The sequence below is a fragment of the Phycicoccus sp. Root563 genome, assembly GCF_001427915.1.
GTDB lineage: Bacteria > Actinomycetota > Actinomycetes > Actinomycetales > Dermatophilaceae > Pedococcus.
On sequence record NZ_LMGM01000002.1, the window covers coordinates 285,497 to 343,167 of the forward strand.

Below are 57,671 nucleotides of genomic sequence, written 5' to 3' on the forward strand. Positions count from 1 at the left end.
CTCCCCTCGCCCACGCCCGTGAGCACCTCCGGGCCGTTCCGCCTCTGGTCGCGCCGGCCTCGCTGCCGCTGGGCGGTGCGGTCGAGCCCCTGCCGGCCGAGCTGCCCGTCCACCGGTCCGCCGACCTGCCCGCCGTGGTCTCGGCCGGGCTGGTGGTGCCCACGCTGAACGGCCCGGTCGACTACGCGAACTTCGACCACGCCGCCTCGACGCCGTCGCTCGTCAGCGTCAAGGCCGCCGTCGACAGCGCCCTGCGCACCTACTCCTCCGTGCACCGCGGCAACGGGTACGCCTCCAAGGTGACCAGCGCCTGGTACGAGCAGGCCCGTGAGGAGGTCGCGACCTTCGTCGGGGCCCGGCCCGGCGACGAGGTGGTCTTCACCCGCAACAGCACCGACTCGTTCAACCTGCTGGCCCGCGCCCTGCCGCGCGACACCCAGGTCTTCGTCTTCGAGACCGAGCACCACGCCGCCCTGCTCCCGTGGAAGGCGCGCCAGACCACCCGCCTGCCCGTCCCCGGAAGCGCCGCCGACGCCGCGGTCCTGCTGCGCACGGCGCTGAAGAACCGCCACGGCCGCCACCGCCTCGTCGTCCTCACCGGCGCCTCCAACGTCACCGGCGAGGTCTGGCCGGTCCGCGAGCTCGCCGCGATCGCCCGCAAGGCCGGTGCCCGCGTCGTCCTCGACGCGGCGCAGTACGCCCCGCACCGCCGCGTGGACCTCGCCGAGCTCGGCGTCGACTACGTCGTCCTGTCCGGTCACAAGCTCTACGCGCCGTTCGGCGCCGGTGTCCTCGCGGGCCGCTCCGACTGGCTCGACGCGGCGACGCCCTACCTCGCCGGGGGCGGAGCGACCAGGGCCGTCACCGAGGACGGCGTCGCCTGGCACACCGGCTCGGCCCGCCACGAGGCCGGGAGCCCCAACGTCATCGGCGCGGTCGCCCTCGCCGCGGCCTGCCACGCCCTCCGCACCGGCGCCGCTGCGGTCGAGGCGCACGAGGACGCCCTCGGCACCGCCCTCCTCGAGGGCCTGCGCGCCATCGACGGCGTCGAGACCTACTCGCTCTTCGGCGACGACCACGAGCGCGTCGCGGTCGCCACCTTCACGATCGACGGGCTCGACAGCTCGCTGGTGTCGGCGGCGCTGTCCGCCGAGCACGGGATCGGGGTCCGCGACGGGAAGTTCTGCGCGCACCTGTGCGTCGACACCCTCCTCGACGACCCGTATGGCGCAGGGTCCGGCACCGCGATCCGGGCCAGCGTCGGTCTGGGCACCACGGCCGAGCACGTCGAGCGCCTGCTCGCCGCGGTGGCCGACCTGGCTGCGAACGGACCACGGGCGGCCTACGAGGTCACGCCGCAGGGCTGGCTCCCGGTGGAGGACACCCGCGACCTGTCCCCCGCCCGCCCCTGGTAGCAGCTCGCCCCTGGTAGCAGCTCGCCCCTGGTGGGAAACGCGTCCCTGCGGGGACGCGCCCCTGGCGGGGACGCGGCTCAGGCCTGGATGACCACCGGGATGATCATCGGGCGGCGACGGATCTTGCCGCCGACCCAGCTGCCGATCGCACGACGCATGACCTGCTCGAGCTGGTGGGGGTCGGTGATGCCCTTGCCGGTCGCCTCGGCGAGCGCCTGCTCGATCTTGGGGCGCACCTGGTTGAAGATCTCGTCGTCCTCGGCGAAGCCCCGGGCCTGGATCTCCGGGCCCGCGGCGACCTTGCCCGTGGCGGAGTCCATGACGACGATCACCGAGATGAACCCCTCGTCGCGCAGGATGCGGCGGTCCTTGAGCAGGGCCTCGTCGAACTCGCCCACCGACGAACCGTCGACGTAGACGTACCCGCAGTCCACGGCGCCGACCACCTTCGCGACGCCGTCGACGAGGTCGACGACCACCCCGTCCTCGGCCAGGACCACGCGCTCACGTGGCACCCCGGTCTGCACCGCGAGCTCGGCGTTCGCCACGAGGTGGCGCCACTCGCCGTGCACCGGCATGACGTTGCGCGGCTTGACGATGTTGTAGCAGTAGAGGAGCTCGCCGGCGCTGGCGTGGCCCGAGACGTGGACCTTCGCGTTGCCCTTGTGGACGACGGTGGCGCCGAGGCGCATCAGGCCGTTGATGACGCGGTAGACGGCGTTCTCGTTGCCGGGGATGAGCGAGGACGCCATGAGGACGGTGTCGCCGGGCCCCACGTCGATGCGGTGGTCGCGGTTGGCCATGCGGGAGAGGGCCGCCATCGGCTCTCCCTGCGAACCCGTGCAGATGAGGACGACCTGGTGGTCGGGGAAGTTGTCGAGCTTCTTGACGTCGACGAGCACCCCGTCGGGGACGTGCAGGTAGCCGAGCTCGGCCGCGATCCCCATGTTGCGCACCATGGAGCGACCGACCATGGCGACCTTTCGCCCGGCCTTCTCCGCGGCGTCGAGCACCTGCTGGACGCGGTGCACGTGCGAGGAGAAGCAGGCGACGATGATCCGGCGCTCGGCGTCGCGGAAGACCTTGTCGATGGCCGGCGCGATGTCCTTCTCCGGGGTGGTGAACCCCGGCACCTCGGCGTTGGTCGAGTCGGTCATGAAGAGGTCGACGCCCTCTTCACCGAGACGGGCGAACGCGCGCAGGTCGGTGAGCCTGCCGTCGAGCGGCAGCTGGTCCATCTTGAAGTCGCCCGTGTGCAGGATCGTCCCGGCGGGGGTCCGGACGAACACCGCGAGCGCATCGGGGATGGAGTGGTTGACGGCGACGAACTCGCAGTCGAACACCCCGAGCTTCTCGCGCATCCCCTCCTTCACCCCGAGCGTGTACGGGGTGATCCGGTGCTCCTTGAGCTTGGCCTCGACCAGCGCAAGGGTCAGCATCGAGCCGACGACCGGGATGTCCTTCTTGAGCTTGAGCAGGTAGGGCACAGCGCCGATGTGGTCCTCGTGGCCGTGGGTGAGGACGATGGCCTGGACCTGGTCGAGGCGGTCCTCGATGTACTCGAAGTCGGGCAGGATCAGGTCGACGCCCGGGTGGTGGTCCTCGGGGAACAGGACGCCGCAGTCGATGATCAGCAGCTGGCCGGCGTGCTCGATGACGGCCATGTTGCGACCCACCTCGCCGAGGCCACCGAGGGCGACGACGCGGACGCCGTTCGGGTCGAGCTGGGGCGGTGCGGTCAGCTCGGGGTGCGGGTGGCTCACAGCAGACCCGACTCCTTCAGGCCCGCCCTCAGCAGCTCGAGGTGCTCCGGAGGGGACTCGACCAGCGGCAGGCGCACCGTCGCGTGCTCGATCACGCCGAGCTCGACGAGCGCCGCCTTGGCCATGATCGCGCCCTGCGACGTGTTCATGATCGCGTCGACCGCCGGGATGAGGCGCTGGTGGATGACTCGGGCCGCCGCGAGGTCGCCGCGGTCGACGGCCTCGATCATCGCGGCATACTCGCGTCCGGCGACGTGGCCGACGACGCTCACCGTGCCGATGGCGCCCATGGCCAGCCACGGCAGCGTGGTCGCGTCCTCGCCCGAGTAGTACAGGAGGTCGGTCGAGGCCATGACCTTGGTCGTCGACCATGCCTCGCCCTTGGCGTCCTTGACGGCCACGATGCTCGGCACGGTGGCCAGCTCGGCAAGGGTCTCCGGGGTGAACGGGATGGCCGTGCGTCCGGGGATGTCGTAGAGCATGACGGGCAGGTCGGTCACCTCGGCGACCGCGCGGCAGTGCGCGACGACCCCGGCCTGGGTGGGCTTGTTGTAGTACGGCGTGACGAGCAGGAGCCCGGTCGCGCCGGCATGCTGCGCGCGCCCGGCCATCTCGACGCTGTGCGCGGTGGCGTTCGAACCGACACCCGCGACGACCGCGGCCCGGCCACCGACGGCCTCGGCGACGAGGCTGACCATCTCGAGGCTCTCGTCGTCGGTGAGGGTGGCGGACTCACCGGTGGTGCCGTTGACGACGATGCCGTCGTGCCCGGTGTCCACGAGGTGCTGGGCGACCCGCTTGGCACCTTCGGCGTCGACGCTCCCGTCGGGCCGCATCGGCGTGATCATGGCTGTCAGGAGGCGACCGAACGGAGACGCTGTGCTCATACCCGCAGGCTATCGCTCCGCGGCGGCGGCCCAGCGCCCTGCTCGTGCCGCGACACCGACATTGGCGGGATCCCTGTGCTGCGCGACCGGATCATCGCCGGGACCGCCTGTCGGTATGGCGCCGGGTCCCGTCGCCGCGCGGTGTTAGGTTGCCGTCGTGCAGCAGTACCTGGACCTCCTCGACCACGTGATGACGACCGGGACGGACAAGTCCGACCGGACGGGGACGGGCACGCGCTCGGTCTTCGGCTACCAGATGCGGTTCGACCTCTCCGAGGGCTTCCCGGTCCTGACGACCAAGAAGCTGCACCTCAAGTCGATCATCGGTGAGCTGCTGTGGTTCCTGCGCGGCGACTCGAACGTCCGCTGGCTGCAGGAGCGCGGCATCTCGATCTGGGACGAGTGGGCCGACGAGAACGGCGACCTCGGGCCCGTCTACGGCTACCAGTGGCGCTCCTGGCCGACGCCCGACGGCGGCCACGTCGACCAGATCGCAAAGGTCATCGACGCCATTCGGACCAACCCCGACTCGCGCCGCCACATCGTCTCGGCGTGGAACGTCGCGGACGTCGACTCGATGGCCCTGCCGCCCTGTCACACGATGTTCCAGTTCTACGTCGCCGACGGCCGGCTCTCCTGCCAGCTCTACCAGCGCTCCGCAGACATCTTCCTCGGCGTGCCCTTCAACATCGCGTCGTACGCCCTGCTCACGATGATGGTCGCCCAGATCTGCGACCTCGAGCCCGGCGACTTCGTGCACACCCTCGGCGACGCGCACCTGTACTCCAACCACGTGGAGCAGGCGAAGCTGCAGCTCACCCGTGAGCCGCTCCCCCTGCCCCGCATGGTCATCGCGAAGGGCAAGCAGATCGACGAGTTCGACCTCGGTGACTTCGAGCTGGTCGGGTACGAGGCGCACCCCTCGATCAAGGCGCCCATCGCCGTCTGAGCGGTCACCCCACGGCATACCCTGTCGGCATGACGAACGTGACCCTCATCGCGGCGGTCGGGCGCAACGGCGTCATCGGTGCCGACAACGACATGCCCTGGCACCTGCCCGAGGACTTCGCCTTCTTCAAACGCTCCACGATGGGGCACCCGATGGTCATGGGGCGCAAGACGTTCGACTCGATCGGGCGGGTGCTGCCAGGTCGCCGCACCATCGTCGTCACCCGCCAGGCGGACTGGTCCCACTCCGACGTCGAGACCGCCCACTCGCTCAGCGAGGCGCTCTCGCTGGCAGGGCCGGTGAACGAGGTGTTCGTCTGCGGTGGCGGGCAGGTCTACGCCGAGGCGATGCCGTGGGCGCACCGGCTGCTCATCACCGAGGTGGACCAGTCCCCCGAGGGCGACGTCCGGTTCCCCGAGATCGACCCGACGCACTGGCAGGAGACCGCGCGCGAGGACCGTGACGGCTTCAGCTGGGTCACCTACGAGCGCGGCTGAGGGCGCACGTCGACGGGGTGCGAGGATGGCCGGCATGAGCCACCCGCACGACCACTCCCACCAGCACGACCAGACCCCGGGGCCGCTGGCCGACGCGAGCGTGCGCACCGCTCGGGAGACCGACGCCCCTGCCGTGGGTTTCGTCCAGGCCGTGGTGTGGCGCGAGGCGTATGCCGACGTGGTCCCGGCCGAGGTGCTCGAGGCCTTCGAGCCCAACGCCTTCGCCAGCGCGTGGCGCCAGTCGCTCGCCTCGCCACCGCAGGGCGTCTACCGCCTGCTCGCGGCCTGCGCCGGTGACCAGGTCGTCGGGTTCGCCTCCATCGGTCCGAGCCAGGACCCCGACGCCGGAGGTGCGACGGGCGAGGTCTCGGCTCTCGCCGTCCACCCACAGGCTCGTCGCGCCGGGCACGGCTCACGCCTGCTCAACGCCGCGGTGGACACCCTCCGGGGTGCTGGTGCCGACACCCTGCACACCTGGGTGCTGGCCACCGACGAGGCGACCCGGGCGTTCCTGTCCGCCTCGGGCCTGCACCCCGACGGCGCCTTCCGCGACCGGGTGGTCTCGCCCGAGGGTGACACCGCCCGTGAGGTGCGCCTCGTCGCCGACATCCGGCCCGACGGGGAGCCCGACGGCCCGTGACGGCGGCCCTCGCGCCCGGGCGACGCCGGGCCGTGCTGCGCCAGTCGCTGTCCGTGGCGGTGGCCACCGGGGCGTACGGCATCAGCTTCGGCGCCCTGTCGGTGGCGGCGGGGCTGACCATCCTCCAGACGCAGGCCCTGTCGCTGCTGCTGTTCTCCGGTGGGTCGCAGTTCGCGTTCGTCGGAGTCCTGGCAGCGGGTCCGGCCGGTGCGCCGGCGGCGATCGCCACCTCGACCCTGCTGGGAGTGCGCAACGGGTTGTACGGCCTGCAGGTCTCCCGCCTGCTCGGGGTCCGCGGAGCCCGCCGCGTCGCCGCCGCCCAGCTCACGATCGACGAGTCGACCGCGGTCGGCGTCGCCCAACCCGAGGCCCCGGCGGGCCGGATCGGCTTCTGGGCCACCGGCATCGGTGTCTTCGTCCTCTGGAACCTCGCCACCCTCGTCGGCGCGCTGGCGGGCGACGCGATGGGTGATCCGCGCACCTACGGTCTCGACGCTGCCGCGGCTGCCGCGTTCTGCGCGCTGCTGTGGCCCCGGCTCAGGTCGGCCGACGCGTTCGCGATCGCCGCGGCCAGCGCGGTGGTCGCGGTCCTGCTGGCCCCGCACGCCCCCGCCGGGGTGCCGGTGCTCGTCGCTGCGACGACCGCCCTCGCCGCCGGCCTGTGGCGCCGGGCGCACCGGGACCCGCCGCCACCGCACCACTGGGCCGGCGAGGGGGAACCGACGTGACCACCTGGACCGCCGTCCTGCTGGCGTCCGCGCTGGCCTTCGCCCTGAAGTACCTCGGTCACCTCGTCCCGGCGAGCTGGCTCGACGGGGAACGCACGACCCGCATCACCTCGGCCCTGCCGATCGCGCTCCTCGCGGCCCTCGTGGGGGTGCAGACCCTGACGACCAGGTCGGGCGGGGTCGTGGTCGACTCCCGTGCCGCGGCGGTGGGGGTGGCCATCGTGGCCCTGCTGCTGCGCGCGCCGTTCATCGTGGTCGTCGTGCTCGCCGCTGCCGTCGCGGCGGGGCTGCGCGCGCTGGGGCTCCCCTAGCGACCGGGTCCGACCCGCGTCACGGCCACTCGAGGGCGTCCTCGACGAACCGGTCCCCCGTCTGGATCCCGACCACGCAGAACACGACACCGCCGGGGTCGGCCATGACCACGTACCCGTCGCGCTGCTCGACCACCGTGGCACCGATGGCGGTCAGCCGGGCCACCTCGGCGGGGATGTCGTCCGACTCGATGTCGAGGTGGACCCTCGGGCCCCCCTCGCCGAGGCGCTGGACCTCGAGGTTGAGGCCGCCGACCTCCCCGACCGAGGCGTACGGCCCCTCCTGGGTCGGTCGGACGCCCTGCACGCCCGACCAGAACGCCACGCTCTGGTCGAAGTGCTCCGCGCCGTGGTCGATGAGGACGATGCCGATGCGTGAACGGTGCATGCCCCCACCGTAGGACCGACCGGAAGGGGGCGGGAGGGTCGGACCGCTCAGTGCTGGGCGGCCCGCCAGGCCCGCACCGCGGCGCGGTAGTGCGCCTGCTCCCCCTTGCGGTCCCGGGCGACCCGGCACGCCTCCGCCTGCTCGAGCTCGGTCGCCCACGTCCCCCGCGCCCCGGACTCGTTGGCCTGGGCCATCATCCGCGAACCGTCGCGCGCCAGGAGGACCAGCGGCGCGATCGCCACGAGCGCGACGACCGGGATGAGCACGACGCCGAGGCCGAGCAGGATCGAGGCCGGCCGGCCGTCGGCGATGAGGGCGACCCCGCGCCAGCCGATCGTCGCCGAGTAGAACACCAGCACGAGGATCGTGATGAGTGCGGTGACCTTCTCGCGCACTCAGTCGTCCAGACCGAGGACGTGCTCGAGACCCACCGTGAGCCCGGGGTGGTCGCCGACGGCGCGCACCCCGGCCAGGACACCGGGCATGAACGACGTGCGGTCGAAGGAGTCGTGGCGCAGCGTGAGCATCTCCCCCACGCCACCGAGCAGCACCTCCTGGTGCGCCACGAGGCCGCGCAGGCGCACCGAGTGCACGGGTATGCCGTCGACCCGCGCGCCGCGGGCGCCGTCCGGGTCCTGCGTGGTCGCGTCAGGGACGTCGCCGATCCCGGCCTCGGCCCGAGCCGCGGCGATGAGGGAGGCCGTCCGGGCCGCGGTCCCCGAGGGGGCGTCCACCTTGGCGGGGTGGTGCAGCTCGATGACCTCGACGGACTCGTAGAACCGGGCCGCCTCCTGCGCGAAGCGCATCATGAGGATGGCGCCGATCGCGAAGTTGGGGGCGATGAGCACACCCACCTCGGGGTGCTCGGCCAGCGTCTCACGCAGGGCCGCCAGACGGGGCTCGTCCCAACCGGTCGTGCCGACGACGACGTGGACACCCTGCTCGACGCAGTGGCGCACGTTCGCGGGCGAGGCGTCGGGGACGGAGAACTCGACGACGACCCCGGCACCGGCGAGGTCGCCGAGCTCGTCCCCCTGGTCGAACCGCCCGACCAGCTCGAGGCCGTCCGCCGACTCGACGGCGCGGCACACCTCGGCGCCCATCCGTCCGGCTGCACCGATCACGGCCACGCGGGTCGACTCGCTCATGCCCGCCAGCGTAGCGATGGCGGGCCCACCCCCGAGGGGGCGGACCCGCCATACGCGGTCCTGCGTGGGTGGTGCGGCTGGTCCCGGCCCTACTTGACGAAGGCCTTGAGGCCCAGCACCACGGGGTCGTGGTCCGAGGACCGGTAGGGGCCGGGGTCGTGGAAGTCGGTCGAGTGGTAGTTGTAGCGGCTGTACTCCAGCGCCACCGACTCACCCGAGTTGATGTTCCAGTGGTCCGCGCCGGTGGACATCTTCAGACCCGCCGCGTTCACGAGGATGTGGTCGAGCGAACCCGAGGTCCCCGAGAACGAGTAGGAGTACTGGCCCGGGTCGAACGTCGAGCCCACGTCGGTGTACCCCGCCCGGTAGAGGACGTCGAGCGGGTCCTCCATCGTGTAGGAGTTGTAGTCACCGGCCATGACGATGGCCTTGGCGCCGTACTCGGCGGCCACCCCGGGGACCCAGTCGCGCAGCGCCTGGGCCTGCAGGACACGGCTGGTCACCGAGGCACCCTGCCCGTCTCCGGAGTCGGCGTCACCGGGGAACGGACCGGCCGAGCCCTTGGACTTGAAGTGGTTGACGACGAAGAGGAACTTGTCGCCCTTGCCCTTCTTCTTCTTGAAGGTCTGGGCGATCGGCTCACGGGCGTTGACGAAGGCCTGGCCCTCACCGCTCTGGTCGCCCAGGGCACGCGAGCGGTCGACGCGCATGACCGTCGCCGGCTTGTAGATCATCGCCGTGGTGATGAAGTCCTGCTGCGACACGGGCGGCAGGTCCGTCGACGAAGGCACGAAGGCCCACGTCCCGGCGCCGGCCTTGGCGTTGAGCGCGGCCACGAGGCGGCTGAGGGTCTCGTCGCGGCTGTGTCCGAACTGCGCGGAGTTCTCGACCTCCATGAGGCCGACGACGTCGGCGTCGAGCGCGTTGATCGCCGACACCTCCTTCTCCGTCTGGCGGGCCAGGTCGGCGGCGTTCCACGCCCCACGGTTGTCGCAGCCGTCGCGCACCGTGTCGCCGCTGCTGTCGCGGTCGTAGTAGGCGGTGCAGCTCGGGTCAGCGTCACCGAGGTCGGTGAAGTAGTTGAGCACGTTGAACGAGGCGACCTTGAGGTCCGGCGTCCCGCGCTGGCTCAGGTCCCGCTCGTCGGGAGCCGGCGTGCGGGTGTTGGTGAAGGTCACCGGGGACGTCGCGTTGTCCGGGCCCACGACCTGGGAGGTGGGCTGGAACCGCCAGAGGTTGAAGCGGTAGTCCACGACGACCGGCGCCGTGAAGGTCGCCGGGGCGCCGACCCGGACCGGCTTCGTCGTCGAGACGTAGGCGGGGGTCTTGTCGGCGTTGAGCAGGCACGGCACGGGACGGGCGCCGCAGGTCGCGGTCGAGTAGCTGCTGGCCGTGAAGTTCGTCGACGAGCCGTCGTCGAGGGTGACCAGGCGCTTCGCGTTGTCCGCCACGACGGCGTCGGCCTCGGGCGTCCCGGGCTTGGCGACCTCGGTGTTCTGCAGCAGCGGGGTGGTGCCGACCGCGAGACCGACCTCGCCGTACTGGTTGGTCCCGAAGGTGTTGGTCACCGTGTAGGCGCCGGTGGGCTGGAACAGCATCCCCTCGATGGACTCACGCTTCGCGTCCGTGGTCGGCCAGCCGGTGACGAGCGGCTGGACGGGGGTGAACGCGACCCCGGCGTCGACGACGTCGGCAGCCGTGGTCGTGATCTCGGTGAGGCCACCGAACTCGCTGACCTTGCCGGTCACCTGGACGAAGTTGCCCACGACCGCCTCGGGCGAGAGCGTCCCGGGCTGGAAGACGTAGACGCCGTCGGAGGCGCCGTCGGCGCGCGGCTCGGGGCCGGTGCCCTGCGTCTGGAGGAAGAAGCCGTTGAAGCCGCCGGTCGGGTAGGCGGCGGTCACGACGCCCTTGACCACGACGGTCTCACCCGCGAGCGGGGAGGTCGCGCCGGGACCCTGCACCTCGGCGATGGTCTTCTCGACCGGGGCCGGCGGCGGGGGCGGGGTCTCCAGGCCGGTCGGGGTCGGGGCCCCTGCCTTGAAGTCGGCGCTGTTGTTCGCCGTGTTGGCGTGGGTCGCGTTGCGGCTGACCGAGGTCGTGTTGCTCGGTGCGACCGTCGGGCCGGTGCCCGCGTAGTCGTTCGCGGTCGTGCCGTACCCGACGAAGTCGACGACCTGCGCCGAGGCCGAGCAGGTGGCAGCGCACCCGGTCAAGGCCGTGGTGCTGTTGACGAGCGCGACCTTGCCCGCCGTGCCGGACATGGCGATCGTCCCGGTGGCGTCAGCCGGCACGTCGGAGCCGCCGCCGGTCCCTGCAGCCTCCTTGACCACGTACGTCGTACCCACGGGCAGCGTGCCCGTCAAGGGAGTCGTCGCCCAGCCGGCGCCGGTCGCCGACGCGTACTGCACCGACCACCCGGCCAGGCTCACCGGGGCGCTGCCCGTGTTCGCCAGCTCGATGAAGTCGTACTTGTACGGTGCGCCGGAGTTGCCCCCACCGCCGTAGACCTCGTTGATGACCACACCAGCCGTGGGCGACGGTGCGGCCTGCGCACTCGTCGCCACGGAGACCACACCGGCGGTCAGCGCTATCGCGCCGGCCGCCCCCATCAGTTGCTTGCGACGTTCGCGCACAGCAGTCCTCCACACCCGAGTTGTTCTCGAAGAAAGTCGCGCCGCCCAGGGATGCGGGCCCGGCGCCAAGGGTGCAGTCAAACATGGACAGATGCCCCATACGAGGTATGGAAGGCGTCCAGAAGGTAAAGGTCAGGTCAGGTTCTCCAGGGGCACGCCCGGGTCGGCAAGTTTCGCCCGGTCGACGCTCGCGCGCGAGCGGATCAAGCCCTTGACGGCGTCGCCGACGTCCCACACGTTGACGTTCATCCCTGCCGTGACGGCCCCGTCGCGCAGCCAGAACGCGACGAACTCACGGCCGGTCAGGTCGCCGCGGACGACCACCTCGTCGTCGGGAGCGCCGAGCCCGTGGTACTCCATGCCCAGGTCGTACTGGTCGGTGAAGAAGTACGGCAGCTCGGCCTCGGGGGCGGACTGCTCGAGCATCCCCGCCGCCACGATGGTCGGCTGGTTGAGGGCGTTGGCCCAGTGCTCCACGCGCACCCGCCGCCCCAGGAACGGGTGCTCCACGTTGGCGACGTCACCGACGACGAAGACCTCGGGGTCGCTCGTGCGCCCCACTGCGTCGGCGACGATCCCGTTGTCGACCTCGAGGCCGGCGTCCGCGGCCAGACCCGTGTTGGGGGCGGCCCCGATGCCCACGACGACGAGGTCGGCAGGGACGGTGGAGCCGTCCGCCAGACGCACCCCGGTGACCGAACCGCCCTCACCCACGAGCTCCTCCACCTGCACGCCGGTGCGCAGGTCCACCCCGTGCTCGCGGTGCAGGTCGGCGAACACCTGGGCGACGGTGGGCCCGAGCACGCGCACGAGCGGCAGGTCGAGCGACTCCAGCACGGTGACGGTGGCACCGGCCTCCCGTGCGGCCGCCGCGACCTCGAGCCCGATCCACCCGCCACCGACGAGGACGACCCTGCGCCCGGGCTGCAACGCCCCCCTCAGGCGGTCGCTGTCCTCGATGGTGCGCAACGAGAGCACCCCGTCGAGGTCGGCCCCCGGGAGGTCGAGGTGTCGCGGTGAGCTGCCGGTGGCGAGCAGCAGCCGGTTCCAGCCGATCCGCTCCCCCGCCGCGGTCACCACCTCGTGGGCGTCACGATCGACCGCCGTCACCACGGTGCCGGTGCGCACCTCGACGTCGTGGGCGGCATACCAGTCCTGGTCGTGGACGAAGGCGTCGTCGAGCCCCTCGCCGGTCTTGAGGTAGTCCTTGGACAGCGGTGGGCGTTCGTACGGCAGGTGGTCCTCGCCCGCGAGGAGGACGAGGCGACCCTCGAAACCCTTGTCGCGCAACGCCTCCACCGACTTCGCTCCCGCGAGCCCGCCACCGACCACCACGAACGTCCGCTCATCAGCCATGTCCCCACCTTTGGTCGCTTCGCCCCCCAGCGCAACCCTCGGTCCGTGGACGACGAACGGGCCGACCCACCGTGAGGTGGGCCGACCCGTTCGGGACGTGCTGGGGTCGAACGTCAGCCGGCGTCCTCGGAGGACTCGCCACGCTCGGAACGCTCGCCACCGCGACGACGGCGGTTGCGGCTGCGCCCACCATCGCGACGGTCGCCGCGCTCCTCACCGGAGTCGTTCGAGTCGTTCGACTCGTTCGAGTCGCTCGAGTCGTTGGACTCGGGCGCCTCGTCGGAACCGGCGACGTCGGCGTCCGCGGCGGGGGCGGAGTCGCCCTCACCCTCGGGCAGGACGGCGGCCAGCGACAGCTTGCCGCGCGGGTCGACCTCCTTGAGCTCGACCTGGACCTTCTGGCCGACGGCGAGGACGTCGTCGACGTTGTCGATCCGCTTGCCACCGACGAGCTTGCGCACCTCGGAGATGTGCAGCAGGCCGTCCTTGCCGGGCAGCAGGGAGATGAACGCACCGAACGTCGTGGTCTTGACCACGGTGCCCAGGAAGCGCTCGCCGACCTCCGGCATCTGCGGGTTCGCGATGGCGTTGACCATCGCGCGGGCCGCCTCGGCCGACGGACCGTCGGTCGCGCCGATGTAGACGGTGCCGTCGTCCTCGATGGAGATCTGGGCGCCGGTCTCGTCCTGGATCTGGTTGATCATCTTGCCCTTCGGCCCGATGACCTCGCCGATCTTGTCGACGGGGACCTGCACCGAGATGACGCGAGGAGCGAAGGGGCTCATCTCGTCCGGCACGTCGATGGCCTCGTTCATGACGTCGAGGATGTGCAGGCGCGCGTCGCGAGCCTGGGTCAGCGCGCCGGCCAGGACCGACGCGGGGATGCCGTCGAGCTTGGTGTCGAGCTGGATGGCCGTGACGAACTCACGCGTGCCGGCGACCTTGAAGTCCATGTCACCGAACGCGTCCTCGGCGCCGAGGATGTCGGTCAGCGCGGCGTACTGCGTCTGGCCGTCGACCTCGTCGGACACCAGGCCCATGGCGATGCCGGCGACCGGCGCGCGCAGCGGCACACCGGCGTTGAGCATCGACAGGGTCGAGGCGCAGACCGAGCCCATGGACGTCGAGCCGTTGGAGCCGAGGGCCTCGGACACCTGGCGGATCGCGTAGGGGAACTCCTCACGCGTCGGCAGGACGGGCATGAGCGCCCGCTCCGCCAGCGCGCCGTGGCCGATCTCGCGGCGCTTCGGCGAACCCACCCGACCGGTCTCACCGGTGGAGTAGGGAGGGAAGTTGTAGTTGTGCATGTAGCGCTTGCGCGTCACCGGCGACAACGTGTCGAGCTGCTGCTCCATGCGGAGCATGTTCAGCGTGGTGACGCCCATGATCTGGGTCTCGCCGCGCTCGAACAGGGCCGAGCCGTGCACGCGCGGCAGGACCTCGACCTCGGCGCCGAGGGCGCGGATGTCGGCGAGGCCACGGCCGTCGATGCGGACCTTGTCGCGCAGGATGCGCTGACGGATCAGCTTCTTCTGCACCGACTTGTAGGCCGCGGAGATCTCCTTCTCGCGGCCGGCGAACTGCTGGCCCTCACCGGCGAGGGAGGCCTTGACGGCGTCCTTGATCTCGTCGATGCGCTCCTCGCGCTCCTGCTTGCCGGCGATGGTCAGCGCCTGCGTCAGGTCGTCCGAGGTCGCAGCCTCGACGGCGGCATAGGCGTCGTCCTCGTAGTCGAGGAAGATCGGGAACTCCTGGACGGGCTTGGCGGACTTGCTCGCCAGCTCGGCCTGGGCCTCGCACAGGACCTTGATGAACTTCTTGGCAGCCTCGAGGCCCTCGGCGACGACCTCTTCGGTCGGGGCCTGCTTGCCCTCGTTCTTGACCAGGTCCCACGTCTGCTCGGTGGACTCGGCCTCGACCATCATGATCGCGACGTCGTCACCGGCGACACGACCGGCGACGACCATGTCGAAGGTCGAGCGCTCGATGTCGGAGAAGTTCGGGAAGGCGACCCACTGGCCGTCGATCAGGGAGACGCGGACGCCACCGATCGGACCGGAGAAGGGCAGACCCGAGATCTGCGTGGAGGCGCTGGCCGCGTTGATGGCGAGCACGTCGTACTGGTGGTCGGGGTTGAGCGCGAGCACCGTGATGACGACCTGGACCTCGTTGCGCAGACCCTTGGTGAAGGTCGGGCGCAGCGGGCGGTCGATCAGGCGGCAGGTGAGGATCGCGTCGGTCGAGGGACGGCCCTCACGACGGAAGAACGAGCCGGGGATCTTGCCCGCGGCATACATCCGCTCCTCGACGTCGACCGTCAGGGGGAAGAAGTCGAATCCCTCGCGCGGGTGCTTCCCGGCGGTGGTGGTGGAGAGGAGCATCGTGTCCTCGTCCAGGTAGGCGGCGACAGCGCCACCGGCCTGCTTGGCCAGGCGTCCGGTCTCGAACCGGACCGTGCGGGTGCCGAACGAGCCGTTGTCGATGGTGGCTTCGGCGAACTGGATCTCTGGACCCTCCATTGGGCCCTCCTTCTGGGTGTCTACATCCACGTGCATCGTCGTTGTGCACGGGCTTCTTCTGGTCGTGCTGGTCGTGCTGGTACTGCGGTGGTGCGGGTGTCCGGCAGGAGTGCCGGGCCCCATGCGACAGGGACGGCCCTCGTGGAGGACCGTCCCTGTCGGATGTTCAGCGGCGCAGGCCGAGGCGCTTGATCAGCGCGCGGTAACGCTCCACGTCGACGCTCTCGAGGTAGCGCAGCAGGCGGCGACGCTGGCCGACCAGCAGCAGCAGGCCGCGGCGGCTGTGGTGGTCGTGCTTGTGCTGGCGCGAGTGCTCGGTCAGGTCGAGGATGCGCTGCGTGAGCAGGGCGATCTGGACCTCGGGGGAACCGGTGTCGCCCTCGTGCGTGGCGTGCTCGGACATGATCTTCTGCTTGACTTCGGTGCTCAACGGCATGGGTCGACACTGCTCCTTCGTGGAATCGTTGCGCGGTGCCTCAGGGCTGGTTCACCTGGGCGCTCTGGATCCGCGGCCGGTCTACGGCGGTTGCAAGGTTACCAGCGGGCCGAGGTGCACCCTAATCGCCGTCGGATCGCTCCTCCCGAGCACGATCCACGCGCGCGCCGTCCGCCTCGCGAAGGGCGCTGAGCCTCCTGGCGCCGGCGGTCCACAGGCCGCGCCGCCGCACCGCGAGCTCCAGGTCCGTCGGGTGGTCGCCGGCACCGCACCCCGTGGTCACCTCGTCCGATCCCCTCAGGTGGTACCACGCCCGAGGTGGCCGGCGGTCGTACCGTGGCGCCCGGAGCGCCTCCCTCGGCAGCTGGTCCGGCGGCTGCACCTCGAGGTGGGCGGGGAACCGTCGGCCGGCGTTGTCCCGCACCGCGTCAGCCGGGAAGGGCGTCACCTCCTGACCCTTCTCGTCGACCACCACCAGCCGCAGCCCTGCCACGCGAAGGGCCGCGACCAGGACGGGTTCCGGCAGCTTGCGCCGGCCTCCTTCGTATGCGGAGAGCGTCGCCTGCGCCACGCCGATGCTGCCGGCCATCTCGCGCTGGCTCAGCTGCGCCCGGCGTCGTGCCCTCAGCAGGTACCCCACACCATCGAACTCGTCCATGCGTCCTCCCCCGGCCGGCCGTTCCCCCTGGACGACCGACGCCTGAGGAACAGGGTCGCGGACGGGTGTGACAACGGCGGCGTTCGATGGAGCCCCGCTCCGATCCCGCCAGTGGGGACCCGGGGTGGTGGAGTGACTACGTCACTGACGGCGGATCGTGATCAGTGACGTGGTCGCGTTGCCACACCCCCTGCTCCTGGCAGCATCGCGGGTGGTCTGGTCGGGAGGCGGCGAGTCGGCTGAGGGCAGGTGAGGGCAGGTGAGGGCAGGTGAGGGCGGGTCAGGCGGTCGAGGGCGGTGCGGCCGGGGGCCACTCGTCGGCGAGGAGGGCGTAGACGGCCAGGTCCGTCCAGCGCTCCTTGAACCACGAGCCCTTGACGAAGACGGCTTCGAGGCGCATGCCGAGCCGTTCGCAGACGCGCGACGACGCCGTGTTCTCGGGCTCGAGCTGCGCCCAGACACGGTGGACCCCGACCTCGCGGAAGGCCGCCTCGGTGATCGCCCTCGCAGCCTCGGTCGCGTACCCCTGCCCGGCGACGTCGGGCGCGAACACCCAGCCGATCTCCGCCTGCCTGCCGTCCGCGCCGTCGGGGCCCTCGAGGAGGATGAGCACGTCACCGACGACCCGGCCGTCGAGCTCCACCGCGAGGGTGAGGTTCGGCGACGTCGGGTCGATCCGCCCGGCCGTGGCCCGTTCGGAGACCAGGTCGGCGACCTGGTCCCGCGTCTTCGGCTCGCCCGGGATGTAACGGATCACCGAGGGCACCGACCGGTAGGCGAAGACGTCGTCCTCGTCACCGGGTCGGAAGCTGCGCAGCGTCAGCCGCTCGGTGGTGATCGGCAGGCTCACGCGCGCCATACGAGTGCCTCCGTCAGAGGTTGATCATGTGGCCGGCGATGCCCTCGACGGCCTCCTTGACGGCCTCGGACAGCGTCGGGTGAGCGAACACGTTGCGAGCGACCTCGTCGGCGGTGAGGTCCCACTTCTGCGCGAGGGTCAGCGCGGGCAGCAGCTCGGTGACGTCGGGCCCGATGAGGTGGGCGCCGATGATCTCGTTGTGCGTCGCGTCGGCGATGACCTTGACGAAACCGACGGCGTCGCCGAGGCCCATGGCCTTGCCGTTGGCGGAGAACGGGAACTTGGCGACCTTCACGTCGTAGCCCTTCTCCTTGGCCTGCGCCTCCGTGTAGCCGAAGGAGGCGATCTGCGGCTGGCAGTAGGTCGCGCGCGGGATGAAGTCGTACTCGACCGGCATCGTCTCGGCGCCGGCCATCGTCTCGGCGGCCACGACACCCTGCGCCTCCGCGGTGTGCGCGAGCATGAGCTTGCCCGTGACGTCACCGATCGCGTAGACGTTCTCGACGTTGGTGCGGCAGTGGTCGTCGATGACGATGGCGCCGCGCTCCGTGGCGACCCCGAGGTTCTCCAGGCCGTAGCCCTCGACGCGCGGGGCGAAGCCGATCGCCTGCATCACCTTGTCGGTCTCGATGACCGTCGACTCGCCACCGGCGGCCGGTGAGACCGTGACCTTGACCTTCTCGCCGCTGTCGTCGATCGACTCGACCTTGGTCGAGAGCAGGATCGTGATGCCGAGCTTCTTGTAGTGCTTGAGCAGCTCCTTGGACACCTCGGCGTCCTCGGTCGGCACCATCCGGTCGAGGAACTCCACGATCGTCACGTCGACACCGAAGTTCTTCAGGACGTAGGCGAACTCGACACCGATGGCACCGGAGCCGGCGATGACGATCGAGCCGGGCAGCTGGTCGGTGAGGATCTGCTCCTCGTACGTCACGACGCGGTCGGACAGCGAGGTGCCGGGGATGAGCCGGGTCGTCGCACCGGTGGCGATGATCAGCTTGTCGAAGGTGATCGACTGCTTCTCACCGGAGTTGAGGGCCACGTCCATCGACGTCGGGCTGGTCAGCGTGCCCCACCCGTCGATCTCGGTGATCTTGTTCTTCTTCATGAGGAAGTGGACGCCCTTGACGATGCCCGCGGAGACCGAGCGCGAGCGTGCGTGCGTGGGTCCGTAGGACATCGTGGCGTCGCCCTCGATGCCGAACTTGTCCTTCTCGTGCTGGAGGATGTGCGACAGCTCCGCGTTGCGCAGGAGAGCCTTCGACGGGATGCACCCGACGTTGAGGCAGACACCACCCCAGTACTTCGACTCGACCACCGCGGCCTTCAGACCGAGCTGGGACGCGCGGATCGCCGCGACGTACCCACCGGGACCAGCACCGAGCACCACCACATCGAAGTCAGCCATGACGGCAAGCCTACTGAGTGCGGGCGCGGTCCCCCACCGGTGGTCCCGCGAGCGCGGGCAAAGCTGTCAGGGCAGCGTGCGGAGCACGTCGTAGATCCGTCGGGCGGCGGGCGCCGCCGTCGCCCCACCGGTCCCTCCCTGCGACACGACCACCGCCACCGCGTACTGCGGCTTGTCGGCCGGGGCGTACGACACGAACCAGGCCGTGTCCTGCTTCCCGAACGCCTCCGCCGTGCCGGTCTTCCCGGCCACCGGCCACTGGTCGAGCGGGAACCCTCGGAAGGCCCCCACGCCGGTCCCCTGGCGCACCACGCCCACGAGCGCGTCCTGCATGAAGGCCAGCGTCCCGGCAGGGAAGGTGACCTTGCCCGCGGCCTTCGGGGGGACCGGCTCGAGGACACCTCCGGGCGCCTCGAACCCCTTGGCCACCTGAGGTGTCCAGAGCGTCCCGCCGTTGGCGATCGCGGCATAGACCCGCGCCATCTGGAGCGGGGTGGCGGTCGTGTCCCCCTGTCCGATGGCGAAGTTCGCGGCGTCACCGGCCCGGAACTGGAAACCGGTGCGGCAGTTCTCGACCGCCAAGGACCTCAGGTATGCCGCGCGGCCGGGGTCCGTGGCCGCGACCTCCGGGTAGCCGGTGCGCGCGCGGGCGCAGGTGTCGGTCCTGGTCGCTGCCCAGGTGGCCTGCTTCCACGCCCGGTCGGGGATCCGTCCCGCCTGCTCCCCCGGCAGGTCGACACCGGTCGCGGCCCCGAGTCCGAGCTCCTTGGCCATCGCCACGAACGGGTCCGCCGCGTCGCTCTTCGCGTCCAGGCCGCCCTGGGCCAGCCAGGACCGGTAGGCGAAGTCGTAGAAGATGGTGTCGCAGGAGACGACGATCGCCCGGCGCAGGTCGATGGGTCCGTAGGCCCGGGACTCGTAGTTGGCGAACCTGCGGTTGCCGATCGTGTAGCTCGAACCGCACTGGTAGGTGCCGCGCAGGTCGTTCCCGGCCTCGACCGCGGCCGGGATGCTCACGACCTTGAACGTGGAGGCGGGCGGGTAGGCACCGGCGGTGACCCGCGAGACGAGCGGCGTCCCAGTGCTCGCGTCGGTGAGCGCGGCGAGCGCCCTGGTCGAGATGCCGCCGGTCCAGACGGCCGGGTCGTAGGTCGGGTAGCTGGCGGCAGCGACGACGGCACCGTTCGTCACGTCGAGGACCACGGCTGCCCCCGAGTCGGCCCGGAACCCACGGGTGCGGGCCGAGGTCGCCGCCGAGCGGAGGGCCGACTCGGCCGCCGACTGGACACGCGCGTCGAGGTTGGTGACGAGGTCCTTGCCCGGCACCGGCGCCGTGCTCGACACCTGGCCGTCGACGACGCCGCGGGGGTCCAGCGACACCGTGTCCGACCCGGGGACCCCGCGCAGCTGTGCGTCGTACTGCTGTTCCAGCCCCGCCCGGCCGACCAGGTCCAACCCGGTGACCGCCCCCCGGGAGGAGGCGACGTCGCTCTCCGAGGCCTGCCCGAGGTACCCGAGCACGTGCGCCGCGTTGACCGACGACTGCGGGTAGTCGCGCACCGGCTGGGCGCCGACCGTCACCCCCGGGAACGTGTCGGGGTGCTCCAGCAGCCCCAGGGCCCTGGCCGGGTCGGCACCGGACACCAGCGGGACCGGGACGTACGGCGACCCGGCCCAGCACACCGGCTGCGGCGGGGCGCCCTTCGCGCCACAGAGCTGGGTGCGCCCCCAGAGCTCGTCGAACGGGACCTGCAACGCCGTGGCGATCCGTTGCACCAGCGCGCGCCCGCCGTCGCCGGCGTCGGCCAGCACCCCGCGGGAGACCGACACCACGGTGCGGGTGGAGTTGTCGGCGAGCGGGAGGCCGTTGCGGTCGAGGATGCGCCCGCGGACGGCGGGTTCGGTCACCGTCCGGGTGTTGAGCGTGGCGGCGGCGCGCTCGTACTGGGCGTGATCACCGATCTGGACCTGCCCGAGCCGGGCCACCAGCGTGCCGACCAGGCTGAGCGCCACCAGTCCGAAGACCCAGATCCGGGCGAGGCGCGGCCGGGGGCGGTTCACGACCGGGCTCGCAGCTGCTGCTCGGCCCGGACGAGCGCGGGGACGGTGAGCGCACACAGCAGCGCGGTGAGGACGAGCCGCACGACCGTGTCGGCCGGCGACAGCGCGGAACCGGCCAGGAGCGCCACGATCGCCCCGCCGCCGAGCAGGACCGTGGAGCACAGCACTCCCACGACGGCCACCCAGCGCCAGGACGCCAGCCCCTCACGGCGCCCGGCCCCCGCGAGCAGGCCGCACACGGCATACGTCAGGGCGGCGGTGCCGAGCAGGGCGGACCCGGGCGGGACCAGGTCGACCACCCACCCGGCGCCGAGGCCGACGAGGGCCCCCCGGGTGGGGCCACCGACGAGGGCGCCGGCGACGACCACGGGCAGGACGAGGTCAGGGATCAACAGGGGCGTGCGGGCACCGACCGCGACCGCGAGCACGGCGAGCACCACCAGCGCGGCACCCCGGACGAGGCGGACCCGGCCAGCACCGGCAGCGAGGTGAGCGGCGGTCGTCACCTAGCCACCCCCCGTGGACGGCGCGCGTGGGACGGTCCGGCCCGCAGGGACGAGCACCCCGACCACGTCGAGGGTGGTGACGTCCACGGCTGGCCTGACACCGGCGGTCGGCACGAGGGCGGCCGGGTCGCCGTCCACCTCGGTGACCGTGCCCACCCGGAGCCCGGGGAGGTATGGCGTGCCGTCGAGGCTCCCCAACGTGGTCACCACGTCGCCGTGCGAGAGCGTCCCCCGCTGCACGGGGGTGAGGGTGAGCTCCCCCGGCGCCTGCCGACGCGGGCCGGTCGCGCCGCTGCCGACCGAGCCGAGCACCCCGGCGCCCGCCCGCACGGAGATGGTGAGGTCGGCGGCCCCGACGAGCTGCACGTCCGCGGTCCACGGCGACACGGCGACGACGCGTCCGACGAGCCCGTCCGCGTTGACCACGGCACGGTCGATCCGCACCCCGTCCCGGGAGCCTGCGTCGATGGTGACGCGTTCGGGGCCGGCCGACCCGGCGCGGCCGACGGCGACGACCCTGGCGGGGACGAACGCCCGGCCCCTGGTCTCGGGGGCCCGCAGCAACCGCTGGAACGCCGCGGCCTCGGTCGCCTGCGCGGCCACGGTGTCGGCGGCGGTGGCCGCCCGGGTCCCGCGAACGCCGGGGTCGTCCCGGCCGACCTCCGGCCGCAGCAGCCCCTCGACCGGCCCGAGCACCACACCCGCAGCGGTGCGGACCGCGCCCGTCCCCGGCGCCCCGGCGAGGTCGGCGACGAGCACCACGATCGTGGCGAGCAGGAGGGTGGTGAGCAGTCGGCGCGACCGGTCGCTGCGCAGCGGGCGAGCGGCGGTGCGGGGCGAACGGCGGGGTCGGGGCATGGGTCAGAAGCGACGTGTGTCGACCAGGACGCGTTCGAGCGTCCCGAACTCCTCGATGCACCGTCCCGAACCGCGCACGACCGCACGCAGCGGGTCGTCGGCGACCCGCACCGGCACGCCCAGCTCGTGGCGCAGCCGCTCGTCGAGCCCGGGCAGCAACGCGCCTCCGCCGGTGAGGGTGACCCCGCGGTCGAGGACGTCGCCGGCGAGCTCGGGCGGGCAGACGTCGAGCGTCGCCCGCACCAGCTCGACGATCTGCAGCAGGGGCGCCTCGATGGCGCGGCGGACCTCGGGGCTGGAGATCGTCACGGTCTTGGGCAGGCCGGTGACGAGGTCCCGCCCCCGGACCCGGGTGCTGGTCTCCTCGCGCAGCGGGAACGCCGAACCCGCCGCGATCTTGATGTCCTCGGCGCTGCGCTCTCCCAGCAGCAGCGAGTACTCGCTCTTCACGTGGGCGATGATCGCCTCGTCGAGCTCGTCTCCCCCGACGCGCAGCGACCGGGACGTGACGATGCCGCCGAGGCTGATCACGGCGACGTCGGTCGTCCCGCCGCCAATGTCGACGACCATCGAGGCCGCGGTGTCGTTGACCGGAAGGTCGGCGCCGATCGCGGCAGCCATCGGCTCCTCGATGACGTAGACCCGGCGGGCCCCGGCCCGGACGGCGGCGTCCTCGAGGGCGCGTCGCTCGACCCCGGTCACCTCGCTCGGGACGCAGACGACCATCCGCGGACGGAACAGCCGCGACGGACGGACCTGGTCGACGAAGTAGCGCAGCATGCGCTCGGTGATGTCGGCGTCCGAGATCACGCCGTCGGCGAGCGGCCGCACGGCGCGCACGTGGCCGGGGGTGCGGCCGAGCATCTCCTTGGCCCGCGTCCCGGCGGCCAGCAACGTGGAGGTGCCCGCCGCGATCGCGACCACCGAGGGCTCGTCCAGGACGACCCCGCGACCGCGTTCGTAGACGAGGGTGTTGGCGGTCCCGAGGTCGATGGCGAGGTCCCTGCCCCAGCCCGTCCAGCCCCTCGACCCACCACCCGTGCGACTCACGAGCGCGATGCTACGCGTGGCGTTCCGACCCACCCGGCAGCCGCGCCGGGCGGGTCAGGTCGGGTATGGCGCCCGGGTCAGGCGACCAGCTCGGCCTCCACCGCGCGGGGCGCGGGGACCGGGGCCTTGAGGGTGGCGCGCAGGCGCCAGGCGCCGAACACGGCCAGCAGGCTGATCGCGATGTGCAGGCCGATGAACAGGCTGCCCATCCCGGCGCCCAGGATGACCCCGGCCACCAGCGGGCCGACCGCCGAGAACCCGGTCTGCAGGGCCGTGAACATCCCCAGCGTGGTGCCGACCAGGCCCGACGGGGCGAGGCTGGCGGTGAGCGGGTTGAGCACGGGGGCGTACATCGTCTCGCCGACGGCGAAGATGCCGAACGTGGTCACGAACAGGACCGCCGCGAGCTCCGGGGCCAGTGACGCGGCAGCGAGCACCAGCCAGGAGATGGTCCAGATCAGGCCGACCCCCATGAGCAGGGTGGCGCCGCTGCGCTTCGCCGTGAGGCGGACGACGAGCATCTGCAGGGCGATGATGACGACGCAGTTGACCGCCGCCGCGAGGCCGATGGTGGTCTCGTCGACGTGCAGGACGGTGAGCGCGTAGGCGGGCAGTCCGGACTCGAACTGCGCGTAGAAGCCCAGCGCCAGCGTGACCGTGATGAGGGCGGTCCACCGCAGCGCGGGGATGGCCCAGATGGCTCGCAGTGCCTCGCGCGGGCCGGCAGAGCGGACGGGCTCGGGGGCCCCGGAGGCGTCGGTCGCGTCCGCGGTCGCTCCCGGTGCGGTGCCCCAGCGCGGCATACCGGCGACGAGGAGCAGGGCGGCGGAGGCCAGGAACCCGACGGCGGCGGTGGCGAAGGCCGGCCACATGCCGTCGGTGCGGTCCAGGTCGACGACGTACCCGGCGGCGAACGCGCCGACGGCCATGCCGAGGGCCTGTCCGGTGAACTGCCAGGCGAAGACGCGGCGGCGGTCGTGGCCACCGACCCAGCGCAGCACGAGGACGGACTGGGCGGGGTTGGCGGCAGTGATGCCGAGGCCGAAGACGAACATGCCGACGAGGAAGGTGACCGGGCCGTCGGCCCAGATCAGGGACGCGGCACCCGCGGCGGCGATGACCTTGGCACCGACGGCGACCAGCACCGGGGAGACGCGGTCGGCGAGGCGACCGCCGACGGGGGCGGCCAGCAGCGCGCCGACCGAGAACAGGCTCGACGCCGCGGCAGCCAGCAGCGCACCCCAGCCACGCGTGGTGGCGGCGTAGGCGTACTGGTAGGGCAGGACGGTGCCCCAGCCGAGCATGGCGATGGCGGAGGCGAGGATCAGGAGCTTTGCGCGCATGGTGTCTTCAACAGTTCTTCGACGTAGAATATTTCGATATCGAAATCTTAGCATCCGAAGAACGCCGTGCGAGGATGACCCCATGGCAGCGAGGAAGAAGGCCGGACGCACCGTCCAGGAGCAGTACCGGGAGGCGGTCGCCAGCTACGTCGCCGCGGGTGGCGACGAGTCGGTGCAGCGCGTCATCACGGCGGTGAACTCGCTCAGCCGCAAGCTCGACCAGTGGTACACCCGGCAGCTCGCCGACCTCGACCTGTCGCACGGCGAGTGGTCGGTCGTCGCTGTCCTCGCGACCTCCGAGGGACGGCCGGTCACGCCGTCGCAGCTGGCCGACGCGAGCAACGTCGCGGCCTCGTCGATGACGCACCGGCTCGACAAGATGACGGAGCGCGGGCTGGTCCGCCGCTCCCCCGACCCCGAGAACCGCACGCGGGTGCTCGTCGAGCTGACCACCCAGGGCTGGGAGCTGTTCGAGGCCGCGGTGCGCGAGGCCAACGTCGTCGAGTCGGACGTGCTGGCGGGCCTCAAGCGCGAGGAGCGCGACCGGCTGGCCGCGCTCCTCGAGGTGGTGATCAGCGGGCTCGACGAGATCGAGACCGCCTAGGTCGGTCGTGTCGCCGGCCGGACCGGCACACGGGTGGTCAGGTCAGAGGTGCGGGAACCAGATCGCGATCTCGCGGGCGGCCGACTCCGGGGAGTCCGAGCCGTGCACGATGTTCTCCTGGACCTTCTTGCCCCAGTCGCGGCCGAGGTCGCCGCGGATGGTGCCGGGCAGCGCCGCGGTCGGGTCGGTGGCACCGGCAAGGGCGCGGAAGCCCTCGATGCAGCGGTGGCCCTCGATGACGATCGCCGTCACCTGGCCGCTCGACATGAACTCCACGAGCGGCTCGTAGAAGGGCTTGCCCTCGTGCTCGGCGTAGTGCTCGGCGAGCTGCTCGCGGGTGGGGGTCGTCACCGCGAGCGCGGCGAGGGTGTAGCCCTTCGCCTCGATGCGGCGCAGGACCTCGCCGGAGAGGCCGCGGGCGAAACCGTCGGGCTTGACCAGGACCAGGGAACGTTCGATCTGCGTCGTCACACCCGCCAGCCTACCCAGCCTGCGGTGGCACTACCGTCGCGGTGTGCGAGCGACCGACGGGGCCAGCAGGACGATCCCGTATGCCGCGTGGCTGGCCCAGCCTGCCTACCTCGCCGCCGAGGTGCTGCTCGCCCTGTGCGCCGGCGTCGGCTACTCCCTCGCCGACGACACGATCAGCGCCCTCGGCACGACCTGCGACTCCCCCGACGCGACCGGCTGCTCGTCGGCCGCGTGGGCCATGAACCTCGTGTTCATCGGGTTCGGCCTCCTCCAGGCGGTCGGTGCCATCCCGTTGCTGCGCGGGGCGAGCGCGCGCGAACGGGTCGTCGGCGGCCTCTGGGTCCTCGCAGGGGTGTTCTCGGTCGGCGTCGGGCTCGCCCCGGTCGACGTGCACCCGAGCCTGCACGCCCTCGTGGCCCTGCCGGTCTTCGTGGCACAGCCGCTGGCCCTGCTTCTCCATGCCCGCTGGCTCACGACCGGTCGGGTCCGCGTGGCCGGCACGGTCCTGGGGGTGGCCGCGCTGGTGGGGGCCGTGTCCTTCGGTGTCCTGCTGGGGGCGGTTGCGGGGTCCGGCGCGGCGGAACGGCTGGCCATCTGGCCGGCCAAGCTCTGGCTCCCGCTCGCCGCCCTCACCCTGGGTCGCGGCGGCGGCCGCAGCCGCTAGGTCGAAGCAGCCTCCTGCTGGCGACGCGCCTGCTCCTGCTCGACGCGGTGGCAGACCACCAGCGAGCCGACCCACAGCAGCAGGAAGATGAAGCCCACGATGAGCATCGCGGGCACGACGAACGCCGCGGCGAAGGTCGCCAGCTGGATGAGCCAGCCGACGGTGACTCCGTAGGGGCGGCGCATCATCCCGGCGGCCACGAAGCAGAGGACGGTCAGACCGGTGCCCACCCAGAGCCACGTGGAGCCGGCGTCGTCACCGTCGGCCAGCGCGATGCCGCGGGCGACGAGGGCCCCGAGGAACACGACGATGCCCTGGCCGGCCAGCACCGTCGCCAGCATCCGCCAGGTGAACTTGCCCAGCGCGCCGTAGAGGACGATCCCCTTCACCGGCGGTTCCTCCCGTTGTCGCGGAACTTGGTCAGCAGCCAGAACGCCACGGCGACCACGGCCACCAGGAGGACCAGCTTGGCGAGGGGGTGCATGGGACGAGCCTAAGGCGTCCCGCACGGGCGTACTGTCAGTGCACGGAGCCACTCAGGCTTCCTAGCGCTGGGAGCACAGCCATGGCCGACAAGTCACCGAGACAGAACCTGGCCAAGAAGGCGAGCAAGTCCATCAAGGAGAAGCGCGCCGAGAAGCACGCCAAGGCGGACGCCAAGACCCACAGCGACGTGGGTTCGATCGGCAAGAAGTAGCCGACCGCCTCGGGGTGGGCGCGGCAGCTCCCACCCCGAGCCGCTCGACCCGAGGATCCGGCTCAGACGTCGGTCGTGCCGACGAGCATCCGGACCTCGGCCGCCGTCGTCACCGAACCGGTGGCCACGACGCCTCCGCTCATGCCGCCCTCGTCCGCGAGTCCCGCGGCCACGTCGAGCGCGTCCGGCAGGTCCTGGACGACGGTGACGCGGTCCTCGCCGAAGATGTCGACCGCCAGCTCACCGAGGTCGTCCGGCCGCATCGCCCGCGGCGACGTGGTCCGCGAGACGACGACGTGGTCGAGGACGGGTTCGAGCGCCTCGAGCATCTCCGTGGCGTCCTTGTCCTTGAGGATCGCGATGACGCCGACGACCTTGGCGAAGGTGAACGAGTCCTCGAGCGCCTGCCGCAGGGCCAGCGCGCCCGCCGGGTTGTGCGCCGAGTCGACGATGACCGTGGGCGACCTGCGGACGATCTCCAGGCGACCCGGCGAGGCGGCCCGGGCCAACCCGGCGCGCACGACGTCGGGCTCGAGCCGCTGCTCGCCGCCACCGAGGAACGCCTCGACCGCGACGAGCGCGAGGGTGGCGTTGTGCGCCTGGTGGGCACCGTGCAGCGGGAGGAAGAGGTCCTCGTAGTCGCCCCCCAGACCACGGATCGAGATCTGCTGGCCGCCGACGGCGACCTCACGCGTCAGGAGCCCGAAGTCGTTGCCCTCGAACGTCATCCGTGCCCCGACCTCCTCACCGCGCTCGATGAGGACCTGCGCGACGTCGGGCTCCTGCGTCCCGATGACGGCGACCGCGTCGGCCTTGATGATCCCCGACTTCTCGGTGGCGATGTCGACGACGTCGTTGCCCAGGAAGTGCTGGTGGTCGAGCGAGATCGGCGTGACCACGGCCACCGCGCCGTCGGCGACGTTCGTCGCGTCCCAGCTCCCGCCGAGGCCGACCTCGACGATGGCGACGTCCACGGGCGCGTCGGCGAACGCGGCATACGCGATCGCGACGAGCACCTCGAAGTAGGTCATCCGCGGGCCACCCTCGCCGACCGACTTCACGTCCACCATCTCGATGAAGGGGATGACGTCGTCGTAGGCGGCGAGGAACTTCTCGCGGCTGATCGGTTCGCCCGCCAGGGCGATCCGCTCGCGGACGCTGTGCAGGTGCGGCGAGGTGAACCGACCCGTCCGCAGCCCCATCTCGGTCAGCAGCGTGTCGATGACGCGGGTCGTCGAGGTCTTGCCGTTGGTGCCGGTGAGGTGGATGACGGGGTAGCTGCGCTGCGGGTCGCCGAGCAGCTCCATGACCGCGGCGATGCGGTCGAGGCTGGGCTGGAGGTCGTGCTCGGGGGCGCGGGCGAGGATCGCGTCCTCCACCTCGCGCATCCGCCGCACGAGCTCGAGGTTGCGCGCGGCCTCGCGCTGGGCTGAGTCGGGTGCAGGCATGCCCCCATCATCGCGCACCCGCACGTGCTCGATGATCACGCCCCGCACGCCCCGGTCCTCGAGCGATCCGACGGGTCCTGGTCCGCCGGATCGCTCGAGGACCACCGTATGGCGCGTGCGTCAGGACAGCTTCATCACCTTGATGCGGATGGGCTCGCCGTCGCCGACGGTCGCCTGGGCGACGTCGGCCCGCTCGGGAAGGGCCTCGAGCTGGGGTGCGCTCCCGAACTGCGTGGCCAGGGTCTCCTCGACGATGAGCGCCTGGTGGGTGACCGTGGCCTCCCACACCGCCTGGCTGCCGGTGACCGTCAGCGAGATCCGGTCACCGACCTCGAGGCCGGCCTCACGGCGGGCCTGCTGGACCGCGCGGACGACGTCGCGGGCCAGCCCCTCGGCGGCGAGCTCCGGGGTGACGTCGGTGTCGAGGACGACGAACCCGCCGCCGGGAAGCATCGCCGTGGCCTGCGAGTGGCCCTGGGCCCCGGCGTCGACCACGGTCTCGAGGGTGTACTCCCCCTCGACCAGGGCCAGACCACCGGACGTCACGGTGCCGTCCTCGGCCACCGACCAGTCGCCGGACTTGCTGCCCTTGATCGCCAGCTGCACGTCGCGACCCAGCCGCGGACCTGCCGCGCGGGCGTTGACGGTGAGGCGCTGGGTGATCCCGAAGTCGGACTGGCTCGCCTCGCCGATGTCACGCAGGGTGACCGTGCGGACGTTGACCTCGTCGGCCACGATGGCTCCGAAGTCCTCGAGCGCCGACGCGTCCGGCACGACGACCGTGAGGTCCTGCAGCGGCAGCCGCACCCGCAGGCCGCTGGCCTTGCGCAGCGACGACGCCACGGAGCAGACCTCGCGCGCACGGTCCATTCCCGCGACGAGCGCCGCGTCGTGCGGCAGGTCGGTCGCGTCCGGCCAGTCGGTGAGGTGCACCGAGCGCCCCCCGGTCAGGCCGCGCCAGATCTCCTCCGTCGTCAGGGGCAGCAGCGGCGCCGCCACCCGACAGACGACCTCGAGCGCCGTGTAGAGCGTGTCGAAGGCCGGCTCGGCCTGGCTGCCGTCCTGGCCGGCGCCGGTGTCCCAGAACCGCTCGCGCGAGCGACGGACGTACCAGTTGGTCAGCACGTCGAGGAAGCCGCGCGTCGTCTCGCACGCGTTGGCGACCTCGTACCGGTCGAGCTGGTCCTGCATCGTCTGCACGTACTGCCCGAGCTTGGCGAGCAGGTAGCGGTCGAGCGGGTCCGTCGATGCGGTCGACCACTTCGCCTCATACCCGTGGTCGCTGTCGGGACCCGAGCGGAAGGCGTTGGCGTACAACGAGAAGAAGTACCAGGTATTCCACAGCGGGATGAGCACCTGGCGGACGCCGTCGCGGATCCCCTGCTCGGTGACGACGAGGTTGCCGCCGCGCAGGATCGGGCTGCTCATGAGGAACCAGCGCATGGCGTCGGCACCGTCACGGTCGAAGACCTCGCGCACATCGGGGTAGTTGCGCAGCGACTTGGACATCTTCTGCCCGTCCGAGCCCAGGACGATCCCGTGGCTGACGCAGGACGAGAACGCCGGCCGGTCGAACAGGGCCGTCGCCAGGACGTGGAGGGTGTAGAACCAGCCACGCGTCTGCCCGATGTACTCGACGATGAAGTCACCCGGGAAGTGGTGGTCGAACCACTGCTCGTTCTCGAACGGGTAGTGCACCTGCGCGAACGACATCGAGCCGGAGTCGAACCACACGTCGAGGACGTCCTCGACGCGACGCATGGTCGACCGCCCCGTCGGGTCGTCGGGGTTGGGCCGGGTCAGGTCGTCGATGAAGGGCCGGTGCAGGTCCTTGACCTCGACACCGAAGTCGGCCTCGAGCTCGGCGAACGACCCGTAGACGTCGAGGCGCGGGTACTCCGGGTTGTCGGACTTCCAGACCGGGATCGGGCTGCCCCAGAAGCGGTTCCGCGAGATCGACCAGTCGCGGGCGTTCTCCAGCCACTTGCCGAACTGGCCGTGCTTGATGTGCTCCGGCGTCCAGTCGATCTGCTCGTTGAGCTCGAGCATCCGCGCCTTGATCTTGGTGACCTCGACGAACCAGCTCGACACAGCCATGTAGATCAGCGGCTGGCGGCAGCGCCAGCAGTGCGGGTAGGAGTGGTCGTACGTCTCGCGGCGCAGCAGCACCGTGCCCTCGGTGACCGCGCCGGTCTCGCCCTCACCGCGCGTGCGGTTCTTGAGGTGCTCGATGACCATCGGGTTGGCGTCGAAGACCTGGACGCCCTCGTAGTCGGTGACCGGGTAGGTGAAGCAGCCGTCGGGACCGACGGGGATGACCGGTTCGATCCCGGCCGCGTCGGTGACGATCTTGTCCTCCTCACCGAAGGCGCCGGCGGTGTGGACGAGCCCGGTGCCGTCCTCGGTGGTGACGAAGTCCGCCGGGAAGACGCGGTGCGCCTTGTCGTGGCCGAGGTAGTAGTCGAACGGCGGCGTGAAGGAGCGCCCGACGAGGTCGCTGCCCTTGAGCCGCTCCACGATGCGCGACGCCGGGTCCTGCTCGTCGGCGCCGAACAGGTCCTTGGCGTAGGCCGCGAGCCGCGCCTCGCCGATGACGTAGCGCTGGGTCGTGCCGGTCACGTCGGACTCGACCACGACGTAGTCGATGTCGGGCCCGACCATGATCCCGAGGTTGGCCGGGAGGGTCCACGGCGTCGTCGTCCAGACCAGCGCCAGCTCACCGGTCTCGAGGCGCAGGCCGACGGTGACGGCCGGGTCCTGGCGGTTCTGGTAGACGTCGTCGTCCATGCGCAGCTCGTGGTTGGACAACGGCGTCTGGTCGTTCCAGCAGTAGGGCAGCACGCGGAAGCCCTCGTAGACCAGGCCCTTGTCGTGCAGCTGCTTGAACGCCCAGATGACCGACTCCATGTAGTCGGGCTCGAGCGTCTTGTAGTCGTTGTCGAAGTCGACCCACCGGGCCTGGCGCGTGACGTACTCCCGCCAGTCGTCGGTGTACTTCAGGACCGACTCGCGGCACTTGGCGTTGAACTTCTCGATGCCCAGCTCGAGGATCTCGTCCTTGGTCTTGATCCCGAGCTGGCTCATCGCCTCGAGCTCGGCGGGCAGGCCGTGCGTGTCCCAGCCGAACCGCCGCTCGACCCGGCGCCCCCGCATCGTCTGGTAGCGCGGGATGAGGTCCTTGACGTAGCCGGTCAGCAGGTGGCCGTAGTGCGGCAGGCCGTTCGCGAAGGGCGGTCCGTCGTAGAAGACGAACTCGTTGTCGCCGTCCTGGCCGGCGGAGCGGTTCTCGACCGAGGCGATGAAGGTGCCGTCCTCGTCCCAGTACCTGAGGATGCGCTCCTCGATCTCCGGGAACCGGGGAGAGGCGGGCACCCCCTGGGGCGAACCGGTGGTGGTCACGGCGTCGTCGGGGGCTGCGCTGGAGACATGGGGATAGGCCATGGTGTCGGCGGTCCTTCGTCATCGTTCGTGCGTGTCGCACGAGGACGACGACGCCGGGCTGTCCCGGCGGCACCGCGGTACCACCTCGCTTGCCGTACGCCGGGTGGTGACCACACGGCATACGACCGCTCTTGCTCCAGGCGCTGACGGGCCCATCCGTCCGGGTCTAGTGGGGGTCGCCCACCGGGGTGGCCCTGTTCTTCCGGAGGCTCACCGGTGATGGCCGGGTCGACGCCTGTGCACCCAGTCTAGCGGGCCGTGGCCCACGGCTCGTCCGGGTTTCCGGCCGCCCCCGCTCCCGGGTGTAGAGTCGGGCCGTCGCCCTCGGGTGACACCACGACGCGCCACAGGGGAAGCCGGTCCAAGTCCGGCGCTGACCCGCAACCGTAGGCCCCCCGCGAGGGTGGCGAGCCGGAATGCCTGGAACGCGAAGCGGCTCCAAATCCGTCGAGGTACGCGGGGTGGAGCCCGGACACCCACCAGGTCCGAGGCCACCCCCTGTTTTGTCGTGAGAGCGACGAACGGGGGTTTTGTCTTTCCACCCGGGTGCACCGGTGCCACCGTCGCGACACCGCTCGCACTGAGAGGCACCATGCACCACTCCATCCGCAGCGCCCGTCCGGCTGCCGCACTCGCCCTGGCGGTCGCCGCCACGCTCGTGACGCCGGGTCTTGCGTCGGCGAGCACCACCACGCCCACGACCGGTACCGTCACTAGCACCACCGCTCCCGCCACGACGACCGCGCCGACCACGTCCACCACGTCGACCGGCTCCTCGACCTCGTCCACCGGGACCGGTTCGACCACCTCGGCTCCGTCCACGGCGACGGCCCCCACCACGACGCAGCCCGCCCCCTCCACGACGGCGTCGGCGCCCACCACGGCTCCGTCCACCTCGTCCACGACGTCCGGGCCGGCCACCGGCGGCCTCGTGCGCGGCGGCGACGCGGCGCGCTACGGCCTCGCGGCCCCCTCGGCCCTGCCCGCCACCTCGACCGACCCGACGCTGGTCGGTGCCGGCTTCCTCGAGCGCGAGCTCGCCGCCGGTGGTCACCACCTGTCCGTGAGCTTCGACGGGGTCGACTACGCCGACTACGGCGTCACCCTCGACGCGGTGCTCGCCCTCGACGCCGCGGGCGCGGGTCAGACCGAGGCCGCCGCGGCGACGAAGTTCGTCGCCGACAACATCGGCCAGTACATCGGGACCGACTTCGGCCCGACCGAGCTGTACGCCGGCGCCACGGCCAAGTCCCTGCTCGTCGCCGTGGCCCAGGGCGTCGACCCCACCGCGTTCGGCGGCGTCGACCTCGTCGCCACGCTGGAGGGCCTGGAGACCCCCAGCGGCCGGTTCTCCGACCACTCGGCCGGTGGCGCCGACTACTCCAACCTGATCGGCCAGTCGCTGGCGGTCATGTCGCTGCGCCGGGCCGGGGAGACGACCTCGCCCGCGTCCGTCACGATCATCCGCGACAACCAGTGCAGCGACGGCGGCTTCAGCCTCAGCTTCGGCGCGACGCCGTGCGTGAGCGACCCCGACGTCACCGCCTTCGCCGTGCAGGCCCTCCTCGCGGTGGGCGGTGCCGGTGACGCCGACGCCGGGAAGGGTCTGGACTACCTCGCGGGCATCCAGGGCACCGACGGCGGTGTCGGTGGCGCCGGCCCGACGGCAGCACACAACGCGAACTCGACCGGCCTCGCCGGTCAGGCCTTCCTCGCGGGCGGGCGCACCGCCCAGGCCCGCGCCGCCCAGGGCTACCTGCGCGCGCTGCAGTACGGCTGCGACCTCCCCGCCGCGTTCCGTGGCGGCATCGCCTACGACCGGGCTGCCATGACGGCCGCCGCGACCAAGGGCGCGACCGTGCAGGACCAGGACCGCCGGGCGACCAGCCAGGCCCTCCTCGCCCTCGCCGGCACCCCGCTGTATGCCGTGTCCGGCACCGGCGCGGACGCCACCGCGCCCGACCTCACCTGCGCGGCACCCACGACGTCCACGACGACGAGCCCGACGAGCACCACCTCGACGACCTCGTCCGGCACGTCCTCGGCCACCTCCAGCTCCACCGACGCCGGCAGCGGCTCGGCGACGGCCGGGTCGGGCGACGGCTCCGGCGGCGGCTCCGGCGACCCCGCCTCGGCCACGCCCGGTTCGCTGGCGTTCACCGGTGCGGACGTCAGCGCCTTCGTGATCGCCGGCCTGCTGCTGCTCCTCCTGGGTGCAGGCGCCCTGGTCCTGGCTCGTCGCAAGGGCGTCCACGCCTGATGCGCCTCGTTCCCCGCCCGATCACCCGCCCGATCACCCGTCGTGTCGGCCGCCTCGTCGCGGCCGCCGCCCTCGTCGCCGTCGGCGGCCTCACCCTCCCGGGTGGGGCCGCCCAGGCGGCGGCCTGCTCCGGCACCACCGGGGTCACCGTCGTCATCGACTACGGCGCCAGCACCACCACCTCGTGCGTCTCCGGTGACCCCACCTCGGCCATGAGCGCGCTCAAGGCGGTGGCCACCGTGGTGTCGCCGCAGCGCTACCCGGGGACGGTCGTCTGCCGGATCAACGGGACGCCCGCCAAGGACCCGTGCATCCAGATGCCGCCGGCCAACGCCTACTGGGCGTTCTTCCACGCTCCGCGCGGCGGCGCGTGGACCTACAGCCAGTCCGGCGTGGCCAGCTACGACCCGGCCCCGGGGACGGTCATCGGGTTCGCGTTCGGCTCCGGCGGACAGCCCAGCTCGGCGCCACCAGCCAGGACGAGCACCCCGAAGCCCAGCTCGTCCTCGACGCCCAAGCCCACGCCGAAGCCGTCCAGCACCCCGCGGACGAGCTCCTCCACCCCGGGGCACAGCAGCTCGACCCCCGGCGGCACGACGTCGAGGGGCACGTCGGCGAAGGGCACGAGCACTGGCAAGGCGACGGCCGGCACGACGCCGTCGGCCGGCCGCACCACGCCGTCCGCCACGACCCCGGGCCACAGCGCCACGACCTCGGGCACCACCTCGGGCACCGCATCGGCCCCTGCTGCGCCCACCTCGGCGACCACGTCCGGGACACCGGCGGCATCGGGCACCGGCACGGACCCGGGGCCCAGCGCCCTCGCCTCGAACACGACCCCCGACCAGGGGTCGTCGACCACGCTCTTCGCGGGGATCGGGCTCGTCGGCGTGGTCGGTGCCGCCGCGGCATACCTCACGCACCGCCGCCGCTCGCACGGCTGATCGATGCCCGCTCCACGACCGGTCCGTCGCCCGCTCCCCCGCCACCTGCACCCGGTGGCGTGGTGGGTGTGGGCGATCGGGCTGGCCGTGGCGTGCTCGCGCACGACCAACCCGCTCCTGCTCCTGCTCGCGGTGAGCGTCGCGGCGCTGGTCGTGGCGGCGAGGCGGGGCAGCTCTCCGTGGGCGCGGGCGTTCCGGCTGTACCTCGTCCTGGGCGCATCGATCGTGGTCCTGCGCGTGCTGCTGCACCTGCTGGTGGGGTTCAAGTTCGGGCAGACCCGGCTGTACACCTTGCCGAGCATCGACCTGCCCGGCATCACGATCCTCGGACCGGTCTACCTCGAGGGGGTCCTCGCGGCCGCGGTCGAGGGTCTGCGCCTCGCGTCCCTCATCGCCTGCATCGGCGCGGCGAACGCCCTGGCCAACCCCAAGCGGCTGCTGCGGGCCATGCCCAGCGCCCTGCACGAGATCGGCACGGCCGTCGTCATCTCGGTCACGGTCGCCCCCCAGCTCGCCGAGAGCGTGCAGCGGGTCCGGCGGGCGCGTGTCCTGCGGGGCGAGGGCGGGTCGGGGCTGCGGTCCGTCGGGCGGGTGGCGCTGCCGGTCCTGCAGGACACCCTCGACCGGTCGCTCCTACTGGCCTCTGCGATGGACTCGCGCGGGTACGGCCGGCGACCGGAGCAGTCGCCCCGGGTGCGCCACCTCACCGGCGCCCTGACCCTCACCGGGCTGCTCGGCGCCGCGGTCGGCACCTACGGCGTGCTGGACGCCACCGCCCCCGCCGCGGTCGGGCTCCCGATGCTCGTCGCCGGGCTGCTGCTGTGCGTCGCGGGCCTCCGCGTGGGTGGCCGGGCCGTGCAGCGGACCGCCTACCGCCCCGACCCATGGGCCACCCCCGAGTGGCTCGTCGCCGGATCGGGCGTCGCCGCCGCGGTCCTCGTCGTCGTGGCTGCCCGGGCGGACCCCACCGCGTTCGTCCTGCCCCTGGAACCGCTGGCTCCACCGGCCCTGCCCCTGCTCGCGGTCGTCGGCCTGCTCCTCGCCGCCGTGCCCGCCTTCGCCGCCCCCGAGCCGCCCCGACGCGGGAGTCGCACGTGAGCGCCCCCGTCGTCGTCCTCGACCGGGTCAGCGTCAGGTATGCCGGGTCGCCCCGGCCCACGCTGCGCGACGCGTCCGTCGTGGTCGAGGAGGGCGAGCTCGCCGTCGTCGTCGGTCGGACCGGCGCCGGGAAGTCGACCCTGTTGGGCGCCGTCAACGGCACCGTCCCCCACTTCACCGGTGGACACCTTTCCGGACGGGTCACCGTCGCCGGCCTCGACACCCGCACGCACCGTCCGCGCGACCTCGCCGGCGTCGTGGGGGTCGTCAGCCAGGACCCGCTGGCCGGGTTCGTCACCGACACCGTCGAGGAGGAGCTCGCCTACACCCTCGAGCAGCTCGGCGTGGAACCCTCCGCCATGCGCCGGCGGGTCGAGGAGGTGCTGGACGTCCTCGGCATCGCCGACCTGCGCGACGCGCCCCTGCACGACCTGTCCGGCGGGCAGCAGCAGCGCGTCGCGATCGGCTCGGTCCTCACCGCCAACCCCCGGGTCCTCGTCCTCGACGAGCCCACGTCGGCGCTCGACCCCACCGGTGCCGAGGAGGTGCTGGCGACGCTGTCCCGGCTGGTCCACGACCTCGGCCTCACGGTGCTGGTCTCCGAGCACCGGCTCGAGCGGATCGTCGGACTCGCCGACCGCCTGGTGCTGGTGGCCGAGGACGGCAGGGTGAGCCACGGCGCACCGGCCGACCTGATGGCGCAGTCGCCACTGGCACCGCCCGTCGTCCACCTCGGCCGTTGGGCCGGGTGGCAGCCGTTGCCGCTCACCGTGCGCGACGCCCGACGCGCGGCCCGCGACCTGCGGGTGGCCCTCGGTCCCTCGACCGAGCAGGTCGTCCCGGCCCACCACGCCAGCCCGGAGGACACCTCCCCCGCGCCCGTCCCGGCTCCCCTGCTCGCGGGGACGGCTGTCGAGGTGCACCACGGCGACCTCGTCGCGGTGGACGGCGTCGACCTGTCCATGGCGCCGGGCGAGGTCGTCGCCCTGATGGGGCGCAACGGGTCGGGGAAGTCCTCCCTCCTGTGGGCGCTGCACGGTTCGGGGCACCGCCACGGTGGGGACGTCACCGTGGCCGCCGGTCCGGCCGCCACCACGGGTGCGGCGGCCTCCGCCCCGGGCGCCGGTGGTGCGTCCACCGTCGACCCGGCCCGGGTGTCGCCGCGGGTACGCCGTCGGCACGTGGGGCTCGTGCCGCAGAGCGCCGCCGACCTGCTCTACCTGCCCAGCGTCGACGACGAGTGCCACCAGGCCGACACCGAGGCCGGAGCCGCACCGGGCACGGCCCGTGAGCGCCTCGACCGCCTTGCCCCCGGCATCGACGGAGCCGCGCACCCTCGTGACCTGTCCGAGGGTCAGCGGCTCGCGCTGGTCGTGGCCATCCAGCTGACGGCTGCACCCGCGACCCTGCTGCTGGACGAGCCCACCCGGGGCCTGGACTACCCCGCCAAGGCCGCACTGAGCAGCCTGCTGCGCGACCTGGCCGCTGCCGGCGGCGCCGTGCTCGTGGCGACCCACGACGTCGAGTTCGCAGCCGGCGTCGCTGACCGGGTCGTCGTCCTCGCCCGGGGTCGGGTCGTCGCCGACGGACCCGCCGTCGACGTGCTGTGCGACTCCCCGGCGTTCGCGCCGCAGGTCGCCAAGGTGCTCGCGCCGACCCGGCTGCTCACCGTCGACGACGTGCGCCGCGCCCTCCCGGGGGTCCCGGTCACCGTGGGAGGAGCGCGATGACCATCCAGACCCCCGGCAGCGCTCGACCGTCCCACGAGCACCACGTCCCGTCCGGGCCCGCGCACCCGGGACGACGCAGTGCCGTGGCGCTACGGCCACGCTCCACGGCCGCGCTCGCGCTCGTCTCCGTGGCCGGGCTGCTGGCGTTCCTGTGGCCACTGTTCGCCTCGGCCGACTCACGCCTCGGCCAGAACGCCGACGCCCCCCTCGTCTTCGCCCTGCTCCTGCCGCTCCTGCTGGCCGTCGTGCTCTTCGAGATCAGCGAGGGCGGACTCGACGTCAAGGCCGTGGCGATGCTGGGCGTCCTGTCCGCCGTCGGCGCCGCGCTGCGGCCCCTCGGCGCGGGCACCGCGGGCCTCGAGACCGTCTTCTTCCTGCTCGTCCTCGGGGGGCGGGTCTTCGGGCCGGGGTTCGGCTTCGTGCTGGGCTCGACGACCCTGTTCGCCTCGGCCCTCGTGACCGGCGGCGTGGGCCCCTGGCTGCCGTACCAGATGGTCGGGGCGGCCTGGGTCGGCCTCGGTGCCGGCCTGCTCCCCCGCGTGCCCCCGCGGTGGGAGCTCGCCCTGCTCGCGGCGTATGGCGCCGTGGCCGGCCTGCTCTACGGGCTGGCCCTCAACTTCTCCTTCTGGCCCTTCGCCACCGGGCTGGGCGGCGACCTCTCCTTCGTCGCGGGTGCCCCTGCCTGGGACAACCTGCACCGGTTCGCCGTCTTCTCCCTCGCGACCTCGGCGTGGTGGGACCTGGGACGGGCGATCACCAACGTCGTCCTGATCCTCGTCACCGGTCGGGCCGTCCTGGGCACCCTGCGCCGGGCCTCGCGCCGTGCCGCGTTCGACGCCGAGGGCACCTTCGACGCCCCGGTCGCGCCCGGGCCCGAGCCGGGCACGCGGCATACCCTGTCCGGGTGACCCTGCCCGCATCGCTCCTCTCCCGCGCCGTCACCGACCCCGACGTCAAGGCGACCTACGGCATCGACGAGTCCATCGGTGCGCTCGCCCCCGACCGCTTCGAGGTGGTCCGCGCCCGTGACCTCGGGGATGTCGTCGACGTCCTCGCGCACGCGCAGGCGACGGGCACGCCCGTGGTGCCGCAGGGCGCGCGCAGCGGGTTGGCCGGTGGCTCTGTCGCGCTCGACGGGGGGATCGTCCTGAGCCTGGAGGGGCTGACGGTGATCACCGAGCTCGATGCGGTGGAGGGCATCGCCGTGGTGCAGCCCGGCGTCATCAACGCCGACCTCAAGGCAGCGGCCGCGGCCGAGGGTCTCTTCTACCCGCCGGACCCGGCCTCGTCGGCGTTCTGCTCGATCGGTGGCAACGTCGCCACGAACGCCGGCGGGCTGTGCTGCGTGAAGTACGGCGTCACGGCCGACTACGTGCGCGGTCTCGAGGTGGTCCTCGCCGGCGGTGAGGTCATCCGTACCGGCCACCGCACGGCCAAGGGCGTCGCGGGGCTCGACCTGACCGGGTTGTTCGTCGGGTCCGAGGGCACGCTCGGCGTCGTCACCGAGGTCGTCACCAAGCTCGTGCCGGCGCCGGACCCCGCGCTGACCGCGCTGGCGACGTTCGACAGCCTGTCCGCCGCGAGCGACGCCATCGTGGCGCTGCGGCGCGAGCGCCACCGGCCGAGCCTGCTCGAGCTGCTCGACGAACCCACCCTCGCCGCTGTGCAGGCCCTCGCCGACTACGGCTTCCCCACCGGCTGCGCCGCCGTCCTCATCGTTCAGGCCGACCGGCCGGGTCACGCGGGCGAGGACGTGCAGCGGTATGCCGCGCTCCTGGAGGAGGCGGGGGCGACCGAGGTCGCGGTCGCCGACGACGTGCAGGAGAGCGAGGCCCTGCTCGCGGGCCGACGCGCGCTGCACCACGCGCTCGTCGCCAAGGGCACCCACTTCATCGAGGACGTCTGCGTCCCGGTGCGCCGGCTGACCGCGCTCATCACCGCAGGGCATGAGATCTCCGCGCGCACCGGGGTGGAGATCACGATGTCGGGGCACGGGGGCGACGGGAACCTGCACCCGTCGTTCTTCTACGACGCCGACGACGAGGACAGCCGGCACCGCGCCGAGGAGGCGTTCGGCGACCTCGTGAAGGTGGCGCTCGGCATGGGCGGGACCATCACCGGCGAGCACGGCGTGGGGTCGCTCAAGGCGCGGTGGCTCCCCGACGAGGTCGGCGCCGCGTCGATCCAGCGCCAACGCGCGGTCAAGTCGCTCTTCGACCCGCGCGGCATCCTCAACCCCGGCCGCGTCTACTGGTCCTGAGCCGTCCACGCCCGGGGCGGTCCCGTCCCCGCTGCGACCCGGCTGGTAGAAACGAGGCATGAGCCCCCTCGAACTCGACCGCAATGAGTCCTGGCTGTCCCGCGAGGAGCTCGATGCCGCCCGCGAGCGGCTGCCGATCCTCTACGTGGACGCCGTGCCGGTGCGGGTCGACGACCGCGGGGTCCTCACGGCGGTGGGACTGCTGCTGCGGGCCTCGGACGGCGAGATCAACCGCGAGCTGGTGTCGGGCCGCGTGCTCTACCACGAGCGGGTGCGCGACGCGCTCGTCCGGCACCTGGAGAAGGACCTCGGCCCGATGGCGCTGCCGCAGATCCCGGCCAGCCCACAGCCGTTCACCGTGGCGGAGTACTTCCCCACGCCCGGCGTGACGCCGTTCCACGACCCGCGCCAGCACGCCGTGTCGCTGGCGTTCGTCGTCCCGGTGGCGGGCGACTGCCAGCCGCAGCAGGACGCGCTGGACCTGGCCTGGCTCACGCCCCAGGAGGCGATGGACCCGGCGCTGCTGGCCGACATGGACAACGGCCACGGGGTGCTGCTGCGCCAGGCGCTCGGCCATCTCGGCCACGCCGTCTGAGGCTCGTCAGGCCTTCTTGCGCCGCATCGCGCGGACCCGCTCGGCCCGCTCCACGCGGTCCAGCTCGTCGGCCTCGGCCAGCGTCGGGGCGGTGCCGCCGAGCCGCGGCGGCAGCAGGTGCTTCTCGGCATCGGGCCACGCCGGGTAGACGGCCTGGTCGGTGTCGAGCAGGGCCTGCATGGCCGCCTTCATCCGGGCCGTCACCTCCGTGACGTCCTCGCCCGGGGCGACGGTGATCGGGGCGCCCACGGAGATGAGCAGGGGGAACCCGTGCCGCCCCATCCGCTTCGGCTGCCCCTTGGTCCAGACCCGCTGCGAGCCCCAGATCGTCACGGGCAGCAGGGGAACCCCGGCGTCCTGCGCGAGCCGGGCGGCCCCCGACTTGAAGTCCTTGAGCTCGTACGACCGGGAGATGGTCGCCTCGGGGAACACCCCCACGACCTCACCGGCCCGCAGCGCCTTGAGGGCCGCAGCGAACGACTCGGTCCCGGCCTCGCGGTCCACGGGGATGTGGTGCATCCCGGTCATGAGCGGACCTGCCACCGGGTTGGACCAGATCGACTTCTTCGCCATGAACCGCACGAGGCGACCGACCTTGACGCCCACCAGCCCGGCGTACGTGAAGTCGAAGTAGCCGGTGTGGTTGATGGCCATCACGGCCCCACCCGAGCGCGGCACGTTCTCCAGGCCGCGCATGTGGATCTTCAGGCCCTGGGCCGCGAAGAGGGTGCGGGCCACCCCGATCACGCTGCTGTAGACAGGTTCCATGCGCCAACACTAGGGGTCTCGCGCGCCACCCACCGACCTACCCGTGCCGGGACGGGGTCCAGGCCAGCTGGATGACGTTGTTGCCCGACTCGCGGGACACCAGGCGACCGCGACCGGGCACCGCCGGCACGGCCTTGATGTTGCCGATGAGGGGTCCCTCATCCGGGTTGCCGGACAGCAGCAGCCCCGGCGAGGCGAGGTCGCGCAGGGTCTGCATGACCTGCTCGTACGACGCGCGCCCGGCGCCACCGGACCGTCGGGTGACGACCAGGTGCAGGCCCACGTCACCGGCTTGGGCCAGCAACGGCGCCAGCGCCGCGAGCGGGCTGCCGGCCGAGGTCACGACGAGGTCGTAGTCGTCCACCAGGACGAAGACCTCGGCGCCGGACCACCAGGTGCGGTTGCGCAGCTGCTCCGGGGTCACGTCCGGTCCGGGCAGGCGGGAGCGCAGGTATGCCGCCAGCTCGGGGATGTTCTCGAGCGCCTGCTCCTCGGTGGTGAAGTAGTCCCGCAGGTACTCGTCAGGGATCTCGCCGAGCAGCGAACGCCGGTAGTCCACCGCGAAGATCTGGGCCTGCTCGGGGGTGTAGAGGCGCATCACCTCGTGCGCGACGGTGCGCAGCATGCCGGTCTTGCCGGAGTCGCTGTCACCGAACAGGTAGAGGTGCGGCTCCTCGGCCACGTCGAGCCCGATCGGCGCGAGGTTGCTCTCGTCGATGCCGAGCAGGATCCGGCGGCCGTCGGGACCGGCCATCTCGCGGACGCGGTCGAGGCTGATCTCGGCGGGCAGCAGCCGCAGCTTGGGACCGGTCGGCCCCTCCCACGCGGCGTTGACGCGCTCGACGAGGTCGTCGACCCCGGCGCCGAGGCTGCCCGCGTCGCCGCTGCCGTCGATGCGCGGGACCCCGGCGAGGAAGTGGTGCCGGGTGGCCTCGACCCCGCGGCCCGGACGACCCTTGGGCACGTTGGCCGCGACCTTCCGGTCGATCTCGGAGTCGCTCGGGTCACCGAGGCGCAGCTCGAGCCGGGTGCCGAAGACGTCCTTGACCGCGCTGCGGAAGTCCATCCAGCGGTTGGTGGTCGCCACCAGGTGCAGGCCGAACGTGAGGCCACGGCCGGCGAGCTCCTGGATCTGCATCTCCAGCTCGTCGAACTCGGCCCGGATCGTGGGCCAGCCGTCGACGACGAGGAACACGTCGCCGAACCCGTCGTCGGCGAGACCCTCGGCGCGGCGGCGCCGGTAGGTCTCGATGGAGTCGATGCCCTGCGCGCGGAAGTAGGCCTCGCGGCGGTCGACGATGCCGCGGACCTCGGCCAGCGTCCGGCGGACCACGTCGGGCTCGTTGCGGCTGGCGACGCCGGCGACGTGGGCGAGCCGGGCCAGCGGCGAGAAGGTGCCGCCGCCGAAGTCGAGGACGTAGAACTGGGTCTCCTGCGGCGTCGTCGTCAGCGCCAGGGACGCGACGAGGGTGCGCGCGAGGGTGCTCTTGCCGCTGCGGGGTCCACCGACGATCGCCACGTGGCCCGCGGCACCACCGAGCGCCACGCTCATCACGTCGCGGCGCTGCTCGAGCGGCCGGTCGACGATGCCGAGCGGGACGACCAGCGAACCGGCGTCACGCCAGCGACGCGACACCAGGCCGAGCTGCGGGTCGACGTCGAGGTCGCCGAGCAGGGTGTCGAGGGAGTCGGGCACGTCCAGCGGCGGCAGCCAGACCTGGTGCGCCGGACGACCCTTGCCGCGCATCTTGGCGACCGCGATGTCGAACGTCGCGCGGTCCTCCTTCGGACCGGAGTCGACGACCACCGGCTCCGGGGCGTCGTTGAGGCGCAGCACCGGGGCGGCCGAGAACGGCACGATGTCGTTGGTCGCGCCCGTGCGGTCGCTGGCCACGCGGCGGCGGGCCGGCGGAGGGCCCGAGACGTAGGCGGCCTTGAACTTGACCAGCGTCGTCTGGTCGGGCTTGAGGTACCCCAGGCCGGGGACGGCGGGCAGCTCGTACGCATCGGGGACCCCGATGACGGTGCGGGACTCCTGCGCCGAGAAGGTGCGCAGGCCGAGACGGTAGGACAGGTGCGACTCCAGCCCGCGCAGGCGCCCCTCCTCCAGCCGCTGCGACGCGAGCAGCAGGTGCATCGACAACGAGCGGCCCAACCGGCCGATCGCCACGAAGAGCTCGACGAACTCGGGCCGGGCGTTGAGCAGCTCGCTGAACTCGTCGGCCACGATGACCAGCGCCGGCAGCGGTTCGAGGTCGGCGCCGGCGGCCCGGGCCTTCTCGTAGTCGGTGACGTTGGCGAAGTTGCCCGCCGACCGCAGCAGCTCCTGGCGGCGGACCATCTCACCGTGCAGGGCGTCCTGCATGCGGTCGACCAGGCTCAGCTCCTGCCCGAGGTTGGTGATCACGGCCGAGACGTGCGGCATGTCGGCCATGCCCGCGAACGTCGCACCACCCTTGAAGTCGACCAGGACGAAGTTCAGGGACTCCGACGAGTGCGTCATGGCGAGCGCCAGCACCAGGGTGCGCAGCACCTCGGACTTGCCCGAACCCGTGGCACCGATCACCAGGCCGTGCGGGCCCATGCCCTGCTGGGCGGACTCCTTGATGTCGAGCGAGACGACCTGGCCGTTGGATCCCAGGCCGATCGGCACGCGGAGCCGGTCACGCTGCAGGCGGGGCCGCCAGGCAGCCTCCGGGTCGTAGTCGCGGACGTCGCCGAGGCCGAGCAGGTCGACGAGCTCGGTGGAGCTGGTCATGGCGTCGCGCCGCTCGGGCTCGGCACCGGCATACAGGGGGGCGAGGCGGCGGGCGGCCGCCTCGGCCTGCACGGGCGAGAGCTGGTCGGCGTACCCCTGGGCGGGGTCGGAGGTGAGGGTGATGATCTGCATCGGCACCCGGCCGGCGTAGGGACCCGAGCGCTGCGGGTTGCCGAGGGCGAGCCGCATCCGCCCCTCCTGGGTCAGCTCGTCCCACCGCTCCGGCAGGTGCAGCACGGTCACGCCCATGACGCCGTCGTCGGTGACGATCGCGTTGCCCGGGGGCACCTCGCCGCCGTCGACGACGATGAGCACGTGCGGCATGGTCGGCTGCTCGGCCGGGCCGAACCGCGGCCGGTCGGCGAGGTCGGCGGGCAGCATCGGCTCGAGGTCGGACAACGACGTCGCGAGCATCCGGGCCGGCCCGACACCGTCCCGCTCACGCTGGCTGTGGGAGTGCGGGAGCCACTTGACCCACTCCCACTCGGGGAGCGCGTCGGCCCCGGAGACGATGGCGATCTGGAGCTGGTCGGGGGCGTGCTGGGCCGCCGCGGCGGCGACCAGGGCGCGGGCGAGGGCACGCGTGGGTTCGGCGTCGCCGGTGACCTCGATGCGCGAGAAGTAGGACAACGACACCGAGGCGGGCAGGTCCGGCTGCACCCGGTGGGTGGCGAGCAGGCGGTGCAGCGCCGAGGCGGCCACGGGGTCGAGCTGGGCCATCGGCGCGGTCTCCGGCGCCTCCAGGGTGATGCACAGCGGCTGGTTGGTGCGCCCGAACCGGACCCGCAGGAAGTCGTCGTCGCTGGCGGAGCGTTCCCAGACGCGGGTGCGCTCCTCGCAGAGGGCGGCGAGCGCCTCTGGGGCCGGGTTGTTCCAGAGGGCTGCGGCCCGTTGGCGGTTCGCGGCCTCGCGGACGGTCTGGCGCACCTCGCCGAGGTAGGCGAGGTACTCGCGGCGGGCCTCGATCACCCCTGCGGTGTGCTGCTGGCGCTGGCGGTACCCGTTGACCCCGACGAACCCGAGCGAGGCGACGAGGAACATGCCACCGGCGATGTAGCCCTTGACCCCCGGCGAGGACAGCGCCACGAAGGCGATGGAGCCGACGCTGCCGAGCATCGGCACCGCGTTGAGCAGCAGGCCGCTCACGCCCTCGCTGGGCGTGATCTCCGGCGGCGGCTGCAGGACGATCCGTCCCGACGGCACCTCGGGCGCCTCTTCGCGAGGTCCCCGTCGCAAGGTCACTGACATGGTGGTGTGCGCCCTCCTCGGCGTTCGTGCCCGTCCCGCCGGACGTCGCTGCCTCCCCCGGGTCGGCAGGCGTCCGCCCACAGCGGTGCCAACCTATCGCGTGGTGGTGGACGAACGGTGCAGTCTCGTCCTTCCCGGACAAACAGGCTGTAGGGTTCCCGGCGGGAGCTCGACGGCACGGTGGTCCGGACGCCGGAGCAGGTTCGCAGAGGGGGAGGTGCCGCGTTGAGCGAGGACTCGCACCGCATCTCGCTGCTCGCCGACGACCGCCGCTACGACCTCGTCGCCCCGGCCAACGCCCAGGTGGGCGACCTCCTGGCCGCGCTCGGCATCGCCCCGCGCAACAGCCCGTATGCCGTGGCCACCCCTGCGGGGCGCGTCATCGCCCTCGGTGAGGTGCTCGGTGACGCGGTGCCGGAGGGCACCCTGCTCACCGTCATCCGGGCGACCACCCACGAGGTGACCCGCGACGTCCTCAACTTCGACCGGTCCCCCGTCGCCGGTGGTGCCCGCTCGCCCGAGGGCCAGGGTGGCCGCCAGGTCGAGGCGTCGGAGGCCACCGTGTCGCGACGCGCGCTGGCCGAGGCGACCCGCCGCCGCGACGACCTCGCCGTGCCGGCACCGGTGGACGACGCGGGGCTGGCAGCACCGGTCGTGCGCACCACGTCGCCGGTCCCCGTGGCGACGGCGACGCTGCTGCGCTGGGTCGGCGCCGGGCTCGCCGTGGCGGCCGTCACCGTGCTGGCCCCCGGGGTGTTCCGGGCCCACGCGACGCCCGACCCCCTCGTGGCCGGCGCTGCCGCTGCCCTCCTGCTCCTGTCAGGGCTCGCCCTGGCGACCGACCACGCCGCGTCGTCGGCGGCCCGCCTCTCGCGCCTCGCCGCGCCGCTGCTGGGATTCGCGGCAGGGCTGTCCCTGCCCGTGGCCACGACCCCCAGCGCCGGCCGCATCTCCCTGATCGCGGCCTGCACGGTGGCGACCGCGCTCGCTGGGGTCGCCCGGATCACCGGCGGGCCCCTCGACCGCGCCTCCCGCGCGGCGATGACGGCGCTCGCCGTGGTGGGGGGCCTCGCCGTCGTGGGGGTGCTGCTGGACTGGCCGGCGTTCGCCGTCGCCGCCGTGGTCGCCGGGCTGGTCCCCGGTGCCGTCCGGCTGCTGCCGTCCTTGGGCTTCGAGGTGCCCGACGAGCAGCTGGTCGACGTCGACCGGCTGTCGACGACCATCTGGACCGCCCGCGAGCAACGTCGACGCCGGTTCCGTCGGCTGCGCGTCGCCGAGGTCGACACGGTGTTCCACGCCGCCCGCGAGACCGTCGCGGCCGGCACGGCGTGGGGGTGCCTGCTCGCCCCCGTGGCCCTGGTCGTGGTCGTGGCCACCCCGGGGCGCTCGGGCTGGTCCACGTGGGGCACGGTCGGCCTCTGCGCCAGCATCACGGTCGCCCTCGGGTTCCAGTCCCGCACGGTGCGGGACCGCCTCCCCCGCTACGCGCTGCTCACCACCTCCGCCCTCGCCGCCCTCCTCGGCACGTATGCCGCGGGCCGGCTCGTCGGGGTGGGCATCGGGGTGGCCCTGGCGTGCACCGCCGTCGCGCTCGGCCTGGTCGCCGTCGCGGCTGCCGTCGCCCTCGGGCGGGGGTGGCACTCGACCCGGCTCTCGCGCCTCGCCGACATGCTGGAGGGACTGGCCGTCGTCCTCAGCCTGCCCGCGGCGGCGCTGGCCGCGGGAGGGTTCGAGACCATGGCCCGGATCGCCGCGAGCTGACCGGACGACCGTGACCGCAGCAGACGCCGGCCGCGCAGCAGCCACCCCTGACGCCCCGCACGCCAGGGACACCACTGACGCCGGCATGCGGCTCTGGGCCAGGATCCTGCTCGTCGTCGTGGCGCACCTCGCCCTCCTGCTCGCGATCTGGTGGTCGTGGCACCCCAGGGTTGGCGATGGCAACGCGACGCCCGGCGCGATCAACCCGCTCCTGACCGGCATCGCCGCCGTCCTCTTCTGGGCCGTGCTGCTCCAGGTCTCGTCGCGGATCCCGTTCCCCGTCCTGTGCGGACTGTTCGTGCTGGTGCCGTTCTGCACCTTCTTCCTCCAGCACGCCGGGGCACGCTGGTGGACCACCGACGTCATGCGCCCGACCGGACAGGTCGAGGTGACCCGCGTGGACCGGTTGCTGAACGGCGCGAGCCGCGTCGAGGTCCGTCCGACCGGCGGTCAGGGCCCGCAGACGGTCGCCTGGTCCACGATCGGGCAGCGCCGGACCAACGAGTACTCCTTCGCCCGCATCAGCACCGGCGAACACTACGAGCTGGTCACCGACCCGACCGGGCTCGTCGTGCCGCTGATCCAGCCGATCGGGTACCGCGACTCCGCCGCTCGTCCGGACACCGCCGTCTGGGGCCCCGTCACCGCCGCCGCCCTCGTCGTGCTCGAGCTGGTCAGCGCGTCGGCCCTGACGCGGCACCGCAGCCAGGTGCAGGCGGTCGACGACCGGAGGCGCCCAGGCCGGCGACGTCGGAGGCGACGGGCCGCCGCCTAGCCGCCCTCAGTCCACGCGGGGCAGCGGCTTGGCCGCGATCTGCTCCATCTGGGCGTGCATCTCGCGCAGGTGCTGCTGGGCCGCGGTGAACGAGACCTGCAGCTCCTGGGCGGACTCCTCGCGGCTCCCGAGCTCCTCAGCCTGCACCCGGGCCACCTCGCGCACGTTCTCGGCAGCCGTGCGCCGGACGTTCTCGGCCGGGACCGAGTCGTCGAGGCCGTGCACGATGGCCGTCAGGCTCGTCTCCCCCAGGTCGATCCGGCGCTGCAACCGCTGCCAGTCGGGTCCGAGCTCACCCGAGCGCGCCTTCTTCGCGCGGTCCTCGTCCTTGTCCTCGACCGTGCTGAGGTACTTCTCGTGCTCCGCGATCGCCTCCCGGGTCTGGCGGTCGATGTCGGCCCGGATGCCGCGCATCTCCCCGAGCAGGGCCCGCACCTGGGCGATGGACCGGTCCGCGTCGCTCATGCGCTCACACCCCGAACTGGTTCTGCGCGGCCTCGTCCATCCGGGACCCGTTGTAGGCCGCGAGGCCGCCGGAGATGCCGTTCAGGGCGAGCTTGATGACGTGCATGATGTTGACGACCGCGTAGATCGCGTCGATGAAGCGGTCGATGGTGTCCAGGACGCGGCGGATCAGCTTGACGGCCTTGTCGAACCGGTCCCAGAAGCTCTTGATGTGGATCGCGATGTCAGCCGCCCCGACGAGCCAGCCCACCACGGGGACGGACGCCTCGATGATGAGCCGTTCGAGGATGTCGCTGATGAACGACACCAGGGTCGCGATGCCGAGAGCCGCGGACTTGGCCACCTCGATCAGGCTCCCGGTGAGCTCGCCGATGAGGTCGCACCCCTCGGCATACGTGGCGTAGTTCTGCCCGAGCTGCACCATCCGCGAACGGAAGGCCTCCGCGGCCTCGCCGTCCCAGACGTCGACGGTGTTGACGTCGAGCTCGGTGAAGTTCTCGCCGACGCCCTTGCACATCTGGCCGGCGTCCGCCCAGCCCTGCTTGGCGACACCCATCAGGCCCCAGTCGCCGCACAGCGGCTTGACGAGCTCCACCAACGGGTCGGTGCCGAACGCCTGTCGGCAGAACCCCAGCAGGTGGCCGATGAGGAAGCCGCAGCTCGACTCGAACTCCTCGATGAAGTCGTCGTCGGGTGCGACGGCCAGGCACTGGTCGTAGCCGGACGGGTCGACCTTCTCGTAGACGCTCACCACGTGCCCCCCTTGTCCTTGGTCGCCCAGCGGATCGCCTCGGTGTTGGCCGGGCCGTCGACGGCGTCGTCGGTGCGGCCGGTCTGGCCGAGGGTGTCGGCGAGGCGGTGGCCGGCGTCGAGGACGCCCTGGGTCTCGCTAAGCACGGCCCCGGGCGCCTGCAGCGCCTTGGCGCCCTTGCCCACCAGCTCGGAGTCGGGGTTGCTCAGGGCTCCCGCCGCCGGGCTGCGTGACCCGTCCTCGTCCTGCCGCCCCGGGACGTGGTCCCGCGCCCAGTCCTGCCCGCCTGCATACGCGTCGCGCTGGCGGTTGCGCAGGTAGGTACCCCGCTCGGTCGGCGACATCCCGTCGAGCTTCTGGCGCAGGGCGTTGACCTGCTTGGTCAGGCCACGCTGCACCCAGTACTTCAGGTCGGTGCGGTCCGCGAGGTCGTCGGCGCGCTCGTGGACCCGCCACAGGTCCTTGGGGTTCTGGCGCAGCGGCTTGGTCAGGGTGTCCGTCGTGCTGACGACGTCCTTGCTGCCCTTGAGGAACGAGAGCTGGTCGAGGAACCCGAACGGGCCCGACCCACCGCGTCCGCCCGGTCCGATCGGCACCCCCGGCCGGACGGTGCCGCCCCGCGGCGCCTCGTACGGCGCGTCGACCCCCTGCTTCGCGGCGATCCGCTCGTAGGCGGCCCGGTCGCGGGCGATGAAGTCGGCGCGGGTGGCGGCGGTCTTGTCTGAGGCGACGCGGGCGATGGTGGCGCCGTTGGTCATCCCCTGCGAGCCCGCGTCGTACGCGCCCCGGTAGTGGCCCTCGAGCAGCCCGAGGACGCCGGTGAAGGCGCCGTTCGCGCTGCAGTTGGTGCGGACGAACGACCCCACCCCCTGCATGTGCCCCTGCTGGCGGTCCAGGACCTGCCCGATGAGGTCCATCTGGGCGATCTCGACCTTGATCTTCGGTGCCATGCTCTCCCCCTTCGCCGACGTGCCGGACTACTCCCAGACGGAGTCGCTCGCCTCCGCGTCGTCGTACCAGTTCTCCTCGTCCTCGTGGGTGAGCAGCTCGCGGTCCTTGCGCTCCTGCTCGGAGCTGCCGCCGCGGGCCGCGCCGCCGTGGGCCCCCACGACGCCCTGGCCACCCTGGCCACCGCGCCCGGAAGCGCCCGCGGCCACACCCGCCCGGCCGCCCGAGCCCGAGGTCCCGGAGCCCGCGGAGCCACCTGAGCGACCGCCGGAGGTGCCGCGACCACCGGCGCCCGCGCCGGACTGGCCACCACCGCCGGGCACCAGGGAGGTGCCTGCGCGCCCACCTGCGCCGGCGCCGTCGAGGCGGGGCACGCCGTACTTGCCCGACCCGGAGGCGCCGCTCACGGTCGAGCCGCGCGCGCCCGAGGCACTGCCCGAGCCACCGCCCGGCACCATGCCGGTGCCACGACCGCCGGCGCCCGACGCGACGATGTTGGTGCCGCCCCCGGCCCGGGAACCGGGCACCGCCGAGGTGCTGCCGCCGAGCCGCCCGGCGCCCGCACCGCGGGCCGCGCCGCCGGCGGCGTTCGCCGCACCCGACAGCGTGCTGCCGGCGCGCCCCGCGGCGCCGCGGATCGCCCCGCCGAGGCCACCCGCACCCCCGGCGACCATGCCGATCGTGCCCGCCGTCCCGGCCAGGCCGCCCGAGCCGGAACCGGACCCGCCGAGGCCGCTGGTGCCGGTGGCGCCGTGCAGGCCACCGGCGACCGGCACCGAGCCGGTCACCGTACCGTCGACGCTGGTGAGCCCGTCGTAACCGGTGCCGACCACGCCGGTTCCGCCGGTGCCGTCGGTGCCGTCGGTGCCGCCACCGCCCGTCCCGTCCTCGGGGATGATCTGGGGGACCATCGGGTCGCCGGGGAGCCCCTGGTAGCCCGTCACCGTCGGTGAGCCGACCCAGCCGGCGTTCGAGATCGTGGGGGTCGCACCGGTGTTGCCGCCGGAGTACCCGCCGCCACTGCCGCCACCGCTGGGCGTGCCGCCCCCGCCGCCACCACTGGGCAGCGAGCCCCCGCCGCGGCTGTAGTCGTCCTTGGCGTCGACTGGCAACGTGGTCGTGGCACTGGCCATGTCGACCTTGAGGGCCCGGAGAGCCTTGTCCGCGGCTGCCTCGCGCTGGGCCTCACGGTCGGCGACGGCCGCGTCGTAGGCGCCCTGGTCGAACTTCTTCCCCACCGGTCCGGGGCTGTCGACCCCCTCCTGGCGCATGTACGCCTGGCGGTCCGGAGAGGTGTCCACCGTCTCGACGTCCGTCGCCAGCGCGGTCTGGGCCGCGGACACGGCGGTGTCGGCCTGCACCAGCGCGGACTTGACCTCGCGCAGCGCAGCGGCGTGCGCGGTCAGCTGGGCGGTCAGCGTGTCCATGGCGGTGTAGGCCGCCTTGGCCCCCTCGCCCTCCCAGTCCACCGCCAGGTCGTTCTTGGTGTTCTTGATGCTCGTCACGAGCTGGTCGATCTCGACCGCAGCGTCCTCCCAGTGCTGCGCCTGGCCGGCGATGTTGCCCGCGGCCGCCTGGATCTTCCTGAGCTCTGCCTCCTTGGCGCCCATCTCAGCTCCCCTCCCCTGGTTGTGCGGCCGCCGGACGGGCGGCCCCCTTGCGACTGACGACGAATGCGGTTCCTGCGGCGAGCACGACCACCAGCACGACGACCCACACCCAGGCCGGGACCCCGCCGCCGTCACCCGACGGCTGCGCGGTCGCGGAGCCGTCCTTGCCGGAGGTACCTGCCGGTGCCGAGCTCGTGGACGAAGACGTGGACGAGGACGCCGACGAGGACGGCGAGGCGGTGGACGACGGCGACGACGTGGCATCGTCGGCCAGCACCCCCGAGGCGACCTCCTCGGCGGTCGGGCCGAGGCCGTTCGCGGTGCGCAGCAACGGGTTGGTGTCCGGGTAGGACGTCGGGTCGACCCGCACGGCGTCAGCGGGGGCGAAGATCCCCCAGCCGAAGCCCGTCCTCGTCGAGTCCTGGATCTTGGGGAAGCCGGACCCGACCCTGCGGTAGGCCGCGATCCACCCCTTCGCGCCGCTGTTGCTGGTGCCCTGCTTCATGCCCGGGTTCTTCAGGGCGGCCTGCAGGACCTGGTCCGCGGTCGCCCCGGGGTACTTCGACCAGTAGGCCGCCAGGCCGCCGGCGACCAGGGGCGCGGCGAACGACGTCCCGTCGACCAGCTTGCCCTGGGCCACCCACGTCCCGCCTCGGTGCTCGCCCAGGACGAGGCCGACCCCGGGGGCGCAGAACGCGATGCCGTACCCGATGTCGTTGGCGCCCCGGGGATCCAGCTGCGCCTTGCTGTCGCAGGCGTTCACCGCGACGACGCCGTTGTATGCCGCGGGGAAGCTCACGGCCCCGTCACCGGTGGCCGCGACGACGATCGCGCCCGCGTGCTGGGCGAGCAGGATGGCCCGCTTCTCGTCGCCGCTGGTGCTGCTCGAGCCGAAGCTGAGGTTGACGATCCTCGCCCCGTCGGCGAGCGCCTTCTCCATCGCGATGAGCAGGGGTGAGCGCTTGTCGCCGTCGTCCTTCACGCCGCAGAGGTTCTTCTCCCCCGTGCCGATGCTGTAGTGGCGCAGGGTGACCTCGGGGGCGATACCGCGCACGCCCGGCGTGCCACCGGAGCGCGCACCCGTGCCGACGATCACCTGGGCGATCTCCGTCGCGTGGTCGGCGTCGGCGTCGGCGGCTGTCGCCGGTGCCGTGCACGGGGTGAACACCGAGGCGATGCGGCCCTTGACGTCCGCGGCGTTTGGGTCGATGGTCCCGTCGATCACCGCGACGGTCACGCCCTTGCCCTTCGCGCCGGCCGCCGCGAGGTCGTCGAAGCCCATCGCCGCGGGCCACCACGGCGTCGGGTTGGCCGCCTCGGCCGACGACGCCAGGCGCGAACCGGCCCCCGCGAGCCCGGGCAGGGCGACGAGGGCAGCGGCCACGACGGCCACCAACGACGTCCGCACGACGGATCGGGTGGGACGGTTCACGGGACGGTGCCCTCCTCGGGACTCGTGCGACAGCGGTGGGTCGGTCGGTCGGTGCGCGGCCTCAGCGGGAGGCCTGGACGGCCGTGTCGCCGTCGTCGGGCGCCGGCGGGGCACCCATGACGTTGTCCGTGCCGGTGGCGGGCTGGGGGCCGGCTGCCGGGTCCGTGCCCTGTCCGGTGCCCTGTCCGGTGCCCTGGTCGCCGCCCTGTCCGGTGCCGCCGTCGACGGCGTCCTTGCGGGCCTGCTCCTGCACCTTCTCGGCGTCCCTGGCCTCCTGCGTCTCGTTGGCCCGGGTGTTGCGCTGGGTGCTGTGCAGGTTCTCGGCCGCCTTGGGTGCGGCGAGCGTGGCGAACACCTCGCCGGCACGGTTGTCCTTGTCCTCGAGATGCGTGGCCACCTGGAGCAGCTTCTCCTGGTAGTCCTTGACGTCCTGCTCGACACCCTTGAGCGTGTCCTCGTAGATCTGCTTGGCCGTGGCGTAGACCGAACCGAACTCCTTGCAGGAGTCGATGCCGGAGAAGGAGTCGGCGTCCAGGGTCGTCCCCACGACCTTGGACCGGCTGCCGGTGGCGCGCTCGGTCCACGCCGCACCCCGGTTGTTCGCGAGCGTGCGGATGATCTCGAAGTCGGCCTTGAGCTTGCCGTTGGTGAAGCGGTACCCCTGCGCCTGCTGTCGGTCTTCGTCGGGCAGTGCCATCTGATTCCCCCCTGGGTCTAGTCGTGGACCTGGTGCCAGTGGTCGCGGCACGTGCCGGACCCCTTGCGGGCTCCGGCACGACCGTGGCGACTGGCTCCTACTGGAACAGCCCGGCGGACTTCTTGTCGCCGTCCCGGTAGTCCTCGTTGCTGGTCTCGACGGCGCTGCCGATCTCGGCCAGGACGAGCTTCATGTCCGTGATGGCCTGGGTCCACTTCTGCTTGGCCTGGGTGTAGGCCTCCTTGGCAGAACCGTCCCACTCGCTCTTCAGCGGAGAGAGCGCCTGGTCCATGTCGTTGAGCTTGTTCTCGATCTTCGACGCGCCCTGGGCGATGTCGCCGGCAGCCGCGCTCAGTCCTCCGTGGTCGACAAGCATGTCTCACATACCCCCGTACTTGTTCTTCATGGCGGTCGCGGCGTTCTCGTCGCGCTCGGTGAAGGTGTTCTGCGTCGTGCGCAGGTTCTCCTCGAACGTGGACAACGCGGCGATGATCTTGGCGGAGTCCTCCTTCCAGCGGGTGAAGGTGGCCTGGAAGCTGGCCGCTCCCTGTCCCTTCCACTGGCTCTGCAGACCCTGCAAGCGGCCCTCGAGGGACTTCAGCTCGTTGTCGAGCTGTCCCCGGTAGTCGCTGACGATTCCGGCGCCTTTATTGAGTACGCCATCTCCAGCAGCAAGCATGGTGCCTCCCAACTTCCATTTCTGGCCCCCCTGGGGGCGCGCTGATCCCAGCTGCGTGCGCATGGGACGGACCCCGAAACACCATCCCCCGAGGTCCGATTTGAGAGACTAGCAACGTTTGGAACAGCGCAACATGGGGAGAACTCCCCCTTATGCTGCGTCTGGCCCCACCGGGGCCGAAGGACATTTCGTCGTCACCGGGAGGGGCCCGTGACCGTGAGCACTGGCAGTTCTGGCACCACCACGTCGCTCATCCGGCTGTCGGTCACGGCGGGGACGCGCCGCGCGGACCTCGGTCTGCCGGGCGGCATACCCGTCGCCGAGCTGGTGCCCGAGCTGGCCCGCGAGCTGGGGCAGCTCGATCCCGCCACGGCCAGCAGGGGGTTCCGGCTCGTGCGGCACGACGGGATCACCGTGGAGCCGGACCGCAGCCTCGCCGCCCAGGGGGTCGAGGACGGGTTCGTCCTGTCCCTCGAGCCGGCCGGTGACCCCGTCGAGCTCAAGGTCTACGACGACGTGGTCGAGGCGGTGGCCGACCTCGTGGAGTCCTCGTTCGCACCGTGGACGCCCGAGAACTCCGCGCGGACGGCCCTCGGTGCCGCGGTCGCCCTGTTCGGCGCGGGCGCCGTCGCGCTCGTGACCGCCCGCACGAACGGCGTGCTCGTGGTGGGCATGGCCGGTGCCGTCGCCGTCCTGCTCGTCATCGCCGCCGCCGTCCTCTCCCAGGCCCGCCGCCAGTCCGTGTCCGGTGCGGCCCTCGCCCTGGCCGCGAGCGCGTATGCCGCCGTGGCCGGCTTCGCCGTGCCGCTGGACGGGACCGTGTGGGGACGCCCGCTGATGGTCGCCGGACTCGGCGCGGCCGTGGTCGGGGCCCTCGGGGTGCTCGTCGTCCGCGAGCACCGTCAGGTGGTGCTGGTCGGCCCCGTGGTCGGGCTGGTCCTGGCCGTGGCCGGCGCTCTCGTCGCCTACGCCGGCTTCCCGGTGGACGGCGTGGCCGCGGTGGTCTTCGCCGTCGCGGTCATCGCGGGGAACCTGTTCCCGTGGTTCGCCGTGTCGTCGAGCCGGCTGACGACCCACCCGCCTCGCACGGACGCGGAGATCTTCGCCGACGCGCCGGCCGTCGACAGCCGCTCGGTCCGCCGCCAGGTGGTCGCCGGCCACGACCTCATGCTCGGCCTCGGGATCGCCGCGGGGCTGGTGGCGCTGCTCACCGCGCCGTTCGTCGCGCGCACCGGCTGGCTGGGACCAGTCCTGGGTGCCGTCGGTTTCGCCGCGGTCCTGCTGCGCACCCGCCACAGCCGCACCCACGCCACCGTCCTGGTGGCCATGGTCGTGGGCATCCTCGGCCTGTCGGTGGTCGGGGTCAGCGCCGCCCTGGCGCACCCGTCCTGGCGACCGCTGCTGGGTGTCGCCCTGGCCGGAGCCGCGGCGGTCGTCGTGGGCCTGGCGCTGGTGGCGCCGCGCTCGAGGGTCCGTCTCGGCCGCGTCGCGGACGCCGTCGACGGCGTCTGCCTCGTGGCGCTGCTGCCGCTCGCAGCTGCCGCGGCCCACGTGTTCTAGACGGCACCGCAGCTCCGCTCCCGGGCGGCACCACACCGCGGGCGGAGCAGACCCGCAGCGATCCGTTGGGATTCGTGGGATTTTGACGCGTGGCGCGGCATTTCCCCTAGAATCGCACCGGCCCGGCGCGGCACCCAGGGATGAGGGGGGCAGCGGCACCGGGGCGACCACACGACGTTCGACTCGTCCAGGGGGACACACCGTGACATCGACTTGGCGCTCGCTCGCGCTCACCACCGCCGTCATCGCCGGATCGGGCCTGATGTTCCTGGGCCAGCAGTCCGCCTCGGCCGACACGGCCACGCCGTGCGTGACGACCACCAGCGCGACCGTCTCGGTCGACCTGACGGGGACCGGCCCCGCCGCCTGCGGCATCGACGCCCGCGACGACAGCGCGCCGCTCGACCCGCCGGAGCCGGTCTGCGAGATCCTCCCGCAGCTCTGCGAGACCACCACGACGACCGTCCCCGATGAGACGACGAGCACCACCACGACGACCACGACCGACCCCGGCCCGACCGACCCGCCGACCGACACCGTGACGTCGACGACGAGCACCACGGCGACCCTGCCGACGCTGCCCACCACGAGCACGACGAGCAGCACGTCCACGACGTCCGAGCCGTCGACGACCTCGCAGCCCCCCACCAGCGGGCCTGCGACCACGACCTCCAGCTCGACGAGCACCGCGCCGGGCACTCCCGGTGGCGGGACCGGCACCGGCGGCGGGACCGGTGGCGGCACCAGCGCCCCCACCGGCACGCTCGGCACCGCCCCGGTCGACGTCGAGGGCAGCGTGGGGGCGGGCGACTGCACCGGGTTGCAGTGCGCCGACCAGTCCTACCTGGACGCCCTCGGCTCCCACACCCAGCAGAACGCCGCCGTGCCGGCCGCCACCGCCGGCCAGGGTGCGCTGGCCAGGACCGGCGCCGAGCTGCCCTCGATGACCACGCTGGCCGGCGGACTGCTGCTCGGCGGTGCCCTGCTGCTCACCGCCCGCAGGCGGCTCACCCCGGGGTACGCCCGCCGCCACTGACCCGGGTGGGGTCCCTCCCCGCCCGGCCACCAGGTTCGGGGCCACCAGGTCCGGGCCGACACCGGCCGGGTTCGTGGCCCCGACCCCACGCAGCACGGCCACGCACCTAGGGTGGTCGCAGCCGGACCAACCACCGCGAAAGGCAGGGAACGGGCGTGGCCACCAAGAAGGATCTGGTCGAGGCCCAGGCCTTCAGCCGTCGTCGGCTGACCACCGCCTTCGTCGCCGGGGCCCCCGGTGGACGTGAGGTCGAGCCGCAGCGCCCGCTGCGGGCCATCGTCGGCGGGATCGCGGTCACCGTCCTGCTCGGGGTGGGGGGCCTGGTCGCCGGCGCCCTGAAGCCGCCGCTGCCGACCGGCTGGGACGACAACCACCTCGTCATCGCCAAGAAGAGCGGTGCCCGGTACGTCGCCGTCAAGAAGACGCTCTACCCGGTCATCAACACGACCAGCGCGCGACTGCTCATCCCGTCCGGTTCGTTCTCCGTGGTCACCGTCGACGACGACAAGATCGCGACCACCCCGCGCGGCCAGACCATCGGGATCCTCGGCGCCC

At 72.5% G+C, this 57,671-nt stretch carries 52 protein-coding genes and 1 riboswitch (2 of these 53 running past the window's edge); of the genes, 21 read left to right on the top strand and 31 right to left on the bottom strand.

What is annotated here, in order from left to right; all coding sequences use genetic code 11:
• Positions 1-1,415 carry the 3' portion of an aminotransferase class V-fold PLP-dependent enzyme gene (locus ASD62_RS18645; protein WP_082581062.1) on the top strand. Its footprint begins 67 nt before the window's first position, so the window shows 1,415 of its 1,482 coding nt (coding positions 68-1,482); its start codon lies beyond the left edge, outside the window; its stop codon occupies positions 1,413-1,415.
• Positions 1,416-1,492: 77 nt separating this feature from the next.
• Here the strand turns inward: ASD62_RS18645 and ASD62_RS18650 are convergent, their stop codons facing one another.
• Both ASD62_RS18650 and dapA read right to left on the bottom strand, forming a co-directional pair.
• Positions 1,493-3,178, bottom strand: a complete 1,686-nt coding sequence (locus tag ASD62_RS18650) for a ribonuclease J (RefSeq protein WP_056917706.1) — start codon at positions 3,176-3,178, stop codon at positions 1,493-1,495.
• The gene (gene dapA / locus ASD62_RS18655) at positions 3,175-4,065 is read right to left on the bottom strand and encodes a 4-hydroxy-tetrahydrodipicolinate synthase (protein ID WP_056917707.1); all 891 of its coding nucleotides are present in this window, start codon (positions 4,063-4,065) and stop codon (positions 3,175-3,177) included. The genes ASD62_RS18650 and dapA overlap by 4 nt, the downstream gene beginning before the upstream one ends.
• Before the next feature lie 157 nt (positions 4,066-4,222).
• On the opposite strand from dapA, the gene ASD62_RS18660 reads away from it, so the two are divergent.
• The 5 genes from ASD62_RS18660 to ASD62_RS18680 are packed head-to-tail and all read left to right on the top strand — an operon-like array spanning position 4,223 to position 7,190.
• Positions 4,223-5,014: a thymidylate synthase gene (locus ASD62_RS18660; protein WP_056917708.1), complete on the top strand. Its 792-nt coding sequence runs from the start codon at positions 4,223-4,225 to the stop codon at positions 5,012-5,014.
• Positions 5,015-5,043: 29 nt separating this feature from the next.
• Positions 5,044-5,511 carry a dihydrofolate reductase gene (locus ASD62_RS18665; protein ID WP_056917709.1) on the top strand — a complete coding sequence of 156 codons (468 nt, stop codon included), beginning with the start codon at positions 5,044-5,046 and terminating at the stop codon, positions 5,509-5,511.
• Positions 5,512-5,545: 34 nt separating this feature from the next.
• Positions 5,546-6,151 carry a GNAT family N-acetyltransferase gene (locus ASD62_RS18670; RefSeq protein WP_056917710.1) on the top strand — a complete coding sequence of 202 codons (606 nt, stop codon included), beginning with the start codon at positions 5,546-5,548 and terminating at the stop codon, positions 6,149-6,151.
• A complete protein-coding gene (locus ASD62_RS18675) occupies positions 6,148-6,879 on the top strand; it encodes an AzlC family ABC transporter permease (protein ID WP_056917711.1) in 732 nt (243 codons plus the stop codon). Before ASD62_RS18670 ends, ASD62_RS18675 begins: the two co-directional genes overlap by 4 nt.
• Positions 6,876-7,190 (top strand): AzlD domain-containing protein, encoded by a 315-nt coding sequence (locus ASD62_RS18680; protein ID WP_056917712.1) that lies wholly within the window; start codon positions 6,876-6,878, stop codon positions 7,188-7,190. Before ASD62_RS18675 ends, ASD62_RS18680 begins: the two co-directional genes overlap by 4 nt.
• 19 nt (positions 7,191-7,209) lie before the next feature.
• On the opposite strand, the gene ASD62_RS18685 is transcribed toward ASD62_RS18680, so the two are convergent.
• From ASD62_RS18685 to ASD62_RS18755, 15 genes are all read right to left on the bottom strand, one after another.
• A complete protein-coding gene (locus ASD62_RS18685) occupies positions 7,210-7,578 on the bottom strand; it encodes a VOC family protein (RefSeq protein ID WP_056917713.1) in 369 nt (122 codons plus the stop codon).
• 47 nt (positions 7,579-7,625) lie between these two features.
• Positions 7,626-7,973: a hypothetical protein gene (locus tag ASD62_RS18690; protein WP_056917714.1), complete on the bottom strand. Its 348-nt coding sequence runs from the start codon at positions 7,971-7,973 to the stop codon at positions 7,626-7,628.
• Entirely contained in the window at positions 7,974-8,726 is a 753-nt protein-coding gene (gene dapB, locus ASD62_RS18695; protein ID WP_056917715.1) for a 4-hydroxy-tetrahydrodipicolinate reductase, read from the bottom strand. It lies immediately after the preceding gene.
• An 89-nt stretch (positions 8,727-8,815) separates the two neighbouring features.
• On the bottom strand, positions 8,816-11,362 hold the full coding sequence (locus tag ASD62_RS18700; RefSeq protein WP_235530795.1) for an ExeM/NucH family extracellular endonuclease: 2,547 nt from the start codon (positions 11,360-11,362) through the stop codon (positions 8,816-8,818).
• Positions 11,363-11,494: 132 nt separating this feature from the next.
• A complete protein-coding gene (locus tag ASD62_RS18705; protein WP_056917717.1) occupies positions 11,495-12,718 on the bottom strand; it encodes an NAD(P)/FAD-dependent oxidoreductase in 1,224 nt (407 codons plus the stop codon).
• 113 nt (positions 12,719-12,831) lie between these two features.
• A complete protein-coding gene (locus ASD62_RS18710; protein WP_056917718.1) occupies positions 12,832-15,237 on the bottom strand; it encodes a polyribonucleotide nucleotidyltransferase in 2,406 nt (801 codons plus the stop codon).
• Between the two features lie 166 nt (positions 15,238-15,403).
• A complete protein-coding gene (rpsO, locus tag ASD62_RS18715; RefSeq protein ID WP_056917719.1) occupies positions 15,404-15,673 on the bottom strand; it encodes a 30S ribosomal protein S15 in 270 nt (89 codons plus the stop codon).
• A gap of 121 nt (positions 15,674-15,794) precedes the next feature.
• Complete coding sequence (locus tag ASD62_RS18720) at positions 15,795-16,331, bottom strand: helix-turn-helix transcriptional regulator (RefSeq protein WP_056917720.1); 537 nt, start codon at positions 16,329-16,331, stop codon at positions 15,795-15,797.
• A 280-nt stretch (positions 16,332-16,611) separates the two neighbouring features.
• Positions 16,612-17,181: a GNAT family N-acetyltransferase gene (locus tag ASD62_RS18725; RefSeq protein WP_200956969.1), complete on the bottom strand. Its 570-nt coding sequence runs from the start codon at positions 17,179-17,181 to the stop codon at positions 16,612-16,614.
• A 22-nt stretch (positions 17,182-17,203) separates the two neighbouring features.
• Entirely contained in the window at positions 17,204-18,598 is a 1,395-nt protein-coding gene (gene lpdA / locus ASD62_RS18730; RefSeq protein ID WP_056917722.1) for a dihydrolipoyl dehydrogenase, read from the bottom strand.
• 66 nt (positions 18,599-18,664) lie between these two features.
• Positions 18,665-20,659 carry a penicillin-binding protein 2 gene (gene mrdA, locus ASD62_RS18735; protein ID WP_056917723.1) on the bottom strand — a complete coding sequence of 665 codons (1,995 nt, stop codon included), beginning with the start codon at positions 20,657-20,659 and terminating at the stop codon, positions 18,665-18,667.
• Positions 20,656-21,165 carry a hypothetical protein gene (locus ASD62_RS18740; protein ID WP_056917724.1) on the bottom strand — a complete coding sequence of 170 codons (510 nt, stop codon included), beginning with the start codon at positions 21,163-21,165 and terminating at the stop codon, positions 20,656-20,658. Before ASD62_RS18740 ends, mrdA begins: the two co-directional genes overlap by 4 nt.
• Positions 21,166-22,023 (bottom strand): rod shape-determining protein MreC, encoded by an 858-nt coding sequence (gene mreC, locus ASD62_RS18745; RefSeq protein ID WP_056917725.1) that lies wholly within the window; start codon positions 22,021-22,023, stop codon positions 21,166-21,168.
• A gap of 3 nt (positions 22,024-22,026) precedes the next feature.
• On the bottom strand, positions 22,027-23,082 hold the full coding sequence (locus ASD62_RS18750; RefSeq protein ID WP_369818835.1) for a rod shape-determining protein: 1,056 nt from the start codon (positions 23,080-23,082) through the stop codon (positions 22,027-22,029).
• A 68-nt stretch (positions 23,083-23,150) separates the two neighbouring features.
• Positions 23,151-24,416, bottom strand: coding sequence for an MFS transporter (locus ASD62_RS18755; RefSeq protein ID WP_056917727.1), 1,266 nt, complete (start codon positions 24,414-24,416; stop codon positions 23,151-23,153).
• 82 nt (positions 24,417-24,498) lie between these two features.
• Here ASD62_RS18755 and ASD62_RS18760 point away from each other — a divergent pair, with 82 nt between their 5' ends.
• Positions 24,499-25,020 carry a MarR family winged helix-turn-helix transcriptional regulator gene (locus tag ASD62_RS18760; protein ID WP_056917728.1) on the top strand — a complete coding sequence of 174 codons (522 nt, stop codon included), beginning with the start codon at positions 24,499-24,501 and terminating at the stop codon, positions 25,018-25,020.
• A gap of 42 nt (positions 25,021-25,062) precedes the next feature.
• On the opposite strand, the gene ndk is transcribed toward ASD62_RS18760, so the two are convergent.
• Complete coding sequence (ndk, locus tag ASD62_RS18765; RefSeq protein ID WP_056917729.1) at positions 25,063-25,491, bottom strand: nucleoside-diphosphate kinase; 429 nt, start codon at positions 25,489-25,491, stop codon at positions 25,063-25,065.
• Positions 25,492-25,534: 43 nt separating this feature from the next.
• Between ndk and ASD62_RS18770 the strand changes: the two genes are divergently transcribed.
• Positions 25,535-26,155: a DUF998 domain-containing protein gene (locus ASD62_RS18770; RefSeq protein WP_056917730.1), complete on the top strand. Its 621-nt coding sequence runs from the start codon at positions 25,535-25,537 to the stop codon at positions 26,153-26,155.
• Here the strand turns inward: ASD62_RS18770 and ASD62_RS18775 are convergent.
• Entirely contained in the window at positions 26,152-26,544 is a 393-nt protein-coding gene (locus tag ASD62_RS18775) for a DUF4233 domain-containing protein (RefSeq protein WP_056917731.1), read from the bottom strand. The genes ASD62_RS18770 and ASD62_RS18775 overlap by 4 nt on opposite strands.
• Positions 26,545-26,720: 176 nt before the next feature.
• On the opposite strand from ASD62_RS18775, the gene ASD62_RS20930 reads away from it, so the two are divergent.
• Positions 26,721-26,852 (top strand): hypothetical protein, encoded by a 132-nt coding sequence (locus ASD62_RS20930; protein ID WP_255353307.1) that lies wholly within the window; start codon positions 26,721-26,723, stop codon positions 26,850-26,852.
• A gap of 62 nt (positions 26,853-26,914) precedes the next feature.
• On the opposite strand, the gene ASD62_RS18780 is transcribed toward ASD62_RS20930, so the two are convergent.
• Together ASD62_RS18780 and ileS are read right to left on the bottom strand one after the other, a co-directional pair.
• Complete coding sequence (locus tag ASD62_RS18780) at positions 26,915-28,300, bottom strand: folylpolyglutamate synthase/dihydrofolate synthase family protein (RefSeq protein WP_056917893.1); 1,386 nt, start codon at positions 28,298-28,300, stop codon at positions 26,915-26,917.
• Positions 28,301-28,420: 120 nt separating this feature from the next.
• Positions 28,421-31,741 (bottom strand): isoleucine--tRNA ligase, encoded by a 3,321-nt coding sequence (gene ileS / locus ASD62_RS18785; protein WP_056917732.1) that lies wholly within the window; start codon positions 31,739-31,741, stop codon positions 28,421-28,423.
• A gap of 348 nt (positions 31,742-32,089) precedes the next feature.
• Positions 32,090-32,163, top strand: a riboswitch (cobalamin riboswitch).
• Between the two features lie 170 nt (positions 32,164-32,333).
• Here ileS and ASD62_RS18790 point away from each other — a divergent pair.
• The 7 genes from ASD62_RS18790 to ASD62_RS18820 are packed head-to-tail and all read left to right on the top strand — an operon-like array spanning position 32,334 to position 40,628.
• Complete coding sequence (locus ASD62_RS18790; protein WP_056917733.1) at positions 32,334-34,001, top strand: hypothetical protein; 1,668 nt, start codon at positions 32,334-32,336, stop codon at positions 33,999-34,001.
• Positions 34,001-34,945 carry a hypothetical protein gene (locus ASD62_RS18795; protein WP_056917734.1) on the top strand — a complete coding sequence of 315 codons (945 nt, stop codon included), beginning with the start codon at positions 34,001-34,003 and terminating at the stop codon, positions 34,943-34,945. The genes ASD62_RS18790 and ASD62_RS18795 overlap by 1 nt, the downstream gene beginning before the upstream one ends.
• Positions 34,946-34,948: 3 nt before the next feature.
• On the top strand, positions 34,949-36,043 hold the full coding sequence (locus tag ASD62_RS18800; RefSeq protein WP_056917735.1) for an energy-coupling factor transporter transmembrane component T: 1,095 nt from the start codon (positions 34,949-34,951) through the stop codon (positions 36,041-36,043).
• Entirely contained in the window at positions 36,040-37,773 is a 1,734-nt protein-coding gene (locus tag ASD62_RS18805) for an ABC transporter ATP-binding protein (protein ID WP_056917736.1), read from the top strand. Before ASD62_RS18800 ends, ASD62_RS18805 begins: the two co-directional genes overlap by 4 nt.
• The gene (locus ASD62_RS18810) at positions 37,770-38,681 is read left to right on the top strand and encodes an ECF transporter S component (protein ID WP_082581064.1); all 912 of its coding nucleotides are present in this window, start codon (positions 37,770-37,772) and stop codon (positions 38,679-38,681) included. The genes ASD62_RS18805 and ASD62_RS18810 overlap by 4 nt, the downstream gene beginning before the upstream one ends.
• Positions 38,678-40,033 (top strand): FAD-binding oxidoreductase, encoded by a 1,356-nt coding sequence (locus tag ASD62_RS18815; protein ID WP_056917737.1) that lies wholly within the window; start codon positions 38,678-38,680, stop codon positions 40,031-40,033. Before ASD62_RS18810 ends, ASD62_RS18815 begins: the two co-directional genes overlap by 4 nt.
• A 58-nt stretch (positions 40,034-40,091) precedes the next feature.
• A complete protein-coding gene (locus ASD62_RS18820) occupies positions 40,092-40,628 on the top strand; it encodes an NUDIX hydrolase family protein (protein WP_056917738.1) in 537 nt (178 codons plus the stop codon).
• Positions 40,629-40,634: 6 nt separating this feature from the next.
• Here the strand turns inward: ASD62_RS18820 and ASD62_RS18825 are convergent, their stop codons facing one another.
• Positions 40,635-41,396 carry a 1-acyl-sn-glycerol-3-phosphate acyltransferase gene (locus ASD62_RS18825; protein WP_056917739.1) on the bottom strand — a complete coding sequence of 254 codons (762 nt, stop codon included), beginning with the start codon at positions 41,394-41,396 and terminating at the stop codon, positions 40,635-40,637.
• 37 nt (positions 41,397-41,433) lie between these two features.
• On the bottom strand, positions 41,434-45,357 hold the full coding sequence (gene eccCa, locus ASD62_RS18830) for a type VII secretion protein EccCa (RefSeq protein WP_369818831.1): 3,924 nt from the start codon (positions 45,355-45,357) through the stop codon (positions 41,434-41,436).
• A gap of 270 nt (positions 45,358-45,627) precedes the next feature.
• Here eccCa and ASD62_RS18835 point away from each other — a divergent pair, with 270 nt between their 5' ends.
• Together ASD62_RS18835 and ASD62_RS18840 are read left to right on the top strand one after the other, a co-directional pair.
• On the top strand, positions 45,628-47,163 hold the full coding sequence (locus tag ASD62_RS18835; protein WP_056917741.1) for a hypothetical protein: 1,536 nt from the start codon (positions 45,628-45,630) through the stop codon (positions 47,161-47,163).
• A 10-nt stretch (positions 47,164-47,173) separates the two neighbouring features.
• Entirely contained in the window at positions 47,174-47,938 is a 765-nt protein-coding gene (locus ASD62_RS18840; protein ID WP_157581640.1) for a hypothetical protein, read from the top strand.
• A gap of 6 nt (positions 47,939-47,944) precedes the next feature.
• Here the strand turns inward: ASD62_RS18840 and ASD62_RS18845 are convergent, their stop codons facing one another.
• The 8 genes from ASD62_RS18845 to ASD62_RS20245 form a co-directional block, all read right to left on the bottom strand.
• Positions 47,945-48,403, bottom strand: a complete 459-nt coding sequence (locus tag ASD62_RS18845) for a hypothetical protein (RefSeq protein ID WP_056917743.1) — start codon at positions 48,401-48,403, stop codon at positions 47,945-47,947.
• A gap of 4 nt (positions 48,404-48,407) precedes the next feature.
• Entirely contained in the window at positions 48,408-49,154 is a 747-nt protein-coding gene (locus ASD62_RS18850; protein ID WP_157581641.1) for a hypothetical protein, read from the bottom strand.
• Positions 49,151-50,104 carry a hypothetical protein gene (locus tag ASD62_RS18855; RefSeq protein WP_056917745.1) on the bottom strand — a complete coding sequence of 318 codons (954 nt, stop codon included), beginning with the start codon at positions 50,102-50,104 and terminating at the stop codon, positions 49,151-49,153. The genes ASD62_RS18850 and ASD62_RS18855 overlap by 4 nt, the downstream gene beginning before the upstream one ends.
• A 27-nt stretch (positions 50,105-50,131) precedes the next feature.
• Positions 50,132-51,712 (bottom strand): WXG100 family type VII secretion target, encoded by a 1,581-nt coding sequence (locus ASD62_RS20235; protein WP_056917746.1) that lies wholly within the window; start codon positions 51,710-51,712, stop codon positions 50,132-50,134.
• A 1-nt stretch (position 51,713) separates the two neighbouring features.
• Positions 51,714-53,144 (bottom strand): S8 family serine peptidase, encoded by a 1,431-nt coding sequence (locus tag ASD62_RS18865; RefSeq protein WP_056917747.1) that lies wholly within the window; start codon positions 53,142-53,144, stop codon positions 51,714-51,716.
• Positions 53,145-53,205: 61 nt separating this feature from the next.
• Positions 53,206-53,841 carry a hypothetical protein gene (locus ASD62_RS18870; RefSeq protein ID WP_056917748.1) on the bottom strand — a complete coding sequence of 212 codons (636 nt, stop codon included), beginning with the start codon at positions 53,839-53,841 and terminating at the stop codon, positions 53,206-53,208.
• A 97-nt stretch (positions 53,842-53,938) separates the two neighbouring features.
• Positions 53,939-54,217: a WXG100 family type VII secretion target gene (locus tag ASD62_RS20240; protein ID WP_235529277.1), complete on the bottom strand. Its 279-nt coding sequence runs from the start codon at positions 54,215-54,217 to the stop codon at positions 53,939-53,941.
• A 3-nt stretch (positions 54,218-54,220) separates the two neighbouring features.
• A complete protein-coding gene (locus ASD62_RS20245; RefSeq protein WP_235529278.1) occupies positions 54,221-54,520 on the bottom strand; it encodes a WXG100 family type VII secretion target in 300 nt (99 codons plus the stop codon).
• Between the two features lie 216 nt (positions 54,521-54,736).
• Between ASD62_RS20245 and eccD the strand changes: the two genes are divergently transcribed.
• The 3 genes from eccD to eccB all read left to right on the top strand — a co-directional run.
• The gene (eccD, locus tag ASD62_RS18880) at positions 54,737-56,080 is read left to right on the top strand and encodes a type VII secretion integral membrane protein EccD (protein ID WP_162254795.1); all 1,344 of its coding nucleotides are present in this window, start codon (positions 54,737-54,739) and stop codon (positions 56,078-56,080) included.
• 202 nt (positions 56,081-56,282) lie between these two features.
• Positions 56,283-57,116, top strand: a complete 834-nt coding sequence (locus ASD62_RS18885) for a hypothetical protein (RefSeq protein WP_056917750.1) — start codon at positions 56,283-56,285, stop codon at positions 57,114-57,116.
• Between the two features lie 155 nt (positions 57,117-57,271).
• Positions 57,272-57,671: the beginning of a type VII secretion protein EccB gene (eccB, locus tag ASD62_RS18890; protein ID WP_056917751.1), read on the top strand. It continues 941 nt past the right edge of the window; the window shows 400 of its 1,341 coding nt (coding positions 1-400); the start codon lies at positions 57,272-57,274; the stop codon falls past the right edge of the window.

Excerpts from the sequence above, each read along its gene's own strand:
- dapA (WP_056917707.1), bottom strand. The coding sequence starts at position 4,065 with ATGAGCACAGCGTCTCCGTTCGGTCGCCTCCTGACAGCCATGATCACG.
- ASD62_RS18665 (WP_056917709.1), top strand. The coding sequence starts at position 5,044 with ATGACGAACGTGACCCTCATCGCGGCGGTCGGGCGCAACGGCGTCATC.
- ASD62_RS18670 (WP_056917710.1), top strand. The coding sequence starts at position 5,546 with ATGAGCCACCCGCACGACCACTCCCACCAGCACGACCAGACCCCGGGG.
- ASD62_RS18685 (WP_056917713.1), bottom strand. The coding sequence starts at position 7,578 with ATGCACCGTTCACGCATCGGCATCGTCCTCATCGACCACGGCGCGGAG.
- dapB (WP_056917715.1), bottom strand. The coding sequence starts at position 8,726 with ATGAGCGAGTCGACCCGCGTGGCCGTGATCGGTGCAGCCGGACGGATG.
- ASD62_RS18705 (WP_056917717.1), bottom strand. The coding sequence starts at position 12,718 with ATGGCTGATGAGCGGACGTTCGTGGTGGTCGGTGGCGGGCTCGCGGGA.
- ASD62_RS18710 (WP_056917718.1), bottom strand. The coding sequence starts at position 15,237 with ATGGAGGGTCCAGAGATCCAGTTCGCCGAAGCCACCATCGACAACGGC.
- rpsO (WP_056917719.1), bottom strand. The coding sequence starts at position 15,673 with ATGCCGTTGAGCACCGAAGTCAAGCAGAAGATCATGTCCGAGCACGCC.
- ASD62_RS18720 (WP_056917720.1), bottom strand. The coding sequence starts at position 16,331 with ATGGACGAGTTCGATGGTGTGGGGTACCTGCTGAGGGCACGACGCCGG.
- lpdA (WP_056917722.1), bottom strand. The coding sequence starts at position 18,598 with ATGGCTGACTTCGATGTGGTGGTGCTCGGTGCTGGTCCCGGTGGGTAC.
- mreC (WP_056917725.1), bottom strand. The coding sequence starts at position 22,023 with ATGCCCCGACCCCGCCGTTCGCCCCGCACCGCCGCTCGCCCGCTGCGC.
- ASD62_RS18755 (WP_056917727.1), bottom strand. The coding sequence starts at position 24,416 with ATGCGCGCAAAGCTCCTGATCCTCGCCTCCGCCATCGCCATGCTCGGC.
- ASD62_RS18760 (WP_056917728.1), top strand. The coding sequence starts at position 24,499 with ATGGCAGCGAGGAAGAAGGCCGGACGCACCGTCCAGGAGCAGTACCGG.
- ASD62_RS20930 (WP_255353307.1), top strand. The coding sequence starts at position 26,721 with ATGGCCGACAAGTCACCGAGACAGAACCTGGCCAAGAAGGCGAGCAAG.
- ASD62_RS18780 (WP_056917893.1), bottom strand. The coding sequence starts at position 28,300 with ATGCCTGCACCCGACTCAGCCCAGCGCGAGGCCGCGCGCAACCTCGAG.
- ileS (WP_056917732.1), bottom strand. The coding sequence starts at position 31,741 with ATGGCCTATCCCCATGTCTCCAGCGCAGCCCCCGACGACGCCGTGACC.
- ASD62_RS18790 (WP_056917733.1), top strand. The coding sequence starts at position 32,334 with ATGCACCACTCCATCCGCAGCGCCCGTCCGGCTGCCGCACTCGCCCTG.
- ASD62_RS18795 (WP_056917734.1), top strand. The coding sequence starts at position 34,001 with ATGCGCCTCGTTCCCCGCCCGATCACCCGCCCGATCACCCGTCGTGTC.
- ASD62_RS18800 (WP_056917735.1), top strand. The coding sequence starts at position 34,949 with ATGCCCGCTCCACGACCGGTCCGTCGCCCGCTCCCCCGCCACCTGCAC.
- ASD62_RS18810 (WP_082581064.1), top strand. The coding sequence starts at position 37,770 with ATGACCATCCAGACCCCCGGCAGCGCTCGACCGTCCCACGAGCACCAC.
- ASD62_RS18820 (WP_056917738.1), top strand. The coding sequence starts at position 40,092 with ATGAGCCCCCTCGAACTCGACCGCAATGAGTCCTGGCTGTCCCGCGAG.
- ASD62_RS18825 (WP_056917739.1), bottom strand. The coding sequence starts at position 41,396 with ATGGAACCTGTCTACAGCAGCGTGATCGGGGTGGCCCGCACCCTCTTC.
- ASD62_RS18845 (WP_056917743.1), bottom strand. The coding sequence starts at position 48,403 with ATGAGCGACGCGGACCGGTCCATCGCCCAGGTGCGGGCCCTGCTCGGG.
- ASD62_RS18855 (WP_056917745.1), bottom strand. The coding sequence starts at position 50,104 with ATGGCACCGAAGATCAAGGTCGAGATCGCCCAGATGGACCTCATCGGG.
- ASD62_RS20235 (WP_056917746.1), bottom strand. The coding sequence starts at position 51,712 with ATGGGCGCCAAGGAGGCAGAGCTCAGGAAGATCCAGGCGGCCGCGGGC.
- ASD62_RS18870 (WP_056917748.1), bottom strand. The coding sequence starts at position 53,841 with ATGGCACTGCCCGACGAAGACCGACAGCAGGCGCAGGGGTACCGCTTC.
- ASD62_RS20240 (WP_235529277.1), bottom strand. The coding sequence starts at position 54,217 with ATGCTTGTCGACCACGGAGGACTGAGCGCGGCTGCCGGCGACATCGCC.
- ASD62_RS20245 (WP_235529278.1), bottom strand. The coding sequence starts at position 54,520 with ATGCTTGCTGCTGGAGATGGCGTACTCAATAAAGGCGCCGGAATCGTC.